Annotated in this window: 44 protein-coding genes; 6 read left to right on the plus strand and 38 right to left on the minus strand. The window is 42.8% G+C overall.

The features are described from left to right. Window positions 1–464: 464 nt before the first annotated feature. From ACYVAA_RS11440 to ACYVAA_RS11475, 8 genes are all read right to left on the minus strand, one after another. Window positions 465–1379, minus strand: coding sequence for a metallophosphoesterase family protein (locus ACYVAA_RS11440; RefSeq protein WP_460541707.1), 915 nt, complete (start codon window positions 1377–1379; stop codon window positions 465–467). A 28-nt stretch (window positions 1380–1407) separates the two neighbouring features. Further along, a complete protein-coding gene (locus ACYVAA_RS11445) occupies window positions 1408–3966 on the minus strand; it encodes a M1 family aminopeptidase (protein WP_460541709.1) in 2559 nt (852 codons plus the stop codon). Window positions 3967–4165: 199 nt separating this feature from the next. Continuing rightward, window positions 4166–4888, minus strand: a complete 723-nt coding sequence (locus ACYVAA_RS11450) for a class I SAM-dependent methyltransferase (protein ID WP_460541713.1) — start codon at window positions 4886–4888, stop codon at window positions 4166–4168. A gap of 285 nt (window positions 4889–5173) precedes the next feature. Beyond that, the gene (locus ACYVAA_RS11455; protein ID WP_460541715.1) at window positions 5174–7441 is read right to left on the minus strand and encodes a S9 family peptidase; all 2268 of its coding nucleotides are present in this window, start codon (window positions 7439–7441) and stop codon (window positions 5174–5176) included. 623 nt (window positions 7442–8064) lie between these two features. Beyond that, window positions 8065–8253, minus strand: a complete 189-nt coding sequence (locus ACYVAA_RS11460) for a hypothetical protein (protein WP_460541717.1) — start codon at window positions 8251–8253, stop codon at window positions 8065–8067. 361 nt (window positions 8254–8614) lie between these two features. Further along, on the minus strand, window positions 8615–8995 hold the full coding sequence (locus ACYVAA_RS11465; protein ID WP_460541719.1) for a nuclear transport factor 2 family protein: 381 nt from the start codon (window positions 8993–8995) through the stop codon (window positions 8615–8617). Window positions 8996–9538: 543 nt separating this feature from the next. Next, window positions 9539–10963 carry a DUF5689 domain-containing protein gene (locus ACYVAA_RS11470; RefSeq protein ID WP_460541721.1) on the minus strand — a complete coding sequence of 475 codons (1425 nt, stop codon included), beginning with the start codon at window positions 10961–10963 and terminating at the stop codon, window positions 9539–9541. 215 nt (window positions 10964–11178) lie between these two features. Beyond that, window positions 11179–13953, minus strand: a complete 2775-nt coding sequence (locus ACYVAA_RS11475; RefSeq protein ID WP_460541723.1) for a M16 family metallopeptidase — start codon at window positions 13951–13953, stop codon at window positions 11179–11181. A gap of 470 nt (window positions 13954–14423) precedes the next feature. Here ACYVAA_RS11475 and katG point away from each other — a divergent pair, with 470 nt between their 5' ends. Next, on the plus strand, window positions 14424–16640 hold the full coding sequence (gene katG, locus ACYVAA_RS11480) for a catalase/peroxidase HPI (protein ID WP_460541725.1): 2217 nt from the start codon (window positions 14424–14426) through the stop codon (window positions 16638–16640). Window positions 16641–16701: 61 nt separating this feature from the next. Here the strand turns inward: katG and ACYVAA_RS11485 are convergent, their stop codons facing one another. The 3 genes from ACYVAA_RS11485 to ACYVAA_RS11495 all read right to left on the minus strand — a co-directional run bounded on the left by ACYVAA_RS11485 (window position 16702) and on the right by ACYVAA_RS11495 (window position 17630). Next, window positions 16702–16827: a helix-turn-helix domain-containing protein gene (locus ACYVAA_RS11485; RefSeq protein WP_460541727.1), complete on the minus strand. Its 126-nt coding sequence runs from the start codon at window positions 16825–16827 to the stop codon at window positions 16702–16704. 4 nt (window positions 16828–16831) lie between these two features. Next, the gene (locus ACYVAA_RS11490; RefSeq protein ID WP_460541729.1) at window positions 16832–17065 is read right to left on the minus strand and encodes a type II toxin-antitoxin system HigB family toxin; all 234 of its coding nucleotides are present in this window, start codon (window positions 17063–17065) and stop codon (window positions 16832–16834) included. A 64-nt stretch (window positions 17066–17129) separates the two neighbouring features. Then, window positions 17130–17630 carry a hypothetical protein gene (locus ACYVAA_RS11495; RefSeq protein WP_460541731.1) on the minus strand — a complete coding sequence of 167 codons (501 nt, stop codon included), beginning with the start codon at window positions 17628–17630 and terminating at the stop codon, window positions 17130–17132. Window positions 17631–18120: 490 nt separating this feature from the next. On the opposite strand from ACYVAA_RS11495, the gene ACYVAA_RS11500 reads away from it, so the two are divergent. Next, the gene (locus ACYVAA_RS11500; protein WP_460541734.1) at window positions 18121–19782 is read left to right on the plus strand and encodes a M1 family metallopeptidase; all 1662 of its coding nucleotides are present in this window, start codon (window positions 18121–18123) and stop codon (window positions 19780–19782) included. Between the two features lie 173 nt (window positions 19783–19955). Here the strand turns inward: ACYVAA_RS11500 and ACYVAA_RS11505 are convergent, their stop codons facing one another. From ACYVAA_RS11505 to ACYVAA_RS11635, 27 genes are all read right to left on the minus strand, one after another. Beyond that, a complete protein-coding gene (locus ACYVAA_RS11505; protein ID WP_460541736.1) occupies window positions 19956–22349 on the minus strand; it encodes a spermidine synthase family protein in 2394 nt (797 codons plus the stop codon). Window positions 22350–22437: 88 nt separating this feature from the next. Next, window positions 22438–23124: a protein-L-isoaspartate(D-aspartate) O-methyltransferase gene (locus tag ACYVAA_RS11510; RefSeq protein WP_460541738.1), complete on the minus strand. Its 687-nt coding sequence runs from the start codon at window positions 23122–23124 to the stop codon at window positions 22438–22440. 245 nt (window positions 23125–23369) lie between these two features. Continuing rightward, window positions 23370–24530: an iron-containing alcohol dehydrogenase gene (locus ACYVAA_RS11515; protein WP_460541740.1), complete on the minus strand. Its 1161-nt coding sequence runs from the start codon at window positions 24528–24530 to the stop codon at window positions 23370–23372. 275 nt (window positions 24531–24805) lie between these two features. After that, window positions 24806–26608 (minus strand): acyl-CoA dehydrogenase family protein, encoded by a 1803-nt coding sequence (locus ACYVAA_RS11520; RefSeq protein ID WP_460541742.1) that lies wholly within the window; start codon window positions 26606–26608, stop codon window positions 24806–24808. Between the two features lie 54 nt (window positions 26609–26662). Beyond that, entirely contained in the window at window positions 26663–27022 is a 360-nt protein-coding gene (locus ACYVAA_RS11525) for a four helix bundle protein (RefSeq protein ID WP_460541744.1), read from the minus strand. 168 nt (window positions 27023–27190) lie between these two features. Further along, window positions 27191–28366 (minus strand): thiolase family protein, encoded by a 1176-nt coding sequence (locus tag ACYVAA_RS11530; protein WP_460541746.1) that lies wholly within the window; start codon window positions 28364–28366, stop codon window positions 27191–27193. Between the two features lie 58 nt (window positions 28367–28424). Then, a complete protein-coding gene (locus ACYVAA_RS11535; RefSeq protein ID WP_460541797.1) occupies window positions 28425–28784 on the minus strand; it encodes a four helix bundle protein in 360 nt (119 codons plus the stop codon). A gap of 103 nt (window positions 28785–28887) precedes the next feature. Beyond that, complete coding sequence (locus tag ACYVAA_RS11540; protein WP_460541748.1) at window positions 28888–31293, minus strand: 3-hydroxyacyl-CoA dehydrogenase/enoyl-CoA hydratase family protein; 2406 nt, start codon at window positions 31291–31293, stop codon at window positions 28888–28890. A 100-nt stretch (window positions 31294–31393) separates the two neighbouring features. Then, window positions 31394–31858, minus strand: a complete 465-nt coding sequence (locus tag ACYVAA_RS11545; protein WP_460541750.1) for a MarR family winged helix-turn-helix transcriptional regulator — start codon at window positions 31856–31858, stop codon at window positions 31394–31396. Between the two features lie 855 nt (window positions 31859–32713). Further along, the gene (locus ACYVAA_RS11550; RefSeq protein ID WP_460541752.1) at window positions 32714–33349 is read right to left on the minus strand and encodes a SanA/YdcF family protein; all 636 of its coding nucleotides are present in this window, start codon (window positions 33347–33349) and stop codon (window positions 32714–32716) included. 10 nt (window positions 33350–33359) lie between these two features. After that, entirely contained in the window at window positions 33360–33749 is a 390-nt protein-coding gene (locus ACYVAA_RS11555) for a DUF1801 domain-containing protein (protein ID WP_460541754.1), read from the minus strand. A 10-nt stretch (window positions 33750–33759) separates the two neighbouring features. Then, a complete protein-coding gene (locus tag ACYVAA_RS11560; protein WP_460541756.1) occupies window positions 33760–34659 on the minus strand; it encodes a DUF6999 family protein in 900 nt (299 codons plus the stop codon). A 5-nt stretch (window positions 34660–34664) separates the two neighbouring features. Further along, window positions 34665–36515 carry a 3-oxoacyl-[acyl-carrier-protein] synthase III C-terminal domain-containing protein gene (locus ACYVAA_RS11565; RefSeq protein WP_460541758.1) on the minus strand — a complete coding sequence of 617 codons (1851 nt, stop codon included), beginning with the start codon at window positions 36513–36515 and terminating at the stop codon, window positions 34665–34667. A gap of 3 nt (window positions 36516–36518) precedes the next feature. Then, on the minus strand, window positions 36519–37241 hold the full coding sequence (locus ACYVAA_RS11570; RefSeq protein WP_460541760.1) for a sterol desaturase family protein: 723 nt from the start codon (window positions 37239–37241) through the stop codon (window positions 36519–36521). A 314-nt stretch (window positions 37242–37555) separates the two neighbouring features. Further along, a complete protein-coding gene (locus ACYVAA_RS11575; RefSeq protein WP_460541762.1) occupies window positions 37556–37861 on the minus strand; it encodes a GIY-YIG nuclease family protein in 306 nt (101 codons plus the stop codon). A gap of 213 nt (window positions 37862–38074) precedes the next feature. Next, window positions 38075–38407 carry a lysozyme inhibitor LprI family protein gene (locus tag ACYVAA_RS11580; RefSeq protein ID WP_460541764.1) on the minus strand — a complete coding sequence of 111 codons (333 nt, stop codon included), beginning with the start codon at window positions 38405–38407 and terminating at the stop codon, window positions 38075–38077. A 218-nt stretch (window positions 38408–38625) separates the two neighbouring features. Next, window positions 38626–39579 carry a hypothetical protein gene (locus ACYVAA_RS11585; RefSeq protein ID WP_460541766.1) on the minus strand — a complete coding sequence of 318 codons (954 nt, stop codon included), beginning with the start codon at window positions 39577–39579 and terminating at the stop codon, window positions 38626–38628. A gap of 408 nt (window positions 39580–39987) precedes the next feature. Next, the gene (locus tag ACYVAA_RS11590) at window positions 39988–40800 is read right to left on the minus strand and encodes an alpha/beta hydrolase (protein WP_460541768.1); all 813 of its coding nucleotides are present in this window, start codon (window positions 40798–40800) and stop codon (window positions 39988–39990) included. 84 nt (window positions 40801–40884) lie between these two features. Further along, the gene (locus tag ACYVAA_RS11595) at window positions 40885–41637 is read right to left on the minus strand and encodes a hypothetical protein (protein ID WP_460541770.1); all 753 of its coding nucleotides are present in this window, start codon (window positions 41635–41637) and stop codon (window positions 40885–40887) included. 615 nt (window positions 41638–42252) lie between these two features. Beyond that, window positions 42253–43974: an Ig-like domain-containing domain gene (locus tag ACYVAA_RS11600; RefSeq protein WP_460541772.1), complete on the minus strand. Its 1722-nt coding sequence runs from the start codon at window positions 43972–43974 to the stop codon at window positions 42253–42255. After that, a complete protein-coding gene (locus ACYVAA_RS11605; RefSeq protein ID WP_460541774.1) occupies window positions 43971–44858 on the minus strand; it encodes a class I SAM-dependent methyltransferase in 888 nt (295 codons plus the stop codon). The genes ACYVAA_RS11600 and ACYVAA_RS11605 overlap by 4 nt, the downstream gene beginning before the upstream one ends. Before the next feature lies 1 nt (window position 44859). Beyond that, window positions 44860–46725: a tRNA uridine-5-carboxymethylaminomethyl modification enzyme MnmG/GidA gene (gene mnmG, locus ACYVAA_RS11610; protein ID WP_460541776.1), complete on the minus strand. Its 1866-nt coding sequence runs from the start codon at window positions 46723–46725 to the stop codon at window positions 44860–44862. A 168-nt stretch (window positions 46726–46893) separates the two neighbouring features. Next, complete coding sequence (gene ybeY, locus ACYVAA_RS11615) at window positions 46894–47331, minus strand: rRNA maturation RNAse YbeY (RefSeq protein WP_460541778.1); 438 nt, start codon at window positions 47329–47331, stop codon at window positions 46894–46896. A 1-nt stretch (window position 47332) separates the two neighbouring features. After that, on the minus strand, window positions 47333–47734 hold the full coding sequence (locus tag ACYVAA_RS11620; protein ID WP_460541780.1) for an ATP-binding protein: 402 nt from the start codon (window positions 47732–47734) through the stop codon (window positions 47333–47335). A 43-nt stretch (window positions 47735–47777) separates the two neighbouring features. Beyond that, window positions 47778–48539 carry an exodeoxyribonuclease III gene (locus ACYVAA_RS11625; protein WP_460541783.1) on the minus strand — a complete coding sequence of 254 codons (762 nt, stop codon included), beginning with the start codon at window positions 48537–48539 and terminating at the stop codon, window positions 47778–47780. A gap of 82 nt (window positions 48540–48621) precedes the next feature. Then, window positions 48622–48984 carry a hypothetical protein gene (locus tag ACYVAA_RS11630; RefSeq protein WP_460541785.1) on the minus strand — a complete coding sequence of 121 codons (363 nt, stop codon included), beginning with the start codon at window positions 48982–48984 and terminating at the stop codon, window positions 48622–48624. Continuing rightward, on the minus strand, window positions 48977–49333 hold the full coding sequence (locus ACYVAA_RS11635; RefSeq protein ID WP_460541787.1) for a carboxymuconolactone decarboxylase family protein: 357 nt from the start codon (window positions 49331–49333) through the stop codon (window positions 48977–48979). Before ACYVAA_RS11635 ends, ACYVAA_RS11630 begins: the two co-directional genes overlap by 8 nt. Window positions 49334–49415: 82 nt before the next feature. On the opposite strand from ACYVAA_RS11635, the gene ACYVAA_RS11640 reads away from it, so the two are divergent. The 4 genes from ACYVAA_RS11640 to ACYVAA_RS11655 all read left to right on the plus strand — a co-directional run. After that, entirely contained in the window at window positions 49416–50108 is a 693-nt protein-coding gene (locus tag ACYVAA_RS11640) for a ComF family protein (RefSeq protein ID WP_460541789.1), read from the plus strand. Between the two features lie 241 nt (window positions 50109–50349). Then, the gene (locus ACYVAA_RS11645; protein WP_460541791.1) at window positions 50350–50871 is read left to right on the plus strand and encodes a hypothetical protein; all 522 of its coding nucleotides are present in this window, start codon (window positions 50350–50352) and stop codon (window positions 50869–50871) included. Between the two features lie 127 nt (window positions 50872–50998). Then, complete coding sequence (locus ACYVAA_RS11650) at window positions 50999–51499, plus strand: cupin domain-containing protein (RefSeq protein WP_460541793.1); 501 nt, start codon at window positions 50999–51001, stop codon at window positions 51497–51499. A 35-nt stretch (window positions 51500–51534) separates the two neighbouring features. Beyond that, window positions 51535–51886: VOC family protein (locus tag ACYVAA_RS11655; RefSeq protein WP_460541795.1), on the plus strand; the 352-nt coding region annotated here is incomplete at its 3' end.

The raw sequence follows: 51886 nt of genomic DNA on the forward strand, positions 1-51886 counted from the left end.
TAGCGCTTTATACCTGTATTTATGATTGTTTAAGATATCTAATTATCCCATAATTAACTTTAACTAAAAAAAATATGTTATGGAAGCACAAAGAATCAGGGCTGTAATCCCCTAATTTGTTATAAAAGTGATTTTTCAACAATCAATCCCTGAAACAACTTGGATAAGGTACCTAAATAAGATTGATTTACGATCCAATTGAAAAGCCGTTGGTCTATAATCTATTCGATTGGGAGTTTTTCATGACCGAAACAAACCAACTGAGCAGCGCTATTGCTCCAAATAAAAAGCTCAGGGCATAAAACAACACATTATAACTTACTATATAATAGGTCTCCTCAACCTGAATGCTCAGTTTTTTTTGTTCAAAGCCTGGTACGAGCGACAGAACTGTAAATAGCAGAAACAAAATTCCTAAATAGAAGTGTGGGGTGTTGAGCTTGTTATTTTTCATCATCTGTTCTCTAACGCATCGTTTTTTTAGGAGTTGCTCTTTTATAACCCAAAACCTGCATGCCCGATGGCGAGATTTCCAAAATTGAAAAACTGCTGTTTTCAGGCCCACTACCATCTACCATGGCCAACTGTGTGGCATAATGAATTCCTCCAATCTGCTCAAACCTTTCCTCGTGCACATGCCCATGAAAGGCAGCCATTACTTTTCCACTGGACTGCATAATCTCCTGTATTTCCTGATAATTCCTTACATGCATCCTGCTTTCCCCATGCCAATATTCAAAAAGGGGATGATGGCAAAAAACCAGTGTGGGTAAGGAGGTGGATGCCAAATCTTTTCTTAACCATTCCATCTCCGCTTCAGGGATATTGGCATCCTGCCAGTTGGCCCCTTCTTTATAATAATGGTCTCTCCCATCCTGATGATAATTGGCATCCAACACCACAAAATGAACACCCTTTTGATCAAAGGAATAATAACTCTTATCCTTTGGTATTCCTGTATTGATTATATTTTGGAGAAACTGCCCTTTCCTTATGCTATCGACGTCATGATTTCCCAGGCAGTGATAGCGGGGACCTTTAAAACCTGCATAAACTTCCTCCAAATCCCTCAAAAACCTTAAGGTATCTTCTTCCTTTTGCTGCTCATCCTGATCTTTGAAATCTCCCAAGTGAAGGATAAAATCCACTTTTTCCCGGTTCATTTCATGGATAAACTCCTTCATCTTATCCAGGGATTCCCGATAATACCGCGTTCCCCTACTATCTGCCTCAGCATAATGGGAATCGGTCACCAAGCCTACCCTGATCTTCTCTTTTCCTAAATCAGAAATGAAGGAAGACAGGCAAATTCCTCCACCAAAGAGCGCAGACAATTTCAAAAATTTCCGCCTATCGATCCTATATATTGCTTCTTTCATTTAATGTCTGTTGTCTCCATTCTAGTATCTAATAAATCCGGTACAAATCATCCGCGGCTTGCAACAGTTTTCTTTTTAGACTCGGCTTTACATCGGGATTTTCTGCCAGGTAACTTTTCAATATTTCATAGGCCTCCTCCGAACTGTACTGCCCAATGCTACTGCTCAGCCAGGCCTTGGGGAAGAAGATATCCCCGGTTCTTTGCACCTCCTCCAGCAGATCCAAGTACATGCCCAGGTGCTTTATCCCCGTGTCTTGCCGCAAGGGATGGTTTAGATAGGTCAAAGCAGTGGCTACCCAGGCTTCCTTTTCACGGTTTGCAGCCTCTTTGAAACTAACGGCCATTTGATCTCTTCTAGACTCGTCCGATGAAATTGCCGGCAAGAGAAATTCAAACCGGTCCTTTTCATCGGGATTGCTGATGGCCTCTCGGGTAACAGCAATGATATCGGGCGCTTTGGGATGCTCAAATAGTATCAATTTCATCGCCATGGCCGTAAAATCATCTTCATTCAAGCGTAAAGTAGGAATGCTTTCCTTTTTGCTCCAAATTAGATAAAGCCGTTCCCTGGCATCTTCTGTATAAGCCAGAGAAGAATATAAACCAAAAAGTGCCTTTTTACTATTGGGACCCACTTCCTGCTGAAGTCTTTCATAAAGCAGCTTTACCAGTTCATCATGGAAGCGGTCTCTTTGTTCTTGTGTGAGGTAAGTCCAAAACAGGTGGCTGCTTTGCCCGGTTATAAGTCGGACGATCAAGTCATCTTCCTCCAAAGCCAAACCACTTTTGAGCATCTCCAAAGTGGCCAATGGTTCCAGCTTGCCTGCCAAAGTATTCTCATACACATTGATATAGGCTTGCGCCCGGGCTAAATCATCTTCCAGTTCAGGTACCACCTCCAAATCTTTTTCTTGGACGGGAAAAACACCATAGCCAAAACCATTGGAATTGTAGATAATGCTCTTGGGCTCCGCAAGGTCTATTGCCTGTTCCATACTTATTTCTGGTTCGTTCATATCCACGGTGAATACCTGAGTAGCTTCCTCATAAACCAATGCCACTTCAAACATCTGTGGCCAAAAATTATTGCTGCCATCTTCGGCTTCCTGTAGAATTTTAAAGGATTCGATCAGTCCCTGATCATTGTAGCTGATTTCATCTTTAATCACTGGCCGGCCGGCCTGATTCACCCAAACTTCACTCCACTTCTTCAGGTCCACATTGGTTTCCTTATCCAAAATCCCCACCAAATCAGCCCATGTCGCATTGCTGTATTGGAAGGTCTGCATATATTCCTGAATGCCTTTTTGGAAAGCTTCCTTGCCCATGACCGCCTCCAATTGCCGCATCATAATCGGCGCCTTATGGTAAATGATATTCCCGTATAGGGTTCCTGAATATTGGAGGTTATCCAAAGGCTGTTTAATTGGGTTGCTGCCTTGTGTCCTGTCTTCTCCATAAGCAGCAGGATAGTGGCTCACCAAAAACAGCAAATCATGGTTGATGTCAGGAAAAGAAGGATTGACAATTTTATCGGCCATGAAGTTGGCAAAGACCTCTTTCAGCCAAACATCCTCAAACCAATTCATGGTCACCAAATCCCCAAACCACATATGGGCCGTTTCATGGGCAATCAGTTTGGCGCGGCCCAAAAGCTGGTTGTCTGTGGCCGTGCTGTCCAAAAACAAACTGGGCTCCTTGTACTGTATGGCCCCAACATGCTCCATTCCCCCATATTGGAAAATAGGAATAGCGGCAAAATCCATCTTTTGGAAAGGGAAGGGAAAAGCGGTATAATCTTCCAGAAAGTCGATCGACTCCTGGTGCAGCTTGAAAATCTCAGGAATACTTGGTTCCGCCTTTGCCTTGGAAGTTTCCCGATAAAACAGCTCCATCTCAAAACTGCCGGGATTTACCTTGGCCGTTTGAAACTTGCCTGCCACAAAGGAAAAGAGGTATGTACTCATCTTGTCCGTTACTCCGAATTGATGAACTATGGCATCTCCCACTTCCCTTTTGCTTAGTACTGGGGCCCCGCACATCACCTGCCAATCCTTGGGGGCTGTAATGGTGAGTTGGTATTTTGCCTTGATATCCGGTTGGTCAAAGCAGGGAAAAAGGGAACGCGCCCGGTCGGGCACCAGCAAGGTATACAGATACTCTTCGTTTCGGTTAAGGGAGTTTTCTCCTGCTATAAAATCAACCTGAACCTGATTTTTCCCCTCCATCAGCTTTTCTCTAGGAATCCTGATGTGTTCCAATTCATGCGCTATACCGATGGAGTCACCATTTACCGACAAAGCCAACAGCTTGTCAGAACCATCACTAAAATCCAAATAAAGGTCTGCATCCCTGCTTTTCAGCTGAAAACTCAAGTCCAGTGAAGCAGGAATGTTCTCGGATTTATGGATGGGTATATCAAAACTCAAGGCATACTTTACCTCACTGACCCTTTCCTTTCGGAAGTCAGCCAAGGTCTTGGAAACTCCATCTTCCAAGGGAATACTTTTCTTTTGTGGGGCACAGGCCATAAATACAGTCATCACTGCTCCAGCAAGGAGCAAGTTGGACAAATACCGCTTCATAAAAATAGGCTAAAGTTAGATTTGGATCATTCCATCCCGAACTTATGGAATTCTGATAACTTTTTGCCCAATATTAACCAAAAAGCTGCCTTACTAATCTGCAAGCACAAATATTTTCCAATTGAGCATCTTTCGATTGAAGGTTTAAAAATTGGAAGGTTTTAAAGTTTAGTACAAACAAAGTTTCCTCAATTTTAACCTAATCTTTTTTCCTCCCGGTCACCCCGGTGGCACAGCCAAAGAAATAGCGTTGATAGCTTACCTCCAGACCTTCCTCCTGAAGATAGCCCATCAATTCCCTACAGTTCTGGAACTGCTCGCAATACCTGCCCAACATCCGGTAATCTGCACTGTTTCCATTAAAAAGCCTACCGATAATAGGAATAACAAACTTCAGATAAAACATATAGATACTCCCCAATATCCAACCGGTTGGTTTGGATATTTCTACTAATGAGAAAGTGCCTTTTGGTTTAAGAAGCCTGTAAATTTCCTTGGCCAGGATCTTATTTTGTTCCCTACTAAATGTTTTTACGCCAAAGGTGGAAATAATAAAATCCGCGGAAGCTGCTGGGAAGCCATTGTCCAATACATTGGCATTGACAATAGTGACATTTTCTGCTTTTAACCTTTTCTTGTTTACATCGGCTTTTTGGTTCATTGCATCCGATATATCCACTGCAAAAAGCTGAACCTTTCCCACTTTTTGTAATATCAGCTCCCATGATTCCCCCATCCCACTCATCAAATCATAGCCTACTTTCATTATTTTATTATCAGGCAAAGCTTTCACACACTGTCTCCTCCACCGTTCTGTAAAACCAAACGAACTCAGGTAGTTGGTCAGACCATAAGTTTTTGACATATTATCAAAAAGCTGCTTCACAAATTTGGGATCGTAAATGCTATCCTTGGTATCCAAAAAAGTAGTGATTTAAATGAGACATGAATATAAATAAAAATAGCCCCCGCATCCAGCAAGGGCTATTAGAAAGATTAATTTTGGCCAATATTCGGCCCTTCAGGGACGGAGATGAAATTGCAATTCTTTGTGCGATCTGCCTTCCTCTTTCGAATCGGGGCATTACAAATGCCCTTTATTTTGAATTCCGGATTACAAATCCGGAATAGCTACGTAGTGTAGGGTAGGAATTGCAAATTCCTACCAGCTTGGTTTAAAATCCCGAACCGCTCCGCTCAATACTCCCTACTCATGACTCAATGCTACCTCCTCATTCACCGGCGTATGTTTCATCAAATAATCGGTCAATAAAGTATACAGGTGTCTTCTCGTATTGGCTCCTTCATAGATCCCGTGAGAACGGTTGGGGTATGCCATCATGTCAAACTGTTTGTTCTGACGGATCAGTTCATTGACCAAAAGCTCCTGGCTCTGATAGTGCACATTATCATCTGCTGTACCATGGATCAACAACAAATTTCCTTCTAGGTCCTTTGCATAGGAAATCGGCGAGCCCTTAATAAAGTCTTCGTAATTTTCCTGGGGAAGGCCCATATAGCGTTCCTGATAGATATTGTCATAAATCAACTGCAAAGAAACCCCTGCTATGGCCATACCGGTCTGATAGATCTCTGGATATTTGAACAACAGGTTTTGGGTCATGGATCCTCCTCCACTCCAACCCCACACAGCCACTCTCTCCGGATCGATAAAACTGTATTCCTTCAAAACTTCTTTGGCTGCCATCGCCTGGTCATTGGCATTGATCACGCCCACCTTTCGGTAGATGCTTTTTCTCCATTCACTGCCTTTCAGGCAAGGTGTCCCCCGATTGTCCATATCAATGATCACATAGCCTTTTTGTGCCAACATGATGTTCCATAGGCCTACAAAGTTATCAGTGGATACCGCTCCCCACGGTTCCCCATAAACATGGAACAGCACCGGGTACTTTTTGGAAGCATCAAAATCCACCGGTTTGATCATCCTACCATCCATCACCACGCCTTCTTCCGTGGTGACTTTAAAAAATTCCACCTCAGGCAGTTCCAGGGCTGCGAGTTTTTCCTTATAGGCACAGTTATCCTCCAGTTTTCTTACTTCCTGATGTTTCGGCAGGTCCAGCAAAGCATAAGTATCGGGCGCCATGGCTTCCTGATGGGTATGAATGGCATACTTTCCGTTGGGAGCGCAATTGTACAGGTTGATGCCTTCAAATCCCCCTGGTGTCACCTTGCTGCTTTTTCCTTTTCCCTTGAGATCCACCTTGTACAGGTAACGCTGGGCTGTGTTTTCAGGTGAGGCATGATAGTAAATTTCTTTATCCGTGACACCGGCAATTGAAGCCACATCATATGCTGTGGGTGTCAACAAGGTCTTTTTGCCGGTTGAAATTTCCACCTTGTAGACATGCCGCCAGCCATCATTCTCGGTCATTCTAAGGAAGGCAGAATTATTGTCCACCAGTATGAGGTCATTTTCCTGCCAGCCTCCTGCCGATACATCCGGGTAATAAATGGCCACCCAAGTATCCTCTCTTTCAGAATAAACTTCCTTCAATTCTTTAGAACTAACATTATAAGCCCAAACAGTCAGTTTGTTCTGATGCCTGTTCAGCTGCTGGATCAATAAGGTTTCTTCATCCACCCATTGCATGCCGGGTAAATAGTTCTGCACGGATGAACCGGGAACAGGTACCCACTGGACGTTCTGCCCCTTGCTATCCACGAGGCCTATTTTTACTGCGGAAGGATCCTGGCCTACTTTGGGGTATTGCAGAGGAATGGGCTGTGAATACACCGAATCCGTATTATTGATCATATAGTAAGTGCCCACCTTCGAGATGTCAAAATTCCAAAAGGCGAGTTGCTCCCCAGAGGGACTCCACCGAAAACCATCCCTTGCTCCAAACTCCTCTTCGTACACCCAATCAAAAGTCCCATTAATGGTATCTTCACCATCACCCTTGGTCAGCCTGGTAACTTCCCCGGAGCCAAGGTCCTCCACATATAAATCAAAGTCATGTACATAAGCTGCCATACTTTGATCTTCAGAAAATTTTGCAAACATCAAAGAAGATGATGGAAACTGTCTTCCCAGCTGCTGAAGGGCGGAGCTTTCCAGATCCAGCACCCAATAGTCCCCTTTGGTGTTGGCACGCCAAACACGCGAGGAATTGGTAAAGATCAGCATTTTGCTCTTATCAGGGGAAAAGCTAAAGCTCTCTACACCGATGGATTCGTTTTGACCGGAAGGAATCAGCTGATGTGCCTTTACCAAAAGGCTCTTTTCTCCACTTGCTGTTTGAAATTTAGCAATTTGGATCTGACCTTCTTCATTCCTCTCCACAATGGCATAGGCTTCGCCATCATCCACCCACTGCATCGCTGGTAAGCCAGACTGTTGGAATTCTCCCGAATAGATCCGGTCCAATGTCAATGGTGTTTTCTGTGCAACGGACAAAAGCGGCAGGACAAGTATTGCCCAAGTTGTGATCAAAAGTCTCTTTTTCATTTATAATATTTTGATAATGGTTAAAAAGGCAAAACAGGCCATTTCTAAAAATAACCAATAAAAAAGAAGATTCCAGATGATCTTTTCTTCAGATCAAAACTGGTCAATACTGTATAATAGATGGGTAATATGGTCTTAGCCTCCTGCGAAAAAAGAACGCATCTTCCCCCTAAAATCAGGATCAAAATATCTTAAAAGGCATCCCTTAAGGCAGGTGCTCCTCTCTCCAATTTTGATAGTAACTGGATGTTTGGGCATGTTTAGCCACTATAAATCATAAGGAACCTTCTATTTTTTAACCACAGATGGATAGAGATAAACACAGATGTGGTTATCAGTTCATTAAAAATCTGTGTGCTTCCTTTATAGCAACTAGGCAAGTCTTTGCTTTAGAAAAACCTTATATTGACAAGAATAGATAAGCATTACACCTGAATGACCTGCCCCCCAAGAATTAGGACGTGATCTAAAAACAGGTTGTTTGGAAACGGAGACATCCACCTTAGAAAAATGGTGGTCCCATCTTGGCATATGTTGGCTATTTCAAATGCCATACCCGCGTACCAGAGGTAGATTTTATATGATTTATTACGACATAATTAATTAGCCGTATATTCAAAAAATCATTTACTTAACTTTTCCAGCAAAGTCTCATCTTCCCTCAAAAGAGTGTTCAAACTGTGGGAAATGCGGAGCAGTTTAGTCTTGTTATCCTCGTAATTGTCCAATGCTTCATCCAGTCCCTCGAACATTTCGTCGGGAAGTTTTTCCATGAACTTGTGTATATCCGAATTAATTTCTTCTCTATCCATACCTGCAAATTTAAGCATTTTATAGTAAAATAGAAGCGGCAACTTTCCTATTTGGAATAGTTAACAAAATATTATAATAGAGATAACCTTTATAACGGTTATTAAAGACACAAAAATAACAAAATATTAAAATTAACTATTTTTAAACTTTTACAATCCTTTATTAAAAACAATATAACTATACAGGTTTTTTGTAGAACTTACAATTTAAAAATTCTATATTTTTATGAATACGATACATTTTTTGAGTTATTTCCACTTTGCCTTCAAGCTAATCTTGAGCCATAGAAACGAAGAAAAAATATGCCCAAAATCCACGGGTCGAAATAAAATTTTATTTCGTATTTTTCTTTTGAAGGCTTTAAAACATGCCATGCTCATTGGGCATATCCTTGGGAACTGCTTGGCTCATGTCCCAAAGCTCTACAATCTTTCCTTCTTCAAAGCGGAGAATATGCATCACGGCCCAGCCTAAATCTTCTGCGTTTTGCCGAAAATGGGAATGGACTGCCACCAAGTCTCCATCTTCAAGTGTCCTTAGAACTTTGAAAATCTTGTCGGGCATTTCCCGGTCGTTTTCTTCCATGGCGAGCATCAGCGTTTCTGGATCCCCTTTATAATAAACATTGTGATGTTTGAAGTTCTTGGTAGCGACATACTGCTTAAAGGCCACTCTTGAATCGCCATTTGCACATTTTTCCAGAAAATCCTGGGCAATTTGTCTTTTGGTGTTTGGGTTCATAGGATGGATTAGGTTTATTCTTCAAATTCGGTTTGAAGTAATATAGTCAAAATGGTTTAAATTGATATTCAGTGGATTTATAAAGGGAGTGTGTGACAGTGTTTGATCCTACGTAATTTGCTTGTCACTGCAGCTGAGCTGCGGGACAACCTCAGTTGAACCTGAGGTCTGGCACGACTCAGGCGGGCCTGCTTGTATCAGACAAGCTCAATTTTAATCGAACTATCCTCCTAAGGCTGACCTGCACAACTAATTAAAACCCTTATATCCAATATATTATACCGAAATTCAATAGTAGTAAGGCATAAGTATAAAGCCCACCTCCTTGAGAACATGCAATCTCATATCAAACCAAAGAAATTTCTTCTTGGGCACTTCGACAAGCTCAGTGTCCCCGACAAGCTCAGTTTCCCTAAAAGTACACCGGCTCCATTTTACTTAAATACGCTGTAAACGAGGCCAATGAGGTTTCCAACCAATCATTTCCTTTCACAAAATTTAAAAGAAGAAAAAAAGCTGCCCCACCGGGACAGCTTCGGACTATCATTTATAAACATCCTGTGGGTAACGCTGCACATGCAAACTGTTATATCCTCCGACTATCCCCACCAAGGTCACCGTACCACTTGGAAGCACCTGCTGGCCAAATCCTGACCACTCATAGGTAAATACCCGGCCCACTTTTCCACCAGCATCTTCGATTAACCTGGATCCATTCCAAACATTTTCCCCGTTGGCCACCTGAAATTTGACCCGCTCTAGCATTACCTTTTTGCCCTGGTATTTTCCAGAGGCCAATTCTTCCAATGTGATGGTTTCTGGCTGGACATATACATTCTCGGCCAGCTTAATCCCCAGCCTATCTATCAGCCCAGTCATGGCCAATTGCTCATTAATTATCGCCCCGTTAGCATTTCTAAGATTAAGCAATACCTTGTCCCCCTGTTTCAGCAATCTTTCAGCATAAAAAACCAGCATAATACCTCCCGTTTCATCCTGGATATACACGGTCTTCTCATTCACCACATTTTGGTGTGAGGTAACGACTCCTTGAATATAATAATCCTCCGGTAGGTACCAATCCCCTTCATGCTCTTCAAACTTTGCTTTCAACGCTGCTATGTCGTGGATAAGCTCCGGGGCAACCGTATCATCTTCTTTGATCCTTACCGTTAAATCAGCCTGATCATTGATTTCCAATCCCTCACTGACTGTCATAATTTTAAAATTTACCTCAAAATCCCCTTCTAAGAGCTGGTCATTTATAGGAAGCAATTTTAGCTTAAGGTTTTCCAATCCCGGATATACATCCAAGGACAGTTCGTTGAACACTGCTAGAGGTTCTGTGGTGAAATCCTTACCGTAGCTAAATCCATTGCTGGCTGAAAACCGGATATCTACTCGTGCGCTTTGCTTTACATTTCCTGAAATGGGCAGTAATATTTCTACTCCAGCTATCTCATCTTCCAAGAGCTCGATCTCTTTGCTTTCAAAGCCAATTTTCGCCGGCTCATTTCCGGGGTTCTCCCCGTCCATTTGAACGATGGATAGATCAAAGTTTTTTTGGCTACCAATTATCAGCTTGGAAGAGGACTCCAAAATCGTAAACCTGCTCACTTTTGTGCCCAACTGATCTGGCCTTTCCAATGGTTGTATAGAAAAGGTTGCCTTCTTTTCCCCTTTTAGCACCTGCATATCGATCACTTCATTAACTGAAGCAGGCTCCGTGACAAAATGCTCTCCATAAATGGCTTCTCCGGAAAACTTGATCCTGAAATGCCCATTTTCCACCGCAGGTTTATCAAAGTTCACCGTGATTTCCTGCCTCGCATCTGTACTTAAAATGACTTTGGAAGTAAGCGAAAAATTCAGCTCACTTGTTACTTGCTCCCCTGAAGGTTGATCATCCATATCAGTACATCCCAATACCAAAGCGATGATCGGTAATAAAATTAATGTTTTTTCCATATAGCTGTAATTAGCGTGTTTACAAGGAGCATACTAAAACAAATGCCAAATTATAAACCTTCCAAAAACCACTAATTTACAAGCATTTACCTATCGTCATTGTACAAAAACGAACAGGAAATTCTCAAAACCGTTCGCTTTCAAACAAGCAAAAAAAAGCACCAAATCCTAGGATGATTTGGTGCTGAAAAGGCTCTCGTTCCCTTGTTTACTTTTTAATCCCCTCCTTCTCTTTTGAGTGCTGGCATATTTTTTCCCAATGGGTTTCCATCAGTATCTATTTCTATGATCTCCTCAAAACCCAAAGCCTCCAGTTTATCCATGATTTTCGCTTTGTCCCCCACCACAAACCAATTGACATTTTCAGGCTTGACCACTTCGTCGCTGACTTTCTTTACCTCTGACAGCGTCAGGTTCCGTACATTAGCGTCATATTGTTGAAAATAGTCATCCGGCAAATTGTATTTGACCATATTATATAGCGAGCCATTGACCGAAGCATTGGTCTCCCATTGACCGGGCAAGCCTAACACCTGGTTGTTTTTTACCTTTTCCAGTTCCTCCTCCGTGGCCGGCCGGGAAGTCACAAATTCGGTAAGCTCCTTTTTTAACTCTTGGATAGATTCCGCAGATTTGTCGGTCTGCACCGGTGCATAGACCAAAAACGGCCGCTCATGCTCTGCATTTAAGACCAATCCAAAGGCACCATAGGCCCAGTGCTTGTCTTCCCTCAGGTTCATGTTGATCCGGGAAGTGAATTCGCCGCCCAAAATATTGATCATTTGCTCACGGGCTATTTCAGAAATCTCTCCATACTTATTGATCAGGTTTCCTGCGATAATGACCGATTGCTGCGACTCAGGCCGATCCATCAAATACAAGGTATTTTTCTTATCCGTCTTGGGCTTGTTAAAAGCAATTTCTGGAATATCCCCTTTTTCCCATGTTTGAAAGGCCCCTTCCAGCTTGGCTTTTAACGCTTCCATTTCCACGTCACCGGTGATGACCAAAGTAGCATTATTCGGACGAAGCCAGGTTTTGTAAAAATTGACCATGTCCTCTCTGGTCAGTTGTTCTACCGTGCTTTCATAACCTGTGCCGGTGTAGGGATTGCTATAAGGATGGTTTTCACCGTATAAAAACTTGTTCATCACCCTCAAGGCCATAGGGACCGGCTGAGATTTTTCACGTTTGATATCGTTGAGCTGCTCTTGTTTCAAGCGCTCAAATTCCTTTTGATCAAATGCAGGATACAATACCACATTGGCAAATAAGTCCAAACTGGCGCTTAGGGTGGGCTTCAGGGTGCTCATACTCACACTGGAAATATCAGTATCAGAGCCCGTATTCAGGCTGGCCCCCAGCAACTGCAGCTGCTCACTGATTTCCAGACTGCTCATCCCCCGGGTACCCTCATCCAACAGATCCATAGCCAATGCGGCCGTCCCTGGTTTGGAGAGATGGTCGGTTTTATAGCCTGCGTCAAACATCAGGTTCATGGCTATGGTAGGTACTCCTGCTCTTTTGGCCAAAATGATCTTCATGCCATTGGACAGTTTCGCTTTTTCCAATTCAGGGAATTTCGAGGTCTTGGGTTCACCCAAAGGTGGTAATGAAGAGCGGTCCACTTTTCCTTCACTGACCGAATAATCCGGAAACGGATTACACACCAACACATGCTTGCCTTGCATCAACCATTCCCTGGCGGTAGCCTGTACCTCTCCGGGACTTGCTTCTTCCACATACTGTAAGACCGTTTTATAATAGGAAGCATCACCAAAATAAGTTTCGTTGGAGGCCAGGATATCCGATATTCCACCAAAACCTCCTATCCGCTCCATTCCTTTGATAAAATTGGCAAAATAGGCCGCCTTGACCCTTTTCAATTCCTCCTCGCTGGGACCTTCCTCGATCAGGCGGTTGACTTCTTCCAGCATTGCCTTGCGCACTTCCTGAACATCTTCCCCCGGTTTGACATTGGCATAAGTAATGAACCTGCTGGCGATCTCCGATGAGGCCTGAAAAGCTTGCACCTGACTGGCAATCTGCTCATCGTATACCAAGCGCTTATAAAGTCTGCTGCTTTTCCCACTGCTTAGCAAGGCAGCAATCAAGTCAAAATGGATGTCCTGCTTGTCTCCAAATTGGGGGGTATTCCAACAAAACAGTATCCTACTTTCCGGTACCCGGTCTTCATACACCTGATAGGAATCCCGAAAATGCACGGGGATATTTACCTCCTGCCGTTCCACGGTGGGCCCAGCCGGGATATCACCAAAGTATTTTAATACCCGTTGGTACACATCATCAGGTTCAATGTCTCCCGCAATTGCAATGACCGCATTGGCCGCCCCGTAATAAGACTTGAACCATTCATGCACATCTTCCACCGTAGCGGCATTTAAATCTTCCATTTCACCGATCACCGTCCAGGAATAGGGATGGCCCTTTGGATACATGGCTTTGGTCAGGTAGTTCCATTGCTGGCCATAGGGCTTGTTTTCCCCTTGTCGCTTTTCATTTTGCACTACTCCCCGCTGTTCATCCAGAACCTCCTGATCGATCACCCCCAGCAGGTGGCCCATACGGTCGGACTCCAGAAAAAGGACCTGATCCAATGCCGATACAGGAACATTCTGGAAATAATTGGTACGATCCGTATTCGTGGTCCCATTTACATCCGTACCACCTATCCTTTCGATGGCCTGAAAATAATCATCATCAAAATTCTCGGAGCCATTGAACATCAAATGCTCAAAGAGGTGGGCAAATCCGCTCTTACCTAATTTCTCATTTTTGGACCCAACATGGTACCATACATTGACAGCCACAATGGGAGCCTTATGGTCTTCATGTACCAAAAGCTTTAATCCGTTTGGTAAAACGTACCGTTCGTACTCAATTTTAATTTCATCGGCTCTAAAGGTTTGTGCAGCAGTGCTGATGATAAAGCCAATTAAAAGCAATAGGGATAAAATTGATTTTTTCATTACATAGAAAAGGTTAAGGTTATCACTGGCATAGGTGTATTCAATATAAAAATAAGCCGCTTGAAATCAGACTTTTAAATGAAATAATTGGTTTTGCGTTCTATGCTGCCAGAAAGGAATAGTATCCTAAAAGTATGGCCGATATGCGCAGATTTTTAGTTAATTATTTTGGTGAAATTGGGCCATGCTTTAGAAAATAGACTAAAGCTGACAGGTTTATGACGGGAAAGGCACTAGATATTTCCATAACCCACAAAATGTAATTACAAGCAAACCGTTTGGTTAGTTCTAATTTTAAAAAATACTCCTTAAAATCCTCGTGACAAAAATGCCCCTATCCTGATTTGACTATGTCTTGCTGAACTGCACATAAATCTTTAAATTAATAGTCTATCAAAACACTTCCAGCATATGGACAGTTAACAGTACCCAATACTTTTTATTCAAACAACCAATAAAAACGATTAAAAATGGAACATAAGCATTCAAGCTCATCCAATGGAAATGGTAAATGCCCTTTTATGGGCGCGGCACCTAAAGATGCTGCTGGAGGAGGCAGTAGAAACCGGGATTGGTGGCCAAATCAATTGCCCGTAAACATTCTACGCCAGCATTCCTCCTTATCCAATCCTATGGGTGAAGATTTTAACTATGCCGAGGCCTTCAAGAGTATTGATTATGAAGGCCTGAAAAAAGACCTTCACGCACTGATGACTGATTCACAGGATTGGTGGCCTGCAGATTTCGGACATTATGGTGGCCTGTTTATCCGAATGGCTTGGCATAGTGCAGGAACTTACCGAATCGGCGACGGTCGCGGTGGCGCAGGTGCTGGACAACAGCGGTTTGCGCCCCTAAACAGCTGGCCGGACAATGCCAGTCTCGATAAAGCCAGAAGGTTGCTTTGGCCCATCAAGCAGAAATATGGGAAAAAAATCTCATGGTCGGATTTGATGGTCCTGGCTGGAAATGTGGCATTGGAATCCATGGGCTTTAAAACGTTCGGATTTGCAGGAGGCCGAGAGGACACTTGGGAGCCTGAAGAAGATGTTTATTGGGGCTCTGAAACCAAATGGTTGGAAGACAAACGGTATTCTGGGGAAAGGGATTTGGAGGACCCTTTGGCTGCTGTGGTCATGGGCTTGATTTATGTGGATCCAGAAGGGCCGAATGGCAATGGCGATCCGGTCTCTGCTGCAGTGGACATTCGGGAAACCTTTAAACGCATGGCCATGAATGATGAGGAGACCGTTGCCCTGATTGCCGGCGGCCACACTTTTGGGAAAACCCACGGTGCTGCCGATCCAGGAAAATACATAGGGCCTGAGCCGGAAGCTTCCCCCATAGAAGAACAAGGCTTTGGCTGGAAAAACAGTTTTGGATCGGGTGCAGGACCTGATGCCATCACCGGCGGACCGGAAGTTACCTGGTCACAAAGCCCTACCCAATGGAGTAACAATTTCTTCGATAACCTTTTCAAGTATGAATGGGAGCTCACCAGAAGTCCTGCCGGAGCCAAGCAGTGGGTGGCAAAAGATGCGGAAGCAACCGTTCCTGATGCTTTTGACCCTTCCAAAAAGCACAAGCCCACCATGCTCACCACGGACCTTTCTTTACGTTTTGATCCGGAATACGAGAAAATCTCCCGCAGATTCTACGAAAATCCGGATGAGTTTGCGGATGCCTTTTCCCGTGCATGGTACAAATTGACGCATAGGGATATGGGACCAAAAGAGCGCTATTTGGGACCAGAGGTTCCAGAAGAGGAATTGCTATGGCAAGATCCTATTCCTTCTGTGGACCATAAACTAATCGACAAACAGGATATCGCTGCCCTAAAAACCAAAATATTGTCATCAGGCCTATCGATACCCCAACTGGTTTCCACCGCCTGGGCTTCAGCCTCTACTTTCCGTGGATCGGACAAAAGGGGTGGCGCCAATGGTGCCAGAATCCGTTTGGAACCTATGAAGGACTGGGAAGTGAACAATCCGGCACAATTGTCAAAAGTGCTTGAGGCACTCGGAAAAATCCAAAAAGAATTCAACAATAATGCCTCGGGAGGTAAGAAAGTCTCTCTGGCCGATCTGATCGTTCTGGCCGGATGTGCGGGTGTGGAAAAAGCAGTTAAAGATGGGGGGCATGCTATTCAGGTTCCTTTTACTCCGGGAAGGATGGATGCTTCACAGGAGCAAACCGACATTGAGGCTTTTGCTTATCTGGAGCCGCATGCTGATGGCTTTAGGAACTACCGAAAAACCAAATTCCCAGTTTCTACGGAAGAGCTGCTTATAGACAAAGCCCAGCTATTGACGTTGACGGCTCCTGAATTGACTGTACTTATCGGCGGTTTGCGTGTGCTGAACACCAATTTTGACGGCTCCAAACACGGGGTTTTCACAGATAAGCCGGAGGTACTGACCAATGATTTCTTTGTGAACCTGCTGGACATGGCCACCGTTTGGAAACCCGTATCAGAAGATCAGGAGTTATTTGAAGGCACCGATCGTAAATCTGGTGAGAAAAAATGGACCGGCAGTAGGGCTGACTTGATTTTCGGCTCCAATTCCGAGTTGCGGGCCCATGCAGAGGTTTATGCCTGCGCTGATGCCAAGGAAAAATTCGTCAAGGATTTTGTTGCCGCCTGGGATAAAGTCATGAACCTGGATCGCTTTGATTTAGCTTAATATATGCTTTAGTGCTTTTAAAAGGAAAAGGTGACTCGGTAAGGTCACCTTTTCCTTTTCTCTAATATTCCTGGACTAAGATCTCAGTAGGAATTTCCAAAGATTTACTCAATTTTCTGATCATAGATAAAGATAGTTTACGTTTCCCGTTCAATATTTCGCTCACCCTGCTTTTGAAGCCAAGCATTTATCTAATCATATTCAGCATGGGTTCCCACAAAACGGACCCAACATATTTGGTAATCAAAGTTTATTTTTACAATCAATCGATAATGGTTGCCCTTAATATTAAATTTGGTTGTCAACTGCTTTCTGTCAACGGTCGACAGTGGACAGTGAACCGTGGACAATTCGACAATTGCGATGCTGTCCCGGGTTGGCAACCCGGGACCAACAAATAGGGGGGAATTACAAATTCCCCCCACTAATTATAAAAGTTCATCAACTATTTCTTTCCACGGTCGATGGTGGACTGTCTACAATAACTAATTATTCCTCCAAACTAACCAAATGGGATTTCCATTCCGATGGGATATCATTCATAGAGTAAACCTTGAGTTCCTCACTGTTTCCACTGATAGTTGCCCTTTCCAATGTTTCATTTAAATATTCTGTTTCCAGTTTATACATCGCTCCTGTAGCTGGATCAACGATTAACATTCCAATCAAGCCTCCAAATAGTATATTTCCAAAATACCATCCATCCAATTTATATTCTACCGGCACAGTTCTAGAATCGTAACCAAGCTCTTCAAACTTAACTTGGTATCGTGCTTTTGAGAAAAACCCATTACTTGATTTTAACTTAATAGTAGTTGGAGTTTTTCCGGTATAAATTTCAATTCCTTTTTTATCTGTTATTGATATTTTAGCTCCGACTGGTGTACTATCAATGTAAATAGGATAGCTACTTTTACTAACAATACTTGCACAACTCGATGTCATTAACATAGCACCTGCCAATGCCCACAGTGTAAATTTTCTTTTCATAATTTTTGTCTTAAAAATTTCTTTTTAATCTATTTCAAGTAGATGTCAGTATTTATTTACGTTTTCATACCGTTCATTACTTAAAATATTAGTTTTAGCTCGCAATACTACTTATTTAATTCATCTTAAAAAATACTCCTTATGGAGTATTTTACTACAAATAGGTAATTATACATTGATTTACTGTTACTTAAATGCAGCCATTTTATAGAAAAAAATTAGCTAACAACAATCTCTATTCACAGCTGATGCTGTCCCGGGTTGGCAACCCGGGACCAACAAATAGGGGAATTTGAAATTCCCCCACTAATTATAAATGTTCATCAACTAATTCTTACCACCGTCGACCATCGTCGGTGGACTGTCAACAAAATCACCTTGCTTTCATTTTCAGAATTTATCCCCTCCTTTTATAAAAATCCCCTTTATCCATTCCCCATTTAAATTTACCTTAGTGAGTTAAATAGAATACAAACCCAATTTTATACACATGAAGTTGATCAAATCATTGCTTTTTGCAGCTGCCACCTTCTGCAGCTTATCTGCCCAAGCACAGCTTTTCCCCCATGGGGACCAGTTCACCAGACAGGATACCCTCCGCGGAACCATTACTCCTGAAAGAGACTGGTGGGATCTGCAACACTATACTTTGGACATCAAGATAGCACCTGAAAAACAGTTTATCTCCGGCACCAATACCATGACCTATAAAGTCACCGGAGATGCCCATCCCCTGCAGATTGACCTGCAAGCTCCCATGCAACTGACCAAAGCTGTTCAGAATGGGGAAGAGCTGGAAATCCAACACGATGGCAACGCACACTATATCCACCTAAAAGCAGCACAAAAAATCGGTAAAAATAAAGAAATAACTTTTCACTTTTCCGGCAAACCAATAGTGGCCCAGCGGCCCCCATGGGATGGTGGACTGACCTGGAACAAAGACAGCAATGGACTGCCCTTTATTGCTAACGCTAACCAGGGAATCGGGTCCAGCGTCTGGTGGCCCAACAAAGACCATCCTTCTGATGAACCGGACAATGGGGCCATCATCAAGGTGGAAGTGCCCGAAAATCTCATGGATGTCTCCAACGGCCGATTGATCAAAACCGAGCGCAACCGCAAAGCAAAAACCAAAACCTACACCTGGGAAGTAAAAAACCCGATCAACAACTACGGCATCAATATCAACATTGGCGACTATGTCCATTTTTCGGAAAAATACCAAGGAGAAAAAGGTGAACTGGACATGGACTACTATGTACTCCGTGAAAACCTTGAAAAGGCCAAAGAGCAGTTTAAGGATGCCCGAAGGATGATGGAAGCTTTTGAGCATTGGTTTGGTCCCTATCCTTTTTATGAGGACGGCTATAAGCTGGTAGAGGTCCCTTATCTGGGTATGGAACACCAGAGTTCTGTGACCTATGGCAACCAATACGCCAATGGCTATCTGGGCAGAGACCTAAGTGGGACTGGTTGGGGCTTAAAATTTGATTTTATTATCATCCATGAATCAGGCCACGAGTGGTTTGCCAACAATATTACCAACAAGGATGTAGCGGATATGTGGGTGCATGAAGGATTCACCGCTTATTCTGAAAGCCTCTTTTTGGATTATTTTTATGGCAAAGAAGCAGCCAGCGATTATGTGCTTGGTACCCGAATGGCCATCAATAACGACCGGCCTGTCATCGGTACTTACGGAGTCAACTACGAAGGATCAGGTGACATGTACTACAAAGGGGCCAACCTCCTCCATACCATCCGTCAAATCATCAATGATGATGAAAAATGGCGAGAAATCCTCCGTGGTTTGAACAAGGAATTTTACCATCAAACCGTGACCACCAAACAGGTGGAAAATTATATCAGCGAAAAAGCAAGAAAAAACCTGGCTTCCGTTTTTGATCAATACCTCCGGGATACTAAAATCCCGCTCTTCAGCTATACGATCAAGGAAGGTATGCTGGCTTACCGCTGGGAAAATGCCGTGGGCCATTTTGATATGCCCCTAAAAGTCTGGATCAATGGACAGGAAAAATGGCTAAAGCCAACTACCCAATGGCAAATGCTTAAACTGGACACTTCCAATCACCAGCTTACGGTAGACCGTAATTTCTATGTGGGAAAAATGAATGTGATGGGGGAATAAACCATAGCCCTGTTTTAATTGCCTAATAGAGATTTGAGATTTGATAATCAGGGATTCGACCATCTGACCTTAAAAGGTAGGCCGAATCCCTATTATCAAATCATGAATACTCAAACATCAGCATAAAACCCGTCTAATTTATACGGATGATACTTTTCAGACAGCTTCGATAACTAATCCTTCCTGCCAATATTGGCAGTGAAGCTCACTCCTAATGTCACAGCATATCCAAGTCCTGCCACCACCATCACCCAGACAAATCCCAGCTCAATGGCTACTATGGTAGCTAGGGCCGTACTGATTACGGACAGGCAGCCGTTTACCGCCCAGGCCCAGGGGATAAGGCTTTCGTTCTTTTTGGAAACCAGAGAGAGTCCTAAGGGAAAAGGTAAGCCCATACAGACAGCCAAGGGGGCAACAAGGGCGCCTACCAAAATGACTTTCGTAAAAAGAGATAGTGACATGGTTATCGATAGAATTGAGGGCAAAAACACGGCATAAGCGGCTATCAACAGTATAATAATAAGCAGGGCCTTTTGCAGTATTTGCTGCCCAAAATGCCATTTTCCGGAAAGATAGCTCCCGATGCCCGAGAAAATCAAGATTGCAGAAATAGAAGCAGAAGCCGCATAAACAGGATGGCCAAAATAGAGCGTAAGCCGCTGGATAAGTACCATCTCCACAAACATATAGCCCAGCCCAATCCCGCTGAAATAGAAGAGCATCCATAATTGACCTCCACCTTTAAGGCCTAATTTTAACAAGGGTAAAAGGATCAGCACAAAGGCAAGCAAAGCAATCTGTACCAAAGTGATTACAATCAAAAGATAACCGACTTCCAAAAAGGGAAGTGAACGGTCTCCGAATAGAGAAGAGAGATGGTTTAAGCTCTTCCACTGCAGAAACTGGGAGAAGTAAGGCTTATTGTCAGTTGGAGGACGGATGTTAAAATCATATTCCTTGTAGAGGCCACTCCTATTGCCTACCAAAATCTGATCTACATAATTAAGCAAAGAACTGTCCTGTAGTTGATTATACTCCATCCTTTCACCCATGCTGATGCCTGGCAATATCAAGGGATCAAATAGCATCTCTTTACAGAATGACCTGATACTGTCTGCCTCTTCTGGAGTTAATGGCGTTTTCTTAACAGCATAAGTCACCGTACCCCAGCTTCTGACTGCGGCAATATGTGCGGAGATATCTTGAATTCCCTGATTTTCCAGCATCTGGCAGACAGTAGCCAACATTTTTAGTGGGTTCCGTAGGGGATAATCTATCCAACAGGTAATACTGATAACACCCTCAGCCGTAAGCCGGTCAAACATTTCGCTGAACCCTTGCACGGTAAGAAGATATTGTTCCATAGTTGCGTTCAGGCCATTTGTACCTCCAAAAGCTCCTGATATTGGAAGCTGGATCAGCTGGTAGTCCTTCGTGCTGCTGGCAATATAGGTTCTGCCATCGAACTGATGAAGCACTATTGCAGGATTCACCCGTCCTTCTCCCAATTGCTCACCCAGCATACTCACCATCACTTTATTGGGTTCGGCCAGCCAGATTTCACCTGCCCCGTTTTGGATAGCCTGAGGGACCTGAAAACCTGTTCCAGCATTCAAAATCAGTACTTTCTCCCTTTTCTGCATGACAAATGGCAACGCCATTGTGGTATGATCTAGAACATTAGCAAAATCTTCACTGTCAAAATCCACATAGGGACCAAACCAATCTCCATTGACAAAAACCACCTGCTGGATTTTGGGGGCCTGGGAGGCGGAAAGACTCAGACCCGGACCAAAACGAAGCACAGGCGAGGATACTACCTGTACCCATCCCTGTGGGCTGTTTTGCTCTTGCTCAATTTGAGCCTTGGGCAGCAGTAAGGTATGACTGATGCTTTTGAACTGTGAAAGGTGCAAGGGGATCGACCGTATAATGAATGCCATCATCAGAAGAAAAGTGGCGGCACTCGTTGCCATTAGAGAATATTGCTTTTTCTTGATTAGCATGGTACCGGCAATAAGTGTTAAAAGTGATACCAAAGCAGGGAGTGTTTCCGGCCGAAAGTGCGGGATTAAAAGAAGGATCATCATTCCTCCTAGTCCAGAACCAAAGAGATTGGCAAAATAAACCTTGCCAATACGATGGATATACTGGGTAAAGACCATCCCTATGCTCAGTGCTCCAAAAAAGAAAGGTAGAAAAAAAAGCAGGTAAGTTATGATCAATTTGCCCAAATGGCTGTAATCAGCAAACAGCAAATAGGAGTCAAAACGAAGGAAAGTAGCCTGAGAGATTCCTATGACGGTGGCCATACAGCCACCAGATATTAACATAAGTGCAGGGATTACTATTTGAAAACGCTGCAGTAACCACTGGCGAAACAGGGACAAGAAGGTTCCGGCAGCCCCAAATCCCAGCAAAGCCACCGAGATGACCATATAGGCGAAATGATGCCACTGCGTAATCGAAAGGATTTGCATCAATACCAACTGGAAAGCAATAATCGCCGCAGATAAAAGTCCGAGGGAAATCAGGATCAAATTGACATTGTAGGGCTTTGTCATTTTGTTTTCTTCAGTTTTTACGAAGCACTGGAGTGAATTCCTATTAACAAAAGAAGCTTCCCAAAGCACGGAAGTGGTAAGACAAGGTTTATTTACTCCTCGTGAATGGCACAAATCTCACCGGCATAAGGGTTTTTGTTCTGGGCTTTCCGTTTTTCTTTTCTACCAAAGAAAGCATCTGCGTCATAAAAGGGGAACCAACTGGAATAATCATTTTTCCACCATCCTTAAGCTGCTCAATCAATGGGGGCGGCACAAACTCAGCTGCGGCGGTCACCACAATGGCATCAAAGGGAGCACGTTCTTCCCAACCATAATAGCCATCGCCCACTTTGACTTTTATATTATCAAATCCCAGCGACTCCAAACGCTTGGCAGCCGAAGTTCCCAACTCTTTTACAATCTCAATGGTATATACCTCATCCACAATTTCTGCCAGCACAGCGGCTTGGTACCCTGAGCCCGTACCGATTTCCAGCACCTTAAAATAGGGTTCTGGACTGATTACCTCAGTCATATAAGCCACGATATAGGGTTGCGAAATGGTCTGCCCATAGCCGATAGGCAAAGGCCTGTCATCGTAGGCGTTTTTTCGATAATCATCGGGCACAAACAAATGACGTTTTACCTCGCGCATGGCTTTCAGCACATTGGACTCTTGGATTCCCCTGCGTTCAATCTGCACTTTGACCATCTGGTCACGCTCTCCTTTATAAGGGTCAGCTTGATGAAAGACAAACAATATCCCTATGAAAATCAAGCACTTTACCATCATTATCTGTTTCGCTCCTGTTTTACCAAAACCCAAATTAATGCCCTTATTGTTCCAGTTATTACCTTAAATTATGGAGAGATACGTCTAAGGAAAAACATTAAAAACTTAATTATAAAAATGGATCAATTACCGCAGCCCTTGTGTTAATTTAATAATTTTTAGATTAGGTAACTTAAAAAAATACCCTGAACACTTTATTAAGTATTCAGGGTAAACATCATAATTCTGTGATTTCAACTCTTAGTCTAATAAGCCATCTCTACGATCCTCTTAACATCTTCTGGACTTATATCCTTGTTTTCTCCAAGACCCAACCAACTCCTCTCAGTAAAGCGATCGGCTATTTTATCTGCTGTACCTTCGTAGGCATCTGTATAGGCTGATAATTGGGTCGCTATACCTAATGATTGGAAAAACTCTTCTGTTTTTTGAATTGCTGCCTTGGCTTTTTCTTCCGTAGAACCACTCGAAATTCCCCAAATTCGCTCCGCATACTGGGCTATTTTTTCCTTTTTCTTATCAAAGTTATAGCGGTAATGGCTGCCGGCCAAGATGGCCAGGGTCCTCGCATGGTCGATCCCATACAAGGCGGTGAGTTCATGTCCCATGGCATGGATTGCCCAGTCGGTAGGCACACCTTTCTGTATCAAACCGTTTAAGGCCATGGTACAGCACCACATAAAGTTGGCTGCAGCTTCATAATCGCCTGGATCTTTCATCACCCTTGGAGCTACTTCGATCAGGGTCTGCAAAATACTTTCAGCAAACCGGTCCTGCAAATAGGCTCCCGCCGGATAAGTCATGTACTGCTCCAAAACGTGGGTAAAGGCATCCGCTATGCCATTGGCAATTTGTCGTTCGGGAAGTGATTTGACCACGGCAGGATCCAATATGGAAAACTGCGGAAACAGTCCTGGACCTCCCATGCCTAATTTTTCCTGGGTTTGTTTGTTGGAGATAACCGAGCCGGAATTGGATTCCGATCCGGTAGCTGGAATGGTGAGCACCGTGCCAAAGGGCAAGCCCTTTTCTGTTCTGATTTTTTTGGCCAAAATATCCCAAGGCTCTTCCCCTTCATAAAGCGCAGCGGAAGAAAGAAACTTGGTCGCATCGATCACCGATCCTCCGCCCACAGCAAGCATAAAAGTGATCTCTTCCTTTTGGATGATTTCCAATGCTTCCAATAGACCGTGATACTCCGGATTGGCAGGAATGCCTCCAAACTCAATCACTTCATAATCCTTCAAAGCAGCTTTTACGGCCTCGTAAATTCCGTTTCTCTTGATGCTGCCTCCTCCATAAGTCATCAGTACTTTGGCTCCTTTTGGAATCTCCTGTGATAGTTTTTCGTATTGATCGGATCCAAAAATGATCTTTGTAGGGTTTTTAAACTCAAAATTTTGCATATCGGTCGCTATTCAATTTTATTTTGGTTTCGCCTCTTCACAATGGCTTAAATAGAACAAATGACAAGCCGAATAGTTCACTGATTTTTACTCTTACCTCTTCCTTCGCCCTGTCCCTTGAACTCCCTAATTTGCAACGAGGATCATTAAATCCCAGTGTTTTTAACACCCTCCCAAATTCGCATGGAAAATGCTAATATTTAGCAACCCGCGTTTGAAACGCGGGTTAGAGTTAGAAGTAGCTAAGTACTCAATACTAATTACTCCAGACTCTTTTACTCAAAATAAGGATACTTCCCTTTGCTGATCATATCATCTGCAATCTGTCTTCTCAGCTCTTTGGTGTTGACCGGATCCATTTTGGTAAAGCGCTTCAAGCCCATTAACATCACTTTTTGTTCATCCCCTGTGGTAAAGGAAGCAATGGCCTCCTTTCCTGCTGCCTGGATCTTGTCTATAGCCTCTGCCAGATAAACCTGCACCATGGCAATCTGCTGCTTGCAGGCTTCCTCTCCCTTTAAGCTCGCCCTTTTCTCTGTCCTAAGTAGGGCCGACTCCACCGCATAGATCTCTATCATAATATCCGCCAGGTTCATCATAACTTCCTGCTCTTCCTCCAACTTGGTCTGCATAAACATGGCCGCTTTGCCCCCTACCATCAAAAACACCTTTTTGAGCTTTTTCAATACTTCTTTTTCTGCTGCAAATAGCTCTGAGGTGTCGATGGTTTCAAAAGAAGGTACCGAGGTTAACTCCTCTGCTACTGCTTTGGCAGGATCAAAAAGGTTGATTTCTCCCTTCATGGCCCGCTTCAAAAGCATGCCCACCATCAGCATCCGGTTGATTTCGTTGGTTCCCTCATAAATTCTGGAAATCCTGGCATCCCGGTAGGCCCGCTCCATGGGTGCATCCGCCGAGTAGCCCATGCCACCATAAATCTGCACTCCCTGATCTACCACATAATCCAACACTTCGGAACCATGTATTTTGGAAATGGCACATTCCATCGCAAACTGTTCCACACCTTTTAGTTTGGCCTTATTCACATTCATGCCCTCTGATATCAATGCATCAATGCGGTCTTCTATGTCCTGCCCTAAGCGATAAGAAAGTGATTCGCTCACATAAGTTTTGATCGCCATCTCAGCCAGTTTGGCCTTAATGGCTCCGAAGGTATTGATGGACACGCCAAACTGCTTTCTTTCGGAAGAATAAGTCAGGGCATTTTTGATCACCTGACGGCAGCCTCCCAATACCCCGGCCCCTAATTTTACCCTTCCTATATTAAGGATGTTCACGGCAATTTTGAACCCATTTTGCCGATCGGAAAGCATATTTTCCACAGGCACTTTACAATCATTGAAAAAGACCTGTCGGGTAGAGGAGCCTTTGATGCCCATCTTTTTTTCCTCTTCATTCATGGTGATTCCTCCAAAGTCCTTCTCCACAATAAAGGCCGTTAGGTTCTTGTCGTCCTCAATCTTGGCAAAGACAATAAAAAGATCCGCAAAACCGCCATTGGAAATCCACATCTTCTGCCCGTTCAGCAAATAGTGTTTGCCATCTGCTGTCAAGGTGGCTTTGGTTTTGCCACTGTTAGCATCAGAACCGGCATCAGGCTCTGTCAGACAGTAGCAAGTAGCCCATTCTCCCGTAGCCAGTTTTGGCAGATATTGCTGCTTTTGCTCTTCTGTACCATAATACAATATCGGTAAGGTGCCAATGCCCGTTTGTGCGCCATAGGTGGTAGAAAAAGAACCTGCCGCACCAATGATATCTGCGATCAGCATGGAGGTGTTGAAGCTCATGCCCAAGCCCTGGTATTCTTCGGGCACTGAAATACCCAGCAAGCCCAGTTCCCCCGCCTTTTTCAAAATACTGGGCACCAAATCAGGGTTTTTCATACTGTCGATCTCTTCGATCTTTGGCAAGATCTCCGTATCAATAAAATCCTGACAGGCCTGGGCCATCATGCGTTGCTCTTCTGAAAATTCAGCCGGGATAAAAATATCCCTAGCCTCCGTTTCCCTGATCAGGAACTCTCCCCCGTTGATGGTATTTTTCTTTGTTGTTTCCATTTGTAATTAGTCTTGAGTATTGAGAATTGAGTATTGAGTGAATGGTCTCAGCCTCTATTTATCTTTATTTAAACTTTTAATCAGGCCATAACTCATTTTCTGAATTTCATTAATTTCCTTTTCCAATGGTACAAAAGAGCTTTCTTCCAATAACCCCAGCAACTTAGATATACATAACTGCGTGTCTAATTCACAAAGTGAACCATAAGCTATATCTAAAAATCTCTTAAAGTCATTATCAGTCCCCCTTCCAGCTCCCTCAGCAATGTTGGAAGCTACCGAAACAGAAGACCTCCTCATTTGGGAGACAAGACCAAATTTTTCCTCATTGGGAAAATCAGCAGTCATTACATAAATATCCTTGGCGAGAAAAATTGATCTTTGCCACACTTTAAAATCCTTGTAATTGTTCATAAGTGTAAAATTTATATTAAAAGTTAGTTTTGCTTTATAGCCGTCAAGCTGAGCCTTTCGGCTCTCTGATCAGGATAAACTATAAGCGAAGCCCTGTGTATCGCCTTTTCACTCCGGTCTTCTGGGTACACAAATCAAAGCTCAATACTCACGACTCTAGACTCAAGACTATTTCAAAAGCTCCACCACCCCGGCTACGCCCTGGCCGCCTCCTACGCAGGCAGTGACCATCCCGTACTTTTGGTTTCTTCTGCGGAGTTCATTGATGATCTGAACGGTCAGCTTGGCGCCGGTACATCCTAGGGGATGCCCCAGTGCCACGGCACCTCCGTTGACATTCACAATTTCAGGATCCATGTCCAGCGACCTGATCACTGCCAAAGCCTGTGCAGCAAAGGCTTCATTCAGTTCCACCAAGTCGATATCATTGAGTTTCATTCCAGCCTGTTTTAAAGCCTTTGGCACGGCTTCTTTTGGTCCGATGCCCATAATCCGTGGATCCACGCCCGCCACCGAATAGCTCACCAGCCTAGCCACTGGTTCCAGATTCAGCTCCTTCACCATTCTTTCGGACATCACCAAGGCAAAGGCTGCCCCATCAGAAGTTTGGGAGGAGTTGCCCGCGGTAACCTGTCCACCCTGCCTAAATGCCGGCTTGAGAGTGGATAGCACTTCCATATTGGTACCTGGCCTGGGACCCTCATCGGTATCCACTATAAAGCTCCTTTTCTTCTTTTTGCCGCTTTCATCCACATAATTTTCTTCCACCTTCACCGGAACGATTTCATCCTTAAACTTCCCTTCTTTGATCGCATTGATGGCCCTTTCATGGGAAGAAACCGCAAACTTATCGGAATCCTCACGGGAAATATCATAATCCTTGGCCAGCTCCTCCGCCGTCAGTCCCATGCTCAGGTAATAATCGGGGTGTTCGGAGGCCACCTTCCAGTTCAAGGCCGTTTTGTAGCCCATCATGGGTACAAGAGACATGGATTCCGTGCCTCCGGCAATGATGCAATCGGCCATGCCCGACTTGATTTTGGCAGTGGCCAATGCGATGGCTTCCAGGCCCGATCCGCAATAGCGGTTGATGATAAAGCCCGGCACCACTTTGCCCAAAGCCATCAGGGAAATCATCCGGCCCATCTGCATGCCCTGTTCCGCCTCCGGTACGGCGTTGCCCACGATCAGGTCATCCACCCTGCTGGGCTCCAGTCCCGGCGTCTCCGCCAGCAAATGCTTGATCACATCCGTGGCCAGATCATCCGGCCTGTAAAAGCGGAATCCACCCTTTTTGGCTTTTCCCACTGCTGATCTATATCCGTTTACTATGTAAGCTTCCATTACTTTATCGTTTTATGTTTCTTGTTTTATTTAAGAACAAAGAGAAAAGAACAAAGAATCAAGATTGGGACTCTATTGAAGATTTCAATCCGTTTATCATTCTTTGAATTTCTATAAGATCATTTTCAAGGGAAGAAGATTTCTCTTCAGAAATAAGTCCTACCCTCTTGCTTATTTCTAATTGAGTTTCGAGTTCGTAACTCTCACCCAAACTTGTTTCCAATGAATTGCAAAAAACTTTATGAGATGATTTTGCGCTGCCTTCTGCTATGTTGGAAGGAACAGAAACACTTGCTCTCCTCATTTGAGAAACCATTCCATACTTTTCCTCATTAGGAAATTCCTTTGTTGTGAAGTATACCTTGACTGCAAAATCAACAGATTTTTGCCAAACTTTAAGATTTCTAAAATTGTGCATGTTCATTATGTTTTGGTTAAAAAATTGTGTTGTCTTTTCTCTTTATTCTTGGCTCTTTGTTCTAAGTACTTGATACTCGATACTGCCATCTTGATACTCTATACTAATTCCTCAACGGTTTACCCTTAAACAGAATGCTATGGATTCTTTCCAAGGTCTTTTTCTCACCCGTAAGGCTGAGAAAGGCTTCCCTTTCCAAATCCAATAAATACTGCTCTGAAACTTCCGTTGGTTGGGAGAGGTCCCCGCCACTCATGACCCAAGCCAGCTTTCTGGCGATCTTGGCATCGTGATCAGAGATATAGGCTCCATACTGCATGCCCGTAATCCCCGCTTCAAAGTAGGCCAGCGAAGTTTTGCCCAACACTTTGATATTGGTTTGATGGACGGGCTGTGTGTAGCCCTCATCATAAAGCTCAAGGACTTTGGCCTTGGCTTCTGCCAGTTGGCGTTTGCGGTTGATGGTAATATCATCCTTTGCCTGTAAATAGCCCAAGCCCCTTGCCTCTTCGGCAGAGGTGGAGACCTTTGCGGTAGCGATATTCATGAAGATTTCCTGTAACCTGTTCAATTCCACATCACCGTCTCGAAGGCTATTGGAGAAACGCAGGGTCATTTCCTTGGTGCCACCACCTGCAGGGATCACCCCAACGCCAAATTCAACCAATCCCATATACAACTCGGCATGCGCCTGTATGGCGTCCGCATGAAGGGACATTTCACAGCCACCTCCCAAGGCCATATTGTGTGGAGCGACGACCACCGGCACGGAACTGTAGCGCACGCGCATCATCGTCTTCTGGAATTGGGCGATCATCAGGTTGATTTCATCAAAGTCCTGGTCTCCTGCGTACATAAAGATCATGGAAAGATTGGCGCCTGCGGAGAAATTGCCTCCCTCATTCCCAATGACCAAGCCTTTGAAATCTTTCTCTGCCATGGAAATCGCTGTATTCATGCCCTCAATGACTTCGGCACCCAGGGAATTCATTTTGGTATGGAATTCCAGCCCTATGACGTCATCGCCCATATCGTAAATAGTGGATCCTGCATTGCCCCACAGCTTTTTATTTCCCGCTTTTAATGTATCCAAAAGAATAAACTCCTGCTGTCCAGGGATATCTTTATAGGACTTGGAAGGAATATCATAGTACTGGCGCGTTCCCTTTTCCACTCGGTAAAAACGGTCATGGCCTGCCTCCAGCATCTCATACACCCAAGTGGCTGGCTTCTGGCCTTCAGCTTCCATCTTTTCAACAGTATCCTTTACCCCAAGGATGTCCCAGTTTTCGAAGGGGCCATATTCCCAGCCAAATCCGGCACAAACTGCTTGATCGATGCGGTAAAGTTCATCAGCGATTTCAGGAATACGGTTGGAGCAATATCGGAAAAGGTCATAGAAGGTGGCCCGATAAAACTCTCCAGCCTGATCATCAAAATTCACCAGAAATTTGATGCGCTTCTTAAGGTCATGGATATCCTTTGATCCTTCCAGTGCTTTGAACTTGGGCTTTTCCGCGGGTTTATATTCAAGGGTCTTGAAATCTAATTCTTTCAATTCTTTGGTTCCGTCCTTATGGCGGATCATATGGAAAAAGCCCTGTCCGGATTTATCCCCAAACCATTTATTTTCGTAAAGAAACTCCACAAATTTGGGCAGCCTGAATTGCTCTTTGGACTCATCATGCGGTAAGGCTTTTCGTAAATTATTGGCCACATTGACCATAGTATCCAAGCCCACCACATCCATGGTTCTGAAAGTCGCAGACTTGGCCCTGCCGATAACCGTACCTGTAAGTTTATCCACTTCAGACACCCCTAAGCCCATTTTATCGATGATGTGCATGCTGGACATTATGGCATAAACCCCTATCCTGTTGGCGATAAAAGCCGGGGTATCTTTACAAAGTACCGTTTCTTTACCCAAATGGCGGTCACCGTATTCCATTAAGAAATCGATGTTGTCTGGATTGGTTTTTGGTCCGGGGATGATCTCCAAGAGACGCAAATACCTGGGCGGGTTAAAGAAGTGGGTACCGCAGAAGTGGGTTTGGAAATCATCGCTCCTTCCCTGGCAAAGCAGCTGCATCGGAATCCCGGAGGTATTGGAAGTGATCAGCGTGCCCGGTTTGCGGTGCAGTTCCACTTTTTCATAAAGGGACTGTTTGATATCCAAACGTTCCACCACCACTTCGATCACCCAGTCATACTCTTTGATCTTTGGCAGATCGTCTTCAAAGTTCCCGGTTTGGATGCGCTCGGCAAATGCCTTGTCGTAAATTGGTGAGGGCTTCGCTTTTAAGCTTTTCTCCAAGGCTTCATTGACCAACCTGTTCCTGACAGCCTTGTCCTCCAGCGTCAATCCTTTCTTGTTTTCTGCTTCGTTGGTTTCTTTGGGCAAAATGTCCAGTAAAAGCACCTGCACACCAATATTGGCAAAGTGGCAGGCAATCCTGGATCCCATAACTCCAGAACCTAAAATGGCTACTTTTCGGATGGTTCGTTTCATTTTATTTTAGTTTATTTTTCGATGTCAAATGGAACCTCGCAAATTAAACCTGCTCCTCCGGAAATGGTCTGTATCATGCTCGGTTTCATAGAAATAATGGTTAATAAGATTTCCCCGCTATCGGGCTGTTGGATTTCTGTTGTTCCTTTTCTATCACTTGGTTGATTTTCTGAAATACCCGGAAGAAAGCCTCTAGCTCTTTTTCGCTGACCACCTCACGGATGGCATGGTTGAATTCCTGTATGGTTTCGATGGATATTTCTTTTTTCCGCTTTCCCTCGGGGGTCAAAAAAATGCGGACCGATCGCTTGTCGGAAGCATCAGGCTTTCTACAGATCAAGCCTTTTTCTTCCATGGATTTCAGCATTCGGGTGAGGCTCCTGGATTCCAGACCCATCATAGGGGCAATCTTGGTCGCCGGAGTACCTTCTTTGGAATTGATATTGATGAGAACAAAACCTATCGAGGTCGTCAATCCCTCTTCGGCTGCCTTTTGGTTGTACATGCGGGAAATGGCATGCCAGGCAGTTTTGATATGGAAATCTACGGTTTCTTCGGGTTTCATACGCTCAAGTCGAATGCTTACTAGCTTAACGTAATATAAGAAATAATTCGTATGCATGCATACTATATAGTATTAAAAAGTTTGAAGGTTATAATGTTCAACGTTTGAACCGGTTTGTTTTTATCATGGGGACAGGCTCATTTCGACAGGCTCAATGGCCCATACGACTGCGGTTGCTGAGTCTGCCGAAGCACGGTTGCTGAGCGCGTCGAAGCACGGTCCCTGAACTATGCTCCCTGAGCTTGCCGAAGGGGTCGAATGGGCTGTTGTCCCGTCAGCTGGCTGCGGGACTATTTTATAATTGATTCGGTCTATGCGCAAATCTTAATCGTACCGGGCACAGCCCTCGTTACAAGAGTAGTTTTAAAAAACAAATTAAGCAACTATATCCGTGTTCATCCTTTTCATCTGTGGATGATATTTTGGATCTATATGAAATATAGAGGGTAGACTAATTTTAAGTCATTCAGGATGTTGAAGTAATGGATACTCAAAGAGGCTTCTGCTTTAGCGGTAATGACTTTTCACTATTAAAAGGAAAGGCGGCTAAAGCGGCCATAATAGGCACTTATAACCCTGGGTTGACACCCAGGGTTATTGATATTTCGCCCTTCCAGGGCTATTTTCAACCATCCAAAACTACAAGAGCTGGTTTACCAGATAAGACAATAAGCTGATGTCCATATTGAACCGCCTTGCTGAAACCTCTGTTTTCCCATCAGCTGTGCTTCGGGACTTTTTTATAATTGATTCCGCCTTTGAATAGAATTTCAGTTATTTGCTCGAGCCACCAGACCAATTTTATCGGGATCAGCCCTCGGTTCCAAAGAGGTAAATTTCTCCTCTCAAAAGTTACTAACCTATCTCAATTTCCTCACCCAAAAACTTCGGCTCCACTCCTAATAATATATCCATAAACGCTTTGGTCCTTGCAAAATATTCTCTGACCTGGGTTTTTATCCCACGCTTCAGAGAAACATTCTTGGCATTGAAACCTACAGCATTTATATTGTGATGATTGGCCAGATAAATTGCCCTTTCATTATGAAACTGTTGGGAGATTATGGTAAAATCCTCTAGCCCAAAAATCTCTTTGGCCCTGACAATAGAATCCAAGGTCCTGAATCCAGCATAATCCAAATAAATCTTGTTTTCGGGTATGCCTCTTTTTACTAATTCATTCTTAATGTCTGTGGGCTCATCATAATCTTTATTACCATTGTCTCCGCTTACCAGGACAAATTCAATTTTTCCGTTTTCATAAAGTTCCACCGTGGCATCGATTCTATATTTAAAATATAAATTCATCCTTCCGCTGCTTAGCTCTTTTGCTGTTCCCAAAACAAGGCCTACCCGATTCTTTTTGATTTTAGAAACATCTGAATAGGTCAGTTTTGAAGTTTGCTTTTCGACTGTAAAATTTGCGAACACAACCAAGGCTATTGGCAGGATCAAAATCACGAAGGCAATAACTAATTTTTTTCTCCTCATAGTTTTTCCTTTACAGTAATCGCTCCAACCTTCCCTTTCTCTTAACGATATTTTTATAATCCCATTGGACCTTTCTTGATTTTTCCAGCCAACGCTTGAGGTCAAGGCTATTGATCTGCTCTGCAGCTGTATATCGCTTTTCGGCTGCTTTGAATTTCCCTTCTGGTTCCAATCCCTCCTCTTCGAAAGACTGCCCGCTCCAGAACAATAACCGGACGCATCCTTTCAGTTTGCTATAGCCCACAATAGGATTGCCCCCCAAAAACCAGACCGGATGCCCATGCCAAATTTTATTTTCGGCATCACTAAGGTTTGCCTCTATCTCCTGATACAAGCGGTCGCAAATGGCCTTGTCCTCCAGGGACTGCTGCTTATGATAATCTTCAATGTCTTTGTTCATAACAAATCCCTTATCCAAAACTTGGCGTCATCACCCCATCAGAACTCTTTTTGAGCTTTATTCCAACCAGTATCTCATGCAATGTCTCTGCTGCCAGGCCATGCAAAACCAACCGATAAGCTGCACTATAAGTGCTGACAGGCACCATGGGATGTTTATTATTCACCAAGCCCAGGTGACCTGGAGTCCCTAAGATTTGGGAAGTATAGATGGCAATGGTCTCATCCAACTGCAGGGAATTTGATGCCCTTACAAAATCATTGGAAGTCAAAAACAATTGATAAAAAGGGGTAAAGAGTTCGATTGCCGATCTCAAATCCAAAACGTTCGTCCATTTATTAGGAAAATCAATGTGGTCAAACTGATCTACTGTGATCATGTCCAGGTTGATTTTTTCCGGTCTGGCTATCGAAACAGCCTTTTCCTTGAGCTGTTGGTTAAGGTGAATGACAAAGTTGTACAAATTCAAATCATGCTTCAAAAACAGGTCATCCTTAATATCCTCAAAATCCCGGGGTTTTAAAGGATTACCGACAATTTGCACTCCAGGGATATTGCCGGCAATAAATTGGAGAATTTCCGTACCCACATGAAAATGCCGAAATATTAGCAAATTGGCATCTGGACTGACAAAATTCCGCAATCCCCAAGCCAATATCCGGTGCAGAATTTTCGAAGAGTTGAATGCCTTTGGAAAGAAAAATTTAAAGACATGGATAAAAAACATGGTTACTTTCGACCAAAGCTGGATGAAAGGCAATAGGTAACGCACTGACTTGGAAGAATTATCCCGCATCAGCGCCCTCTTCGCTTTATTGTTGATAGGAATACTATCATCCAAATACAAGGCCAGCCAGGGATCCGGATCCCTTTCATCATGGCTTGCTATATCCCATTCTTTATCCTTCATATCACTTAATAATTTCCCAGTTCTTCCAATTGCATTTTAAACAGCCTAGCCGTTGTTTTGGCCGTTTTAACGATCTTTTTGGCAATTTCCAAATTCATCTTTGGGTGGTTCAGCGCCTCTTCCAAGTTATGAAAATGATTTTCATCCGCCACCCCGTGATAAGTAAAAAAAGACACTTGATTATCCGTGATGTCCAGCTGGTCTTTGATCATCTCTCCCCAATAAGCTGCCAAGCGTTTTCCTATTCCCTCAATGATAAACATGGCCCCAAGCAAATCAATGGGGTTGGGCTTACTGGCTTGCTGAAACATAAATGAGGTCAAAGCTACCGTTCCGATGTTTTTTTCGCCTGAGTGAATGGCCGCAAGCGGCTCGCCCAAGGCTACATAGTTCCTTTCCAGCATTTGGTAGTCCTTGTGCTCTGTAGCGGTGTGCTTAATAAAAGCAGATCTCAACTCAAACAGGTCAATGTCAATATTAGATGCGGCCCGGGAAATCCATTGGGAACCATCTATTACCTGCTGGCGTAGATCTATCAACAGCTGCTTATAATCCTCCCTACTTAGCTGCCCCTTATGGATTTTTTCCACGATAGGCACTTTGAGCAAAGCGGTTTCAAAATCTATCCAGATTTGAGCCAACTGCCGAACCAACCATTCAGAGGTTTCATTTTTATCAATATTCAATTCCGGAGATGCAATCTCACGGATGGGATAGCTTTTTGGATTCCCCTCATTATTGCCTACTACCGTAAGCTGCATAAAAGAAGTGATAAATCTCCCGCTCTCAGGGACCATACAGAGTATTTTCTGCCCTTGCCTTAATTTTCCTGAATACATCAGTTCCTCCAACATGATGAAAATGGAGGCCGCCCCTGTATTTCCCTTTGTACTTAGATTGCTAAACCATTTTTCATCAGGAATGGCCCCTCCTCCTTTTTCCATAAGTGCTTTGATCGGGGCTTTGAATACCTCTGAAGAATAATGGCAGCAAAGCCAATCCACCTTCTTCTTTTCAATTTTCCCTTGATCAATCAGATCAAAATAATGCGCCACCCCTGCTTTTACCACCTTGTCCAATAACCTAGTGTCTTGTCTCAGATTGATGGCCCCGGCTTTGGAAGCTTCCTCATAGCTGGGATAATCCAACCAGGTCTTTTCCTCCTCATTCTGATTGTCCGTCTTGCCTGTAAACATACAAACCGGGTATTCATTGGCGTGGGATTTAATATCGATCCAATCTATCCTCTGGGAAATTCCGCGTTCATTCTTTTTATTTTGCAAGACAAATGCACCTGCTCCATCTGAAAGCATCCAGCGTAAAAATTCCACATCGAAAGGGAGGGAACCAAGCTGTTGTGCTTCGGCCCTGGAGGCCTTGAACAGTCTACTGGCCAATTCACTGCCCACACATACCGCGTTTTGTTTTTCGCTGCTTTTGATCTGGGCGAAGGCGTCTTTCAGCGCCATCATCCCGCTGGCACATACACTTTGAAAGCTCGCCACCTCACATTCCTGAAAATCCAATCCTGCATGGACCATACTGGCAAAACCAGGAATAGGAAGATCCCCTTGGGTAGTCCCCGTACACAAAAGCTCAATTTCCTTGGCTTGCAAATTGCCTTTAGCCAAAGCACATTTCACTGCATTCACAGCCAATTGGCTGTTGAAATGGGTGGTTTCCTGTTTTTTATTGATGGCATAATAGCGCTGCTTAATGCCGTTTTGCTTAAGGATACGTTCCTTGGCACGACTGTCATTCCCGTTTATTCTGCCCAGATAATCTTCCATTTCCTCATTGGAAATGGCCTTGTTCGGTAAAAAGATACCGGCACTTGTGATATACACTTCATTCATGATCTAATGATTAGGCTTGGAAAAGAGTCGGTCCAGAAAATTCAGTGCAAAACCATAATTCTTACTCCCTTTGCTATGGTGTTGGTTATGGTGAGTTCCCATTAGCCACCAGGCCTCACCCCTACCCGATCCAAAACGATAGTTACAATGCCCGGCATAGTTGAGCAAAATGCTGACAAGCGGGTAGGTAAAGATCGCCACGATAGAGAAAGGCAACAAGGGCGCTATGGTGATGGGAACAGTACTCAGCAAAAAGGCTTCAATCCAATGAAAGCTATAAACCGAATAAACGGTTGGGGTGATGGATTTATGGTGAACAAAATGAATTCTTTTCATAAAAAACCGAGTATGCATGATTCGATGTACTACAAAAAAGTGGACCTCATTCCACAGCGTCAAGAGCGCCAATCCTATCAATACATTTAGCCAGGTATCCGGTAAAAGTGTAATCCAGCCCATACGGATAAAATAAACTACAGGGATGATGGAAAATCCAAAGACAAGAATAGACTTTAGGGAATGCCATTTTTCAAAGGCTATTTGCCCTGGTTTCACTTGTCGGGAATCAATCAAATTCAATAATTTTTTACCCTCCAAAAATTTGCACACAGCCAGATATAACGGGGCTAAACCAAAATAAAGCACCATAAAATACCCAAATGATAAAACAAATAACTGCAAATAAGAATATTCATAAAGAATATTTTCTATTAGCTGCTGTATCATAGATAGACTGGATTAATAATTATTTCTACGGATATTCCTGAGGAACTGGTTAAAAATGCCGTTCTGATTTTAAAAATATATTGGATATTAAATAGGACTCGTTTATTTCCACAGGTCTTTCTTATCTATGGACAGGTCATTTCGGCAGGCTCATTTCGGCAGGCTCAATGGCCCAAACAACTGTGGTTGCTGAGCTCCTCGAAGCACGGTTGCTGAGCATCACTCCCTCGGTCCCTGAGCCTGTCGAAGGGGTCAAAGGACCGAAGCTCCGAGCTAATGCCGAATCTTAACCCCTAAAATACACCCGGACAAGCCTATTTCTTCTCCTTATTTTTTGATTCGGTGTAACTTTTTGATAATTCGGGCAACTTATCATAATCACCATCAATCAAAGCCTTTTTCTTTCTTCTACTCCACCCTTGAACCTGTTTCTCACGATAAAATGCTTCATCTATGTTTGCGAACTCTTCATAGTATACGAGTTTAACGGGCAGATGCTTTCTGGTAAAATTTGCCCCCTCACCTGCTTGATGCTGTATCAGTCTATTGTCCAAATCAATTGTACTTCCTGTATAATAAAGTCCATTACTACATTCCAATATGTACATATAACCTTTCATGGATAAAAATTTAGATTTAAAAATTAAACGTTTTTACAAGGCTTATTTCGGCAGACCTTCCTTGTCTGCAGATAGGCACATTTCGGCAGGCTCAATGGCCCAAACAACTGCGGTTGCTGAGCCTGTCGAAGCACGGTTGCTAAGCATCACACCTGCGGTCCCTGAGCCTGTCGAAGGGCTCGAAGGGCAGAAGCGGTCAAAGGGCCAAACAGCCTATTCAATCAACTCCCCAATTCTCTTTCTTATAAACTCTGCGCGTTTACTGTAAATCATCATCTTAAAATCCCTGGAATTTACATCGATCATTCCTCCCAGATCTACCTTAAGCTCCCTAACGACCTGATCAAAATATCGATCCCTCTTGTCCAGCCATTTTCTTTGGGCCGATCGCAAAGTATCTTTTTGAGCATAGGAAATTTGATGCATCAGATCCTGATAGACAACATTTAGCATGCTGTCCATCTGAGCAGCATAGTGTATCTCTGTTTGCATCATGTCTTTCCCTTTATCCAACTGATCTTGATTTACTATTGCAAGGCTATCCATTACTTCTCGATAGTAATTTGTCTTCTCAGCAAATGTTTTCCTTTCTTCAATATGCCGTAAATCTGTATTTCGCGATTTACAGGTAGCGAAAAAGAATAATATTAGCAGAGCTAATGTAAATTGCATCCTAAACCAAAAACTAATTGCTTTCATAGGACAATTAAAAATCGTTAGTTGTTAAAGATTTTCCTTAAGCGACTCTTTCAATTGATAAAAAATTACTTGATTTGAATGATCCGCTCTTCTAGGTTCAGTGCCCCTTCTGATCTCACCTCCTTAGTTTCTACACTATAGGTAGTCCAACCTGTGCTGCCATGAATTCTTGATGCAGTCCAAACCTCGTTTGTTATCGGAGGAAGATCGGATATTTTCTGATCTTGCTTTCCAAAAGCTCCCGCTTTAGAAAGATAAGTCCAAGTAGCTTCTGTCAGTTGTTCAGAATTTACCTCCTGATACATTCTAAGTACAGAATTGTCTTCCTCTCCGTTGAGTTCATCCAAAACTATACTTACATCGACATCGAGGGGTTCACCTCCAAAATTATTTAGAAACTTCAATTCACCATTTATTTCTTCATGCAATTCATATTTTACGCCGTGAAAAGCATAGAATTGGATAGCATCTTTGATGGCATTTGCTTGAATTAGCTCTTTAGTTTTAAAAATTCCCATGGTCTGATTGAGTACTTGATCAATGTTGGGTGTGTTTTTATATTCCTCGCGAACTACTTCCACACCTTTCAGCATATAATCCCTCACCTCTTCCCAATTGATTACTTCCTCAACGGAACCCAATTCGTCCGTTTTGATAAGGACAGAGATATCTTCTGTCATACTTGATAACTTGTTTAAAAGTTCATTATCAGTGTCAATCCTATAATTTTTGTAAAACCATTCAATTATATAACTGTTTTCAGTTGAATCCTTTATGGTTATATCCACTTCATATAAAATGGTAATATGAGAAACGGTATCCCCTTCTACCACACTTAACTTCTCTAATGAAAGGTTATATGATTGGCTATCCCCTATATTCCAATAGCCAACTATCTGTGAAGAAGAGTCAGACATATTTATCTGTCCGTATAGCAATCCTATAGAAAAATGCACAAATGCGAATATCAAAAAGATAATTTTGATGGTTTGACGCTGATAATTTAAAGCAGAGATCATCTTACTGGTTTTCAGTTAATGCTTCATTTCTTTTAGCCTAAAAATTCAATTCTTATAAAATGATTTAAAGCTAAACAATTGGTTAATTCCATAAAATACCCCGTTTAAGGTATTTTATGCTACCATGTTTCTAAAAGAGTGTTGAAATTGGGAGGTAAAACCACGTTCATTTTAGTAAGGCCCATTCAGAGTTGGGCCACTTAGTTTTGCAAAGGCTTATTTCGGCAGGCCTGCCTTGTCTGCAGATAGACACATTTCGACAAGCTCAATGGCCCAAACAACTGCGGTTACTGAGCCTGTCGAAGCACGGTTACTGAGCTTGTCGAAGCACGGCTGCTGAGCATCACTCCCTCGGTCCCTGAGCCTGTCGAAGGGGTCGAAGGGCCGAAAGAGTCGAAGGGCCAATCACTATCCCCTCCCCTCAAACTTCAAATGCATAAACAACAGCTGGTAGGCAATGGCATTTTTCCAATAGGCCGCATTGTGTACACCCGGTCGGGCGATGAAATCATGGGGTATATTGCGCTGTTCCAACTTTTCATGCAAGCGCACATTAGCATCGTAGAAAAAATCATGCACACCACAGTCAATGATAATATCCAAGCTTTTTCCGTCCAGCAGATGCACCATATTGATCACGGTATTTTCTTCCCAGACTTCCTTATTTTCCGTATAGGCGCCCAATCTTTTAGCTATATCCCAATTCAAGGGAAAGGGCCTGATGTCTACACCTCCGCTGGTGCTTCCAGCTATTCCAAAAAGCTCCTGGTGCCTAAAACCCAGGTAAAGTCCACCATGGCCGCCCATGCTCAGCCCGGTGATCGCACGGTACCTTCTGTCCTTTTTGGTAGCATAGTGCTCATCCACCCAGCTGAGCAGTTCAGAAGTGACAAAAGTCTCATACTGCATTTTAGGGTCTATAGGGCTGTCGTAATACCAACTGGTGACTCCAGCATCAGGACAGACGATGATCACGCCGTAGAGGTCCGCAAAATGCTGTAAATCGGCAATACCCGACCATGTAGTGTAATTCCCTCCCGCACCATGCAGCAAATAGACCGAAGGATAGCTCTGTGTCGGTTGATAATCACTTGGGGTAACAATCAAATTGGGCACGGTCTTTTCCATCTTTTGGCTGTAAACCTGTACGGTATCGGTCTTGGCCATGGAAATGACCTGTAAGCCTATTAGCAGGCTTAAAATCAAGGTAATTTTCTTCATTGGAATTTTGGTTGTTAAGGTTCTCTCTCGTTTATGTCTCAGAAAAATCCGAATTACTCCAGTAATTCCTTAAAAAAGCCCTGCCTATTCATTCTCTTTCTCAAACTTACCAATGGCAAAATTAAGCTTGACGTAAAACGCACTGGGATCGAATTTTGGAGCATTGCTGATGATCAGGTCCTTTCTCAAATCGGGATTGAAGTTTCTCCTCAGCTTGGTCACACTGGAATAAATGTTCAGCATATAGCCTACCTGAAGCCCCATACGGGAATAAACCCCCACATGGGTCGTGGGCTTAAGAAATGCTCCCAAAAGCTTATCCGCATTGAGGCTGAGGTTTAGCCCGAAATTTCTCTGGTACAAAAAGCTGGTATTCATTCCTCCCATAAGGTTCTCGTCAAAATCTGTATTGAGATCCGAGGCGATAAGATCCAAAGAGGTCGATCCATAATACAGGCCTATCTTGGGATAAAAGCGGAGATCCTGGGTGATGGTGTTCTTCCAATGGTATTGAAACCCGGCAGAGATGTGGATGGGTAAATAGCGATAACTGACGAATTCATTGTTAAAGCGTTTTTTGTTCAGGTTAAAATCCGTCTCTGCAAAAAAACCCAATCCGGACATGGCTACATAAGAAAATCCACCTCCCAATGTTGCTGATTGTTTCTCGAAGGTCTGGTACCCGGCATTTTCCAAATAGTGATTCAGATCAGTATACGGTTGGTTTTTAAATCCGGCTGAAATATAAAAATCAGTAAAGTAGATTTTTTCCTGCGCAAAGACGGCCACCGGCAATACCAGCATCAAAAACGTAAACAGCACTAAATTTTTTTTCATAGTCACTTCATTTTGGAAAACATCAGGTACTGACTAAATAACGGTATTGACTGTCCTCTCTATTTCTCCAATTTTAAATTTATCCATTTTTATTTTCAAAAAAACATCTTCTAGCGGATTTCAATCATTCTTACTTCTAAACGGATTCTGCCAGCCTAAATTTTAAGTTATCCAATTAAATGTTCAACGCTTAATTGATGGAAAGAACTAGCTTGAAAGTTTAATCCACACCCCTTATATATATATTATTTCTTTATTTAAATAAAAAACTATTAAGGTTATTAAGGTGTGGATTTGTGGGTAAGTTTTTAAGGTTTATTTACCCACACTATAGCTATTCCTTTTCCATACTTAATTCACCCTCTATCCACACTTTATCAACTTGTAAATACCTAACAATTAAGGAAGTCAATGAAATCATGAATTTATGTGTATAAGTGATGGCTGGTAAAAATGTTTATTAATGGCTGTGTGTATAAATGTGGATAGACGTTCACAAAATTGTGGTTATCCATAGGCTAAAAAAACTTATCCCGAAAGTGGATAGGCTCTCGGGATAAGTCTTGATTTTTCCATAAGTTATAGACAGTTATTCACATCTTTTTAGTGACTTATCTACATACCTTCAGTACTTGATTCATTGGTTTCAGCAACAGTTGAGGGGGCATTGTTCAAGCCAGATTCAGGTCTTTTTTGAATATTGATGTTCTGAATGGTCCATTTCCCTCTGAGCATGATGTTGCTGGTTTTGTTTTCGTCATCATAATAATAGTATACAGGCTCAGGTTGTTTTTTATTTTGATAGTTTCCTGGGTCCCATTGATGGTTTATATTTCTATCAACAATGGCCCTGATTTGGTATTCCCCTGCCTTTATTTTTTTGAAACTATAGTTTGGTGAGTCTGTTAAATACGTTTCTTTAATGATGTCGCCTTCTTTTGATAATAGTTGTACGATGATGGGAAGTTCATCTGTCATTACTTTACCGGTAATTTCATCTGCTAGATCATCGGCTTTTAAGCGTTTGAAGTTGGTTTTTAATTCCTTCAAGTTATACTCCCCCTCTACATCCTTAAATGTGGAATCTGCGGCCAAAAATGCATAGTTGCTTGCTGATAAGGTATCATTGATGGGGACGCTTAGTCTAAGCACAGTCCTAGCGATACTGTCTTTAAAGTGGAGGTGCTCAGGTAATATGGGAATAAAGGCTGCTGAATCATATTGTATATACAAGGAATCATAGATGATATCCAATACAGGTTTATTAAAGGTTATTTCAGTTTCTATGTTAGAAAGGAATTCTTTGTCCTTCCCTAGTTTAGCTTCCAATTTTTCTGCTTTTCTGTCGCTGCTCATGAAGGAAGCGTACAAGGTGGTGTCTATTTCAAAACCTACCGAATCCTTCAATGTTAAGTTTATTTCCGTACTGTCATCGCGTATTTCGGTATGATAAAACCTGATGTTTTTTTCGTTGATCCTATAGAAAAGGGTTTGGTTGATGTCAGGATGGTTGATTTTGTGTTGAGCAGGAATCTTGCTTAAAACCACATCATAGTTGCTTCCAATGGGTGAAGAGCGGTTGACCTTGAAGTCCGATAGATCTCCTTTGTATAGGTTGATATGAGCATTGGTGACATCCTGCTGTATAGTGATAGTATCTTTTATATAACCGTAGGGCTCGCTCTTAAATTCGGCTTTGCTGGTATTGTTGGCATCATGCCAGGCGTAGGCCCTATAGTCTCCTCCTTTAATATTGGTTATTTCAAAGTTGCCTGCAGAGTCCGTTTGGGTAAGGTAATAAGGAGGATCAGTAAAGACATCCATGGTATCATCTTCTACCCTATACAGTCCCACAATGACGTCCTGCATATCCAGGCGTTTTTGAGGAAAGATATAACTGACCTTTCCACTGAATTTTAGACTGTCGATGATATTACCCGTAGAGAAAACTAATTTCAGGTTTTCTGCTGCATTGTTTTCAGAGATGTCCTGAACACTTTTTTGAAAATTGAATACGTAAGTAGTACTGTCTTCCAGTTCTTGGTTCAGCTTTATTCTTATTTCATTTTTGATGGCGAGGATTTCCATTTTATCCTTATCCAAACTTGGCGTAATGATAATATTTCTGGTAGGATTGTCCGTTTTGATGTATTCATCAAATTCAAGTGTAATGTTTTGCGGTTTGGTATTTAGACTTTGATCTTTTGGATTGGAAGAAAGTAATTGTGGTGGAGCCTCATCCTTAGGCCCGCCCATGGGGGAGCTTTGTTTTGCACAGGAATAACAAAACAACAGCGCTACTATTGCTAAAACGATATGTTCTACCTTTTTTGTCATTTCTTCTTTAATATAAACAGTATACTTGAATAGTTATTGTTATTGCTTTTAGCGGCTTTGTTTGATTTATATCCAGTTAAAATACTTTTAATTAGATTTTTCTTTTGATTTATTATACTGTTGGATAAAAGTGAGACATAATAACTATCAAAAGGCATCGGTTCTTGTGCAGTTATTCTTAAATCAAACGTTTCTGCTAGTTGCTGCATTGTTTCTTGGGTGAAATGGTACAGATGCCGTGGTACATCCAATGCTGCCCAGTTCTCTTTAAAATACTGAGAATCGAAAGAATTATAATTGGGAACTGCCAGGAATAAAGCACCCCTCTTTTTTAGTTTTGATAACAACAGTTGCATGGTGGCATGGAGGTCATGAACATGCTCTAGAACATGGAATAGGCTGATTGCATCAAATTTGTTTTCCTGATTAAGCTCTTCGGTGGTGTTGTATAATTGCAGCTTAAATTTATCCCTTCCAATTGATGCGGCCTCTTGACTGGGTTCGTAACCAATACATTCCCACCCTTTTTTCTGGGCATGAGCAAGAAAGTGACCAGTGCCACAGCCAAAGTCCAATAGGCGCCCTTTTTGGCTGGTATATTGGTTGATCCAATTGACTTTTTGCTGTAAAGTGACCTTTCTGACTTGTTTGTAAATAAAGTTGACCAGGTTGGTGGATTTGTCCGTGTGGGAAATATAATCTTCAGATTTATAATAATTCCCTATGTGTTCCTGATCGGGCCTAGGGTTGGTAAATAAAAAATGGCAATTGCTGCATTTGCAAATGGTAAAGTATTCTTGCGAAACACTGTGATCTTTTACGATCAGATGATTAAGAAAAAGTCCACTCTGGCAAAGTGGACATTTGGTTAATCTTTCGTACATGTTATCTTCCTAGGTAAACGGTGAGTATGGATAAATCCGCAGGTGATACCCCGCTGATTCTTGAAGCTTGGCCCAATGTCTCTGGCCTGATTTTATTTAACTTTTGTTTTCCTTCTGCTGAAAGTGCTGGAATGGATAGATAATCGAAACTATCGGGAATCCTGAAATTTTCCATATTGTTCAGCTTTTCTACCATCTGCTGTTCCTTTTCTATATAGCTGTTGTATTTCACCTGGATTTCTGCCTGTTCCAACACCTCTTTTGGATATTTTGACAGATAAGATGAAATATCCTCGTCCAAATCTTTGATGGTTTGTAAGCCTAACTGAGGTCTTTTAAGAAGTTTTTCGACCGTTATTTTTTCTTTGATACTGGCCGTTTCCAGTTCTTCAAGGCCTGTATTTATGGAATCAGGACTTAATTTTTTCTGCTTGAGATCATTGATCAACTTAGCCGTATCATTTTTCTTGTCCAGCATTTTTTCCAGACGTGTGTCTGAGGCCAAGCCAATGGAATGCCCAAGCTGTGTTAATCTAAGATCAGCATTGTCCTGTCTCAAGAGCAGCCTGAACTCTGCACGAGAAGTAAACATTCTATACGGTTCTTCAGTACCTTTATTGATAAGATCATCTATCAGCACGCCTATATAGGCATCTGACCGCTTCAGTAAGAAAGGTGATTCTTCCTGTACTTTTCTGGATGCATTGATACCTGCTATCAAGCCTTGGCAAGCAGCCTCTTCATAACCGGTGGTCCCGTTAATCTGTCCGGCAAAGAAAAGATTATCGACCAGTTGGGTTTCTAGTGTCAGTTTTAGCTGTGTAGGTGGAAAGAAATCATATTCTATGGCATAGCCGGGACGGAACATTTTGCAGTTTTCAAATCCAGGGATTTTTCTAATCGCTTTGTACTGCACATCTTCTGGTAAGGAGGTGGAAAAACCATTGACATAGATTTCTACGGTATCCCATCCTTCCGGTTCCACAAAGATTTGATGCCTGTCCCTTTCTGCAAATCGGTTGATTTTGTCTTCTATGGATGGACAGTAGCGAGGACCTAAGCCCTGAATCCTACCGTTGAACATGGGAGATCGGTCGAATCCAGTCTCCAAGGTTTCATGTACCTCTTTGTTGGTGTAGGTAATCCAACAGGTTCTTTGTTCTTTTAATGGTTGCGTTTCATCCGAAAAGGAGAATTTTTCCGGTTGTTCATCCCCATGCTGCACCTCCATTTTGGAATAATCAAGGGATCTTCCATCCACCCTGGGAGGGGTACCTGTTTTCATCCTTCCGGCTTCAAAGCCCAGCTCTACCAATTGTTCGGTGATTCCTTTGGCTGCAGCTTCACCGGTACGGCCGCCACCAAACTGTTTTTCTCCGATGTGGATGATACCGTTCAGAAAGGTTCCATTGGTAAGAACAACTGATTTGGCTTTTATTTCCAGACCGATACTTGTCTTAACTCCTACTACTCTTTTATCTTTGACAACCAGACCTGTGATCATTTCCTGCCAAAAATCAACTCCGGGAGTCCCTTCTAGGGCAAGTCTCCATTCTTCTGCAAAGCGCATTCGGTCATTTTGGGATCTTGGCGACCACATGGCAGGACCTTTGGAGCGGTTGAGCATCCGGAATTGGATCATGGATTTGTCTGAAATGATCCCTGTCATCCCGCCCAAAGCGTCGATTTCCCTCACAATCTGCCCTTTTGCTACCCCTCCTATTGCCGGATTGCAAGACATTTGTGCAATAGTGTTCATGTTCATGGTACAGAGCAATACTGAACTCCCCATCTTTGCTGCAGCATGAGCAGCTTCACATCCTGCGTGACCAGCCCCTACTACTATTACATCGTATTCTGGAAACATAACTTTTCTGTTTACGGTGTTCCACGTGGAACACTAAATCCTGTTGATTACTAAGTGTTTCACGTGGAACGTTCCTGTTATTATATTGCTACTTACCGGGTGTTCCACGTGGAACGTTAGGTAAGTTGTCAGTGCTTGTTTAACTGTTCCACGTGGAACAGTACTTGGTTAATTGGTTTCTTGTAAATGGAAGAAGCTGTCAATGGCTTCGTTTTCTTTTTGTCGCATTAGTTTGGCTTCTTCCTCGGTTTTGTCTTTGTAGCCGCATAAATGGAGTAATCCATGGCTGATTACACGGATTGCTTCTTTGTGCTTGTCCTGGTTTTCCGTTCTGGCATTCTCATTCACTCTTTCTATGCTTATAAAGATGTCGCCTTCTATAATGTCTGCATCTTCCGAATTGTCGAACGTTATGATGTCGGTGTAAGTGTCGTGCTCAAGATATTCTACATTGATGTTGTACAGGTATTCGTCTGTGCAAAAGATGTAGTTGAGATCGGATATTTTAAAGCCTTCTTTTTCTGCAAGCTGCCTCAACCATTTCTTGGTGAGGTTCTTTTTAGGTAAAGCGTACTGAATGTCTTCTTGAAAGAAATTGATGGCCATATCAGTTCATGTAGAAGGTGAGTACGGCCTTTTTGCCGTCGTTTTCGAAATCAACTTCATCGCTCAGGTGCTTCATGATGAATACCCCCCTGCCTCCTGATTTTTCTATGTTCTCCGGAGCTGTGGGGTCCTGAAGGTTTTCATAATCAAAACCTTCTCCCTCGTCTTCTATAATGAACTTTAACTGGTCGTCCAAGAAGTTGAGTTCCAGCTTGACCGATTTATTGGCGTCACCACCATTGCCGTGTATGATGGCATTGCTGACACACTCTGTTACCGAAATCATGATGTTTCCATAGATATCATCATTGATTTTGAACTTTTCCTTGGCGTTATCAATGAAACTTTCTATGATCTTTATATTCTCAATTAGAGATGGAATAGAAATTTTGATAGATTTCATTAAGTTTTTATGGTTATTTATCTTTTTACTTAAATATTTCTATCTAATCAATTTCCAATAGAATCGGACAATGATCAGAGTGCTTTACATCAGCTAATATACCGGCTCCTTTGACTTTATCTTTCATAGAGGCACTGGTCATGTGATAATCAATACGCCAGCCCTTGTTATTGGCCCGGGAATTGGCGCGGTAACTCCACCAGGTGTACTGATGGGGATCGGTATTGACCAGTCTAAAGCTGTCGTCAAAACCGGATCCGGTGAATTTATCCATCCAAGCCCTTTCTTCCGGTAAAAATCCGGAGGTGTTCTTATTGGCTACTGGATTATGAATATCGATGGCCCTGTGACATATATTGTAGTCTCCACTTAAAATAAGGTTGGGGATGGACTGTGTCAAGTCTTGGGAATACCCAAAAACATCGTCCAAAAACGAATATTTGAAGTCTTGACGGATGTCACCGGTGGTTCCAGATGGGAAATAGGCACTGATAAAGGAAAAATCTTCATAATCTGCCCTGATCATCCTGCCTTCATCGTCATAGGAGTTTAGTCCCATGCCATATTCCACATGCTTGGGTTTTTCCTTGCTTAAAATAGCCACTCCACTGTAGCCCTTTTTTACTGCGGAATACCAATAACAGTGATAGCCCAAATCTTCAAAGACACTTACTTCTATCTGGTCCCTGTTTGCCTTGATTTCCTGTAAGCCTATGATATCTGGCGAGCAAGTTTCCAGCCATTCAGCAAAACCTTTCTTCATGGCCGCCCGGATACCGTTGACATTATAGGATACGATATTCATATAGTATGGATTTACTTTCTTGTTGCAAAGGATTTTTGTTGTCCTTTCTGATTAATTAATGTTCCTATTTTATGAGAAATAACTATTTAATGTCTATTTCAAATTCTTTTTCGAAGTATTCCAATACCTGGATCTTCAGAAGCTTCTCCTGCTCCAATAGATCAAAGTGCGGAAGTTCCTTGACCATTTTCCAATGGGGCCAGCCATCCTGATCAATGAAATCCAATTCATAGAATCCCGCCAAACTCAGTACTTTGCACACGGCAATGTGCATCAAATCCTGCTTTTGTTCCTTGCTGAAGTTTTTCATTCCCTGCCCTAACTCCTGTACACCAATGATGAATAGGACTCCGTTAAGGTCTGCAGGTTTCTTGCCGATCAGCTCATGAATTCCCAACAACAGCTTCCCCCAGCGTTTTTCGAGGTCCAGATCTTTCTTAAACATCTTGTTTCGCTTGATTTTCCAGTTCTTCCCAATATTCTACAGCCCTGCGCAAGTGTGGAATGACGATCGTGCCTCCAATAAGATTGGCAATGGAAAACACCTCAAATACCTGTGCTTTGCTCAGTCCCAACTCATGGCATTTTCCCAGATGATAGCGTACACAGTCATCGCAACGCAAAACCATGGAACAGGCCAAGCCAATCATTTCTTTGGATTGTACATCTACTGTCCCTTCTTTGAATGCATTGGTGTCCAGGTTGAAGATGCGCTTGAGTACTTTGTTGTCCTCCCCGAGAATCTTCTCGTTCATCTGTGCCCTGTACTCATTGAATTCGTTGACTAAATTCATTATCTTATAGGATAGTTTTTATCTAAATAGCAAATATAACAGGTATTTTCCTGTCAATTAGAACTAACAAGCCTTTTTCCTAATGCGTTTCACTTTTTTGAATGATTTTTTGGCATTGGTGTTTCCAGAGACCTGCTGTGTCTGTAGAAGCAGTTTGTTTGATTTCGAAAATCAGCTTTGCAGGAGCTGTCAGGCCAAACTTCCCGTAACCAGCTATCATCTTAGGCCCCAAAACAATGATCTTGCCGTGAAGATTACAGGCCTGACACGGGCGACCAACGTGATGGCTTTCCTGCGTTTTTCGAAAAAAGGGATGAGTCAGCGGCTTTTACATCAGTTGAAATACAGAAACAAGCCCGAATTGGGAAAGCTGTTGGGCAAATTGTACGGACAGCAGCTTTTGGACAGTGGTTTTGAGATGGCCTGGGAAGGAGTGCTGGCGGTTCCCCTTCATCCGCTGAAGGAAAAAAGCAGGGGCTATAACCAAAGTCTGATGTTTGCCGAGGGCTTGGCCAAGGTGCTCCAAGTACCCGTAATCAAAGCGCTTAAAAGGCGGAAATTCACCAGTACCCAAACCAAAAAGTCCCGAATGCAACGGATAGAAAATGTGGAAGGGGTGTTTGAGCTATGTATGGGAGCCGCTCTTAAGGGAAAAAACTTGCTTTTAGTGGATGATGTGATGACCACAGGAGCCACTCTGGCTTCTTGCGCCAATGTGCTGCTTGAGGCTGGTGCAAGGCAAGTGGACTTGGCAGTGATTGCTGCAGGGAAATGATTTCGGCTGAATACACATAAAAGTTAACTTCGTTTATCAATAGTTGCAGTTTTTATACATAATGGTAACTGATTGATTTTCACACTATAATATTTTTTAAATTTAACGTAATGAAAATCGTTTAATATAATTTGAAATGCATAAAATATAATTTTTTATGCATGATGGTACCTGTGTTATTTCTCCAGGTAAGGTGTTTCCTACTACTTTTGTCCACTCTTTTTCTGAAATCCATTGCCACATGAAAGCATTAATAGTTGCTTTTTTATTGATCGTGTCCCTTGTGCAGTTGTCGTTTGCCCAAATAAGCCCAAAGATAAGGGAGTTTGACATGTGGTTGTCCCGAACAAATTCCGCTCCAGTGATAAAAGGCTACCTTTATGAGCTCAAGTCTACTTCAATTTTAACGGCGGAACCTTTTCCACAGGAAGTTGCTCCCCACTATAGAATTGATGAATTTTCGATAGAACAGATTGAAAAAATTCAATTCAGAAAACAAGGTAAACTGGGAAAATACATCATATTGGGTACAGTGATAGGAACAGCTTTGGGTGTTAAGATTGGGAAGATGGACAGACCAGACTGTGATGCTGCCAACAGCATGTGTACCAGCACCAATACAAAAGCAATTTTGGGAGGAATGCTCCTTGGAGCGGGCGTAGGCACTTTTATAGGCATCCAAAAGATCACCATTCCGCTAAACGGTAAAGGAGATAATTATAATGTCCAAAGACTGCTCAAATACCAGCTGTCCGAAAGGTAGCATCGTAAAATCCTCTTGACCTGGCCAATGTTTTTTTTACCTCAACCATATTCCTTTCTTCTCTTTTAAAGATGATCCATCACCGCTGACTGCTGGGCTTTTTAGGGATAAATGCTAATTTAAGGTCATGAATCCGAATCAAATAATAGAGAAACTAGGTTTGCAGGCCCATCCAGAAGGGGGCCATTACAGGGAGGTTTACAGAAGTGAGGGAAAGATCAGCCAGGAATCTTTGCCGCAACAAATTGAAGGTGAGCGGAATTATGTCACCAGCATTTATTTTATGCTGACCTCAGATACTTTTTCGGCCTTTCATCGGATCAAACAGGATGAAATATGGCATTTTTATCAAGGGGCATCGATTAAACTACATACTTTATCCCCTACTGGCATTCACAAGGAATACCTCATTGGCCATGATATTCTCAACGGGCAAAAGCCACAATTGGTCGTTCCTGCAGGCCATTGGTTTGCAGCTGAGGTGATGGGAAAAGACAGCTTTGCCTTGGTGGGCTGCACTGTGGCGCCGGGGTTTGATTTTAGCGATTTTGAATTGGCGGAACGGGAGCAACTAATCCAACAGTTTCCTGCACACGATCAGCTGATAAGTGCGTTTACTCGAAAATAATTACTTAACTTGAAAACAACCAAACGAATAAAACCATGAAATTAGGCGCTTTTTCCGTCAGCCTCAATGTCAAAGACCTGCAGGCTTCCAAAGACTTTTATGAAAAACTGGGCTTTACCGTATTTGCAGGAAAGCTGGAACGCAATTACCTGATCATGAAAAACGGCAATGCGCTGATTGGCCTATTTCAGGGCATGTTTGAGCAGAATATCCTGACCTTCAATCCAGGTTGGAATGAAAATGCGGAAATATTGCAGGATTTTGATGATGTAAGGGAAATCCAAAAAGCCGTCAAAGCTGCAGGGATCAAACCAGCACAAGAAGCCGATGAGTCCAGCTCTGGTCCTGCGAGTATGTTCCTGATTGATCCGGACGGCAACCCGGTAC

The sequence above is a fragment of the Echinicola sediminis genome (assembly GCF_054777495.1).

Excerpts from the sequence above, each read along its gene's own strand:
- ACYVAA_RS11440 (WP_460541707.1), bottom strand. The coding sequence starts at position 1,379 with ATGAAAGAAGCAATATATAGGATCGATAGGCGGAAATTTTTGAAATTG.
- ACYVAA_RS11445 (WP_460541709.1), bottom strand. The coding sequence starts at position 3,966 with ATGAAGCGGTATTTGTCCAACTTGCTCCTTGCTGGAGCAGTGATGACT.
- ACYVAA_RS11455 (WP_460541715.1), bottom strand. The coding sequence starts at position 7,441 with ATGAAAAAGAGACTTTTGATCACAACTTGGGCAATACTTGTCCTGCCG.
- ACYVAA_RS11460 (WP_460541717.1), bottom strand. The coding sequence starts at position 8,253 with ATGGATAGAGAAGAAATTAATTCGGATATACACAAGTTCATGGAAAAA.
- ACYVAA_RS11465 (WP_460541719.1), bottom strand. The coding sequence starts at position 8,995 with ATGAACCCAAACACCAAAAGACAAATTGCCCAGGATTTTCTGGAAAAA.
- ACYVAA_RS11470 (WP_460541721.1), bottom strand. The coding sequence starts at position 10,963 with ATGGAAAAAACATTAATTTTATTACCGATCATCGCTTTGGTATTGGGA.
- ACYVAA_RS11475 (WP_460541723.1), bottom strand. The coding sequence starts at position 13,953 with ATGAAAAAATCAATTTTATCCCTATTGCTTTTAATTGGCTTTATCATC.
- katG (WP_460541725.1), top strand. The coding sequence starts at position 14,424 with ATGGAACATAAGCATTCAAGCTCATCCAATGGAAATGGTAAATGCCCT.
- ACYVAA_RS11485 (WP_460541727.1), bottom strand. The coding sequence starts at position 16,827 with ATGCTTGGCTTCAAAAGCAGGGTGAGCGAAATATTGAACGGGAAACGT.
- ACYVAA_RS11495 (WP_460541731.1), bottom strand. The coding sequence starts at position 17,630 with ATGAAAAGAAAATTTACACTGTGGGCATTGGCAGGTGCTATGTTAATG.
- ACYVAA_RS11500 (WP_460541734.1), top strand. The coding sequence starts at position 18,121 with ATGAAGTTGATCAAATCATTGCTTTTTGCAGCTGCCACCTTCTGCAGC.
- ACYVAA_RS11505 (WP_460541736.1), bottom strand. The coding sequence starts at position 22,349 with ATGACAAAGCCCTACAATGTCAATTTGATCCTGATTTCCCTCGGACTT.
- ACYVAA_RS11510 (WP_460541738.1), bottom strand. The coding sequence starts at position 23,124 with ATGATGGTAAAGTGCTTGATTTTCATAGGGATATTGTTTGTCTTTCAT.
- ACYVAA_RS11515 (WP_460541740.1), bottom strand. The coding sequence starts at position 24,530 with ATGCAAAATTTTGAGTTTAAAAACCCTACAAAGATCATTTTTGGATCC.
- ACYVAA_RS11520 (WP_460541742.1), bottom strand. The coding sequence starts at position 26,608 with ATGGAAACAACAAAGAAAAATACCATCAACGGGGGAGAGTTCCTGATC.
- ACYVAA_RS11525 (WP_460541744.1), bottom strand. The coding sequence starts at position 27,022 with ATGAACAATTACAAGGATTTTAAAGTGTGGCAAAGATCAATTTTTCTC.
- ACYVAA_RS11530 (WP_460541746.1), bottom strand. The coding sequence starts at position 28,366 with ATGGAAGCTTACATAGTAAACGGATATAGATCAGCAGTGGGAAAAGCC.
- ACYVAA_RS11535 (WP_460541797.1), bottom strand. The coding sequence starts at position 28,784 with ATGCACAATTTTAGAAATCTTAAAGTTTGGCAAAAATCTGTTGATTTT.
- ACYVAA_RS11540 (WP_460541748.1), bottom strand. The coding sequence starts at position 31,293 with ATGAAACGAACCATCCGAAAAGTAGCCATTTTAGGTTCTGGAGTTATG.
- ACYVAA_RS11545 (WP_460541750.1), bottom strand. The coding sequence starts at position 31,858 with ATGAAACCCGAAGAAACCGTAGATTTCCATATCAAAACTGCCTGGCAT.
- ACYVAA_RS11550 (WP_460541752.1), bottom strand. The coding sequence starts at position 33,349 with ATGAGGAGAAAAAAATTAGTTATTGCCTTCGTGATTTTGATCCTGCCA.
- ACYVAA_RS11555 (WP_460541754.1), bottom strand. The coding sequence starts at position 33,749 with ATGAACAAAGACATTGAAGATTATCATAAGCAGCAGTCCCTGGAGGAC.
- ACYVAA_RS11560 (WP_460541756.1), bottom strand. The coding sequence starts at position 34,659 with ATGAAGGATAAAGAATGGGATATAGCAAGCCATGATGAAAGGGATCCG.
- ACYVAA_RS11565 (WP_460541758.1), bottom strand. The coding sequence starts at position 36,515 with ATGAATGAAGTGTATATCACAAGTGCCGGTATCTTTTTACCGAACAAG.
- ACYVAA_RS11570 (WP_460541760.1), bottom strand. The coding sequence starts at position 37,241 with ATGATACAGCAGCTAATAGAAAATATTCTTTATGAATATTCTTATTTG.
- ACYVAA_RS11575 (WP_460541762.1), bottom strand. The coding sequence starts at position 37,861 with ATGAAAGGTTATATGTACATATTGGAATGTAGTAATGGACTTTATTAT.
- ACYVAA_RS11580 (WP_460541764.1), bottom strand. The coding sequence starts at position 38,407 with ATGGATAGCCTTGCAATAGTAAATCAAGATCAGTTGGATAAAGGGAAA.
- ACYVAA_RS11585 (WP_460541766.1), bottom strand. The coding sequence starts at position 39,579 with ATGATCTCTGCTTTAAATTATCAGCGTCAAACCATCAAAATTATCTTT.
- ACYVAA_RS11590 (WP_460541768.1), bottom strand. The coding sequence starts at position 40,800 with ATGAAGAAAATTACCTTGATTTTAAGCCTGCTAATAGGCTTACAGGTC.
- ACYVAA_RS11595 (WP_460541770.1), bottom strand. The coding sequence starts at position 41,637 with ATGAAAAAAAATTTAGTGCTGTTTACGTTTTTGATGCTGGTATTGCCG.
- ACYVAA_RS11600 (WP_460541772.1), bottom strand. The coding sequence starts at position 43,974 with ATGACAAAAAAGGTAGAACATATCGTTTTAGCAATAGTAGCGCTGTTG.
- ACYVAA_RS11605 (WP_460541774.1), bottom strand. The coding sequence starts at position 44,858 with ATGTACGAAAGATTAACCAAATGTCCACTTTGCCAGAGTGGACTTTTT.
- mnmG (WP_460541776.1), bottom strand. The coding sequence starts at position 46,725 with ATGTTTCCAGAATACGATGTAATAGTAGTAGGGGCTGGTCACGCAGGA.
- ybeY (WP_460541778.1), bottom strand. The coding sequence starts at position 47,331 with ATGGCCATCAATTTCTTTCAAGAAGACATTCAGTACGCTTTACCTAAA.
- ACYVAA_RS11620 (WP_460541780.1), bottom strand. The coding sequence starts at position 47,734 with ATGAAATCTATCAAAATTTCTATTCCATCTCTAATTGAGAATATAAAG.
- ACYVAA_RS11625 (WP_460541783.1), bottom strand. The coding sequence starts at position 48,539 with ATGAATATCGTATCCTATAATGTCAACGGTATCCGGGCGGCCATGAAG.
- ACYVAA_RS11630 (WP_460541785.1), bottom strand. The coding sequence starts at position 48,984 with ATGTTTAAGAAAGATCTGGACCTCGAAAAACGCTGGGGGAAGCTGTTG.
- ACYVAA_RS11635 (WP_460541787.1), bottom strand. The coding sequence starts at position 49,333 with ATGAATTTAGTCAACGAATTCAATGAGTACAGGGCACAGATGAACGAG.
- ACYVAA_RS11640 (WP_460541789.1), top strand. The coding sequence starts at position 49,416 with ATGCGTTTCACTTTTTTGAATGATTTTTTGGCATTGGTGTTTCCAGAG.
- ACYVAA_RS11645 (WP_460541791.1), top strand. The coding sequence starts at position 50,350 with ATGAAAGCATTAATAGTTGCTTTTTTATTGATCGTGTCCCTTGTGCAG.
- ACYVAA_RS11650 (WP_460541793.1), top strand. The coding sequence starts at position 50,999 with ATGAATCCGAATCAAATAATAGAGAAACTAGGTTTGCAGGCCCATCCA.